General features: G+C 37.7%; 43 protein-coding genes (2 of these 43 cut by a window edge). 6 read left to right on the forward strand and 37 right to left on the reverse strand.

Annotation, left to right across the window (positions count from 1 at the left end; translation table 11 throughout):
* A protein-coding gene (gene yccS / locus ACHZAX_RS13845; RefSeq protein WP_320019544.1) for a YccS family putative transporter crosses the window boundary here: on the forward strand, positions 1–2,132 show its 3' portion. It extends 13 nt beyond the left edge of the window; only the last 2,132 of its 2,145 coding nucleotides appear in the window; the start codon falls outside the window, past its left edge; the stop codon is at positions 2,130–2,132.
* A 48-nt stretch (positions 2,133–2,180) separates the two neighbouring features.
* Here yccS and ACHZAX_RS13850 read toward each other — a convergent pair whose 3' ends face one another.
* From ACHZAX_RS13850 to ACHZAX_RS13870, 5 genes are all read right to left on the reverse strand, one after another.
* Complete coding sequence (locus tag ACHZAX_RS13850; protein WP_320019545.1) at positions 2,181–3,251, reverse strand: ferredoxin--NADP reductase; 1,071 nt, start codon at positions 3,249–3,251, stop codon at positions 2,181–2,183.
* A gap of 110 nt (positions 3,252–3,361) precedes the next feature.
* Positions 3,362–4,762, reverse strand: coding sequence for an MFS transporter (locus ACHZAX_RS13855; protein ID WP_218973024.1), 1,401 nt, complete (start codon positions 4,760–4,762; stop codon positions 3,362–3,364).
* A gap of 220 nt (positions 4,763–4,982) precedes the next feature.
* Complete coding sequence (gene tdh / locus ACHZAX_RS13860) at positions 4,983–6,014, reverse strand: L-threonine 3-dehydrogenase (protein WP_245870284.1); 1,032 nt, start codon at positions 6,012–6,014, stop codon at positions 4,983–4,985.
* Positions 6,015–6,257: 243 nt separating this feature from the next.
* Positions 6,258–7,694, reverse strand: a complete 1,437-nt coding sequence (locus ACHZAX_RS13865; protein WP_320019546.1) for a site-specific DNA-methyltransferase — start codon at positions 7,692–7,694, stop codon at positions 6,258–6,260.
* Between the two features lie 98 nt (positions 7,695–7,792).
* A complete protein-coding gene (locus ACHZAX_RS13870; RefSeq protein WP_320019547.1) occupies positions 7,793–7,972 on the reverse strand; it encodes a hypothetical protein in 180 nt (59 codons plus the stop codon).
* Positions 7,973–8,153: 181 nt separating this feature from the next.
* Between ACHZAX_RS13870 and ACHZAX_RS13875 the strand changes: the two genes are divergently transcribed.
* On the forward strand, positions 8,154–9,461 hold the full coding sequence (locus ACHZAX_RS13875) for a DEAD/DEAH box helicase (protein ID WP_320019548.1): 1,308 nt from the start codon (positions 8,154–8,156) through the stop codon (positions 9,459–9,461).
* A 143-nt stretch (positions 9,462–9,604) separates the two neighbouring features.
* On the opposite strand, the gene ACHZAX_RS13880 is transcribed toward ACHZAX_RS13875, so the two are convergent.
* From ACHZAX_RS13880 to ACHZAX_RS14000, 25 genes are all read right to left on the reverse strand, one after another.
* Entirely contained in the window at positions 9,605–10,015 is a 411-nt protein-coding gene (locus ACHZAX_RS13880) for a BT0820 family HAD-type phosphatase (protein ID WP_320019549.1), read from the reverse strand.
* Between the two features lie 116 nt (positions 10,016–10,131).
* Entirely contained in the window at positions 10,132–12,519 is a 2,388-nt protein-coding gene (locus ACHZAX_RS13885) for a GumC family protein (RefSeq protein WP_320019550.1), read from the reverse strand.
* A 42-nt stretch (positions 12,520–12,561) separates the two neighbouring features.
* Positions 12,562–13,356 carry a polysaccharide biosynthesis/export family protein gene (locus ACHZAX_RS13890; RefSeq protein ID WP_320019551.1) on the reverse strand — a complete coding sequence of 265 codons (795 nt, stop codon included), beginning with the start codon at positions 13,354–13,356 and terminating at the stop codon, positions 12,562–12,564.
* Between the two features lie 45 nt (positions 13,357–13,401).
* A complete protein-coding gene (locus ACHZAX_RS13895; RefSeq protein ID WP_101308979.1) occupies positions 13,402–14,805 on the reverse strand; it encodes a sugar transferase in 1,404 nt (467 codons plus the stop codon).
* 143 nt (positions 14,806–14,948) lie between these two features.
* Positions 14,949–15,695, reverse strand: coding sequence for a WecB/TagA/CpsF family glycosyltransferase (locus ACHZAX_RS13900; protein WP_320019552.1), 747 nt, complete (start codon positions 15,693–15,695; stop codon positions 14,949–14,951).
* Complete coding sequence (locus ACHZAX_RS13905; RefSeq protein WP_320019553.1) at positions 15,658–16,860, reverse strand: hypothetical protein; 1,203 nt, start codon at positions 16,858–16,860, stop codon at positions 15,658–15,660. The genes ACHZAX_RS13900 and ACHZAX_RS13905 overlap by 38 nt, the downstream gene beginning before the upstream one ends.
* A 236-nt stretch (positions 16,861–17,096) precedes the next feature.
* A complete protein-coding gene (locus tag ACHZAX_RS13910; RefSeq protein ID WP_320019554.1) occupies positions 17,097–18,182 on the reverse strand; it encodes a polysaccharide deacetylase family protein in 1,086 nt (361 codons plus the stop codon).
* A 364-nt stretch (positions 18,183–18,546) separates the two neighbouring features.
* Positions 18,547–19,647, reverse strand: coding sequence for a hypothetical protein (locus tag ACHZAX_RS13915; protein ID WP_320019555.1), 1,101 nt, complete (start codon positions 19,645–19,647; stop codon positions 18,547–18,549).
* On the reverse strand, positions 19,644–20,915 hold the full coding sequence (locus tag ACHZAX_RS13920; protein WP_320019556.1) for a phenylacetate--CoA ligase family protein: 1,272 nt from the start codon (positions 20,913–20,915) through the stop codon (positions 19,644–19,646). The genes ACHZAX_RS13915 and ACHZAX_RS13920 overlap by 4 nt, the downstream gene beginning before the upstream one ends.
* 12 nt (positions 20,916–20,927) lie before the next feature.
* Complete coding sequence (locus ACHZAX_RS13925) at positions 20,928–22,247, reverse strand: phenylacetate--CoA ligase family protein (RefSeq protein WP_320019557.1); 1,320 nt, start codon at positions 22,245–22,247, stop codon at positions 20,928–20,930.
* Positions 22,204–23,286, reverse strand: a complete 1,083-nt coding sequence (locus ACHZAX_RS13930) for a glycosyltransferase family 4 protein (RefSeq protein ID WP_101308971.1) — start codon at positions 23,284–23,286, stop codon at positions 22,204–22,206. Before ACHZAX_RS13930 ends, ACHZAX_RS13925 begins: the two co-directional genes overlap by 44 nt.
* 45 nt (positions 23,287–23,331) lie before the next feature.
* Positions 23,332–24,267 (reverse strand): polysaccharide deacetylase family protein, encoded by a 936-nt coding sequence (locus tag ACHZAX_RS13935; protein ID WP_320019558.1) that lies wholly within the window; start codon positions 24,265–24,267, stop codon positions 23,332–23,334.
* Positions 24,254–25,336: a GNAT family N-acetyltransferase gene (locus ACHZAX_RS13940; protein WP_320019559.1), complete on the reverse strand. Its 1,083-nt coding sequence runs from the start codon at positions 25,334–25,336 to the stop codon at positions 24,254–24,256. The genes ACHZAX_RS13935 and ACHZAX_RS13940 overlap by 14 nt, the downstream gene beginning before the upstream one ends.
* A 3-nt stretch (positions 25,337–25,339) precedes the next feature.
* Positions 25,340–26,599: an O-antigen ligase family protein gene (locus tag ACHZAX_RS13945; RefSeq protein ID WP_320019560.1), complete on the reverse strand. Its 1,260-nt coding sequence runs from the start codon at positions 26,597–26,599 to the stop codon at positions 25,340–25,342.
* A gap of 181 nt (positions 26,600–26,780) precedes the next feature.
* The gene (locus tag ACHZAX_RS13950) at positions 26,781–27,743 is read right to left on the reverse strand and encodes a glycosyltransferase (protein WP_101308966.1); all 963 of its coding nucleotides are present in this window, start codon (positions 27,741–27,743) and stop codon (positions 26,781–26,783) included.
* A 27-nt stretch (positions 27,744–27,770) separates the two neighbouring features.
* Positions 27,771–28,721, reverse strand: coding sequence for an aspartate aminotransferase family protein (locus tag ACHZAX_RS13955; protein WP_101308965.1), 951 nt, complete (start codon positions 28,719–28,721; stop codon positions 27,771–27,773).
* Position 28,722: 1 nt separating this feature from the next.
* Positions 28,723–29,970, reverse strand: coding sequence for an ATP-grasp domain-containing protein (locus ACHZAX_RS13960; protein WP_320019561.1), 1,248 nt, complete (start codon positions 29,968–29,970; stop codon positions 28,723–28,725).
* 4 nt (positions 29,971–29,974) lie between these two features.
* Positions 29,975–31,144: a DegT/DnrJ/EryC1/StrS family aminotransferase gene (locus ACHZAX_RS13965; RefSeq protein ID WP_320019562.1), complete on the reverse strand. Its 1,170-nt coding sequence runs from the start codon at positions 31,142–31,144 to the stop codon at positions 29,975–29,977.
* Complete coding sequence (locus ACHZAX_RS13970) at positions 31,123–32,583, reverse strand: MOP flippase family protein (RefSeq protein WP_320019563.1); 1,461 nt, start codon at positions 32,581–32,583, stop codon at positions 31,123–31,125. Before ACHZAX_RS13970 ends, ACHZAX_RS13965 begins: the two co-directional genes overlap by 22 nt.
* A gap of 11 nt (positions 32,584–32,594) precedes the next feature.
* Entirely contained in the window at positions 32,595–33,830 is a 1,236-nt protein-coding gene (gene wecB, locus ACHZAX_RS13975; protein WP_320019564.1) for a non-hydrolyzing UDP-N-acetylglucosamine 2-epimerase, read from the reverse strand.
* Between the two features lie 259 nt (positions 33,831–34,089).
* Positions 34,090–35,364 carry a UDP-N-acetyl-D-mannosamine dehydrogenase gene (gene wecC, locus ACHZAX_RS13980; RefSeq protein WP_320019565.1) on the reverse strand — a complete coding sequence of 425 codons (1,275 nt, stop codon included), beginning with the start codon at positions 35,362–35,364 and terminating at the stop codon, positions 34,090–34,092.
* Positions 35,365–35,380: 16 nt separating this feature from the next.
* On the reverse strand, positions 35,381–35,908 hold the full coding sequence (locus ACHZAX_RS13985) for a UpxY family transcription antiterminator (protein WP_101308960.1): 528 nt from the start codon (positions 35,906–35,908) through the stop codon (positions 35,381–35,383).
* A 766-nt stretch (positions 35,909–36,674) separates the two neighbouring features.
* Positions 36,675–38,939 (reverse strand): NADP-dependent malic enzyme, encoded by a 2,265-nt coding sequence (locus tag ACHZAX_RS13990; RefSeq protein WP_320019566.1) that lies wholly within the window; start codon positions 38,937–38,939, stop codon positions 36,675–36,677.
* A 545-nt stretch (positions 38,940–39,484) separates the two neighbouring features.
* Positions 39,485–41,686 carry a DEAD/DEAH box helicase gene (locus ACHZAX_RS13995; RefSeq protein WP_320019567.1) on the reverse strand — a complete coding sequence of 734 codons (2,202 nt, stop codon included), beginning with the start codon at positions 41,684–41,686 and terminating at the stop codon, positions 39,485–39,487.
* Positions 41,686–42,624: a HamA C-terminal domain-containing protein gene (locus ACHZAX_RS14000; RefSeq protein ID WP_320019568.1), complete on the reverse strand. Its 939-nt coding sequence runs from the start codon at positions 42,622–42,624 to the stop codon at positions 41,686–41,688. The genes ACHZAX_RS13995 and ACHZAX_RS14000 overlap by 1 nt, the downstream gene beginning before the upstream one ends.
* Before the next feature lie 621 nt (positions 42,625–43,245).
* Between ACHZAX_RS14000 and ACHZAX_RS14005 the strand changes: the two genes are divergently transcribed.
* On the forward strand, positions 43,246–44,016 hold the full coding sequence (locus ACHZAX_RS14005; RefSeq protein ID WP_320019569.1) for a hypothetical protein: 771 nt from the start codon (positions 43,246–43,248) through the stop codon (positions 44,014–44,016).
* 607 nt (positions 44,017–44,623) lie between these two features.
* Here ACHZAX_RS14005 and ACHZAX_RS14010 read toward each other — a convergent pair.
* The 3 genes from ACHZAX_RS14010 to ACHZAX_RS14020 all read right to left on the reverse strand — a co-directional run bounded on the left by ACHZAX_RS14010 (position 44,624) and on the right by ACHZAX_RS14020 (position 47,384).
* On the reverse strand, positions 44,624–44,908 hold the full coding sequence (locus tag ACHZAX_RS14010) for a hypothetical protein (RefSeq protein WP_320019570.1): 285 nt from the start codon (positions 44,906–44,908) through the stop codon (positions 44,624–44,626).
* Positions 44,895–45,623 carry a hypothetical protein gene (locus ACHZAX_RS14015; protein ID WP_320019571.1) on the reverse strand — a complete coding sequence of 243 codons (729 nt, stop codon included), beginning with the start codon at positions 45,621–45,623 and terminating at the stop codon, positions 44,895–44,897. Before ACHZAX_RS14015 ends, ACHZAX_RS14010 begins: the two co-directional genes overlap by 14 nt.
* Positions 45,624–45,734: 111 nt before the next feature.
* Positions 45,735–47,384 carry a patatin-like phospholipase family protein gene (locus tag ACHZAX_RS14020; RefSeq protein ID WP_320019572.1) on the reverse strand — a complete coding sequence of 550 codons (1,650 nt, stop codon included), beginning with the start codon at positions 47,382–47,384 and terminating at the stop codon, positions 45,735–45,737.
* 1,027 nt (positions 47,385–48,411) lie between these two features.
* On the opposite strand from ACHZAX_RS14020, the gene ACHZAX_RS14025 reads away from it, so the two are divergent.
* Positions 48,412–48,798, forward strand: coding sequence for an endonuclease domain-containing protein (locus ACHZAX_RS14025; RefSeq protein WP_320019573.1), 387 nt, complete (start codon positions 48,412–48,414; stop codon positions 48,796–48,798).
* 1,006 nt (positions 48,799–49,804) lie between these two features.
* On the opposite strand, the gene yidC is transcribed toward ACHZAX_RS14025, so the two are convergent.
* The 4 genes from yidC to ACHZAX_RS14045 form a co-directional block, all read right to left on the reverse strand.
* Positions 49,805–51,643, reverse strand: coding sequence for a membrane protein insertase YidC (yidC, locus tag ACHZAX_RS14030; RefSeq protein ID WP_320019574.1), 1,839 nt, complete (start codon positions 51,641–51,643; stop codon positions 49,805–49,807).
* 107 nt (positions 51,644–51,750) lie between these two features.
* Positions 51,751–53,349 (reverse strand): CTP synthase, encoded by a 1,599-nt coding sequence (locus tag ACHZAX_RS14035; RefSeq protein WP_101308953.1) that lies wholly within the window; start codon positions 53,347–53,349, stop codon positions 51,751–51,753.
* Between the two features lie 270 nt (positions 53,350–53,619).
* Positions 53,620–55,656 (reverse strand): DUF349 domain-containing protein, encoded by a 2,037-nt coding sequence (locus ACHZAX_RS14040; protein WP_320019575.1) that lies wholly within the window; start codon positions 55,654–55,656, stop codon positions 53,620–53,622.
* A 315-nt stretch (positions 55,657–55,971) separates the two neighbouring features.
* Positions 55,972–56,406: an Hsp20/alpha crystallin family protein gene (locus ACHZAX_RS14045; RefSeq protein WP_101308951.1), complete on the reverse strand. Its 435-nt coding sequence runs from the start codon at positions 56,404–56,406 to the stop codon at positions 55,972–55,974.
* Between the two features lie 269 nt (positions 56,407–56,675).
* Between ACHZAX_RS14045 and trmD the strand changes: the two genes are divergently transcribed.
* Positions 56,676–57,353: a tRNA (guanosine(37)-N1)-methyltransferase TrmD gene (gene trmD / locus ACHZAX_RS14050; protein WP_101308950.1), complete on the forward strand. Its 678-nt coding sequence runs from the start codon at positions 56,676–56,678 to the stop codon at positions 57,351–57,353.
* Between the two features lie 121 nt (positions 57,354–57,474).
* Positions 57,475–57,671, forward strand: the start of a protein-coding gene (locus tag ACHZAX_RS14055) for an IS4 family transposase (RefSeq protein ID WP_320017662.1). The gene runs 901 nt beyond the window's last position; the window shows 197 of its 1,098 coding nt (coding positions 1–197); it begins with the start codon at positions 57,475–57,477; the stop codon falls past the right edge of the window.

The raw sequence follows: 57,671 nt of genomic DNA on the forward strand, positions 1-57,671 counted from the left end.
TGACACTTGACAGATTTCAGGGAAAGGGATGGTATGAATTCATGATTAAGAATTTATGGAGGTATCCAAACAGATTGCTGGCGCTAAAAGCGGCAATTGCCATGAGTATGCTGCTGATTCCATTTGTTGTTACTGGTTCTGCAAATATGGGTTTCACTCTGGCTTTGGGTGCTCTGGCTGGTGCTCTTTCCGAAACCGATGATCATCCCAAAGGACGTGTGAAAACGCTGATTCTTACCATTATTAGTTTCATTATTTCGAGTTTATCGGTCGAATTACTGCTTCCTTATCCAATTCTGTTTGGCATTGGATTAATTGGTTCCACCATTACATTTATTGTTTTGGGCGGACTGGGTGAGCGATACAGAGGCGTTACATTTGGTGCTTTACTCGTTGCTATTTATACCATGTTAGGTGCTGAGATTTCGCCCAACTGGTACTGGCAGCCTTTGCTTTTGCCTGCGGGTGCCTTGTGTTACGGAATACTGTCTCTTATTTTACTTATTCTTCGTCCAAACAGACTATTGGAAGAGCAATTGGCTCAGGGATTCGAAGATCTGAGCCTGTACATGAAGGAAAAAGCACGGCTTTTCCCAAGTGATTCCAAATCGCAGGAAAAAATCCGAGGTCGGTTGGCTACCTTAAATATTCAATTCATCAACTCGTTGGAAAGGTGCAAAAATGTACTCAACTCCTACTCCGATGCTTTGGATGATCCGAACGAACTGCGCCCTTACCTGCATAAATTTGTACTCCTGCAAAGTTTGCACGAAAGAGCTTCTTCGAGTCACGAACGATACGACCTGATAAGTGATGAAGCAGACAACACCGAAATTCTGGAAGGTTTGGGACAATTATTACTGCAATTATCGCTTGCCTGCCACGAGGTTTCGAAAAGCTTGTTAATGGGAACAACTTATCAGCATCCGATTTCATTCAAATGGACAATTGCTGCCTTGAAGGATAAAATTAAAAAACAAAACCCTACAACAAAAAGTACTAATCTTAGCTTGCTGCTCCAAAATCTTACACAATCTCATCTTTCATTGCAAAACATGAGTTACTATGTAGATTCGGGATTGCTTCCTAAGGTGGACAGAGATACCAAAAGCTTATGGCAAAAACTAAGAGAGCAATTGAACTGGTCACATCCGCGATTTAGATATGCCATCCGGTTGAGTACCTGTTTTTTGATTGGCTATTTTCTGATTTTGGGTTTTCATCTGGAAAAAGGATATTGGATTTTACTAACCAGTTTATTTGTATGCCAGCCAAGTTACAGTGAAACCCGGAAAAGACTGTTTCAAAGGATTATTGGAACTCTAAGTGGTGTAGTAACTGGTGTATTGTTTGTACAAATACTTCCTACTCTTGCCGGACAGGTAATTTTGCTGCTGGTAGCTGCTTATGCCTTTTTTGTATGGCTGAGAAAAAACTATGCTCTAGCGGTTGTGTTTGTTACCATTTTTGTCATGGCGGCTTTTAATCTGATTGCAGGAAAAGGGATTGTTGTTATGGGAGCACGGGTAATGGATACTATTATTGGTGCCGTTTTGGCAATAATAGTTGTCCGTTTTATGTGGCCCGATTGGCAATACAAGCGTTTGCCCAACTTACTTTCAACCGCTTTGGAAAAAAACCGAAACTATTTCACCTGTATTTTGCAGGAATACAAAGAATTAAATGAGGATGATTTAAATTACCGCATTGCCAGGTATCGTGCAAATCAGGCTGATAATGCGCTTGCTTTATCGTGGCGGGGAATGAAACTGGAGCCCAAAAAACATCAGAAATTTCAAAAACATGCCTTTGCTTTAACTTATCTCAATCATGCATTACTATCCTATTTATCGGCCTTAGGATCGCACCGCGACATAAAAAACTACATCAGCGATGATCAATGGGAAATGTTTGGAAATATAGAATCAGAATTAAGCAAAGCTGTTAGTGGCTTACAAAAGTCGGAAGCTTGTGACCCGACTCAAAGTCTTAAAACATTCATTGATAATTTAGGACAAAAAATTACTGAAATTGAACGGGGAACTGAGCGCCAAAAATTGGTTTTGCTTTACAATATCGCTGAAGTTACCGAACAGTTACTGGAGGAAGCATCGAAACTGTTTCAAGAATAAATTAACGGTGAGTGCTGTGCTGTTTTTGCACAGACTCACCGCTCCATATTATTTGAACTCAATTTTCACTTTGGCAGTTTGTGCCAGCGACTGACAGGTTAAGATTACATTGTTCTTTACATCTTCGGCACTCAGAGCCATTGTTGTTTTCATTTTCACCTCCCCTTCAATCAGATGAGCTTTGCAGGTACCACAAATACCACCCTGACAAAAATAGGGCGCAGGGGCGCCAATTCGTTTCAATCCTTCTAAAATGGTTTCGTCCTGCACTAGGTGCAACTGAAATTTTTCATTCCTGATTGCTGCATCCACCAGAGCATTCTCCACTGCAGTTAGTCCCTCTTCGTACTCAATAGCCTGAGTGGAAAAATACTCAAAATGAATGAATTTTGACGGGACTCCCATATCAATCAAAGTATCACTAACCATTTGGTTCATTCCATCCGGTCCGCAGATATAATATTCTGTATTTTCGGGAGCGGCTGGATTTTCAAGAAGAAAAGATTCTACCAACTCCTCATTGATCCGGCCACGTTTACCATCCCATGGAGCCAGTGAAAAATCCAGAAATCGTTTCGAAAGGGTTTGAGTAATTTTCAATCGATCAGGATATTTTGCCTGCCACTCCAATAATTCATTGTAAAACAAAATCTCGGGTATACTCCTATTTCCATAAAGCAAAAACACCCTACTGTTTGGTTCTGCCAGCAGTATGGAACTTAACATTGAGTAAATTGGCGTAATTCCACTTCCGGCAGCAAACAAATAATAGGACTTCCCGGCCTTCCCATCCGGATTTACCGTAAAATCTCCTTGAGGAGTGGATATTTCTACAATATCTCCTGCCTTTAAATTGTCCGCTATGTAATTGGAAATCAATCCGTCTTTCTGAATCTTTACTGTTACCTGAAACAAACCTTTTACATACGGCGAGTTGTGCAGGGAATACATTCTAAGTTCTTCCTTGTTATTTACATCAAACCGAAAACAAAGGTGTTGTCCCGGATGAAACTTAAAAACCGATAACAGCTCATCTGGTATTTGAAAGCTTAGTGTTACAGCTTCTTTTATTGGCTTGTGAATTGCAGCTATGGGTATGCGGTAAAATTCCTGATTCATAATATTCTAACTTTCTAAGATTAAGCTTTAAATTACGGAGAATTTCGCGATTTACGACATAAAAAAACCACCTCTCAAAAGGTGGTTCTGTATTTTATCATCGTAAAATATTAGGCTGCCAATTCATTTTCGGCATCTAATTTCCTAGTAATATTGCCATAAATAATTAATGCTATTGCTGATACACCTGCTATCGCAACAAAGTAGTACCATATGTAATGAGCATGAGCTGAAGCAAGTTCCCATTCAGCATGATTGGTAAATAATTTTGGATCCGGACAGTATTTGGACAGTAAAAATCCTGACAATCCAAATCCTAAAATGGAAGAGATAAATGAATGTAAGTGACTAAATCCAAGATACAAACCCTCTTCTCCCTTAGGAGCCTGCAATGAGAAATATTCTAAAAAACGCGGTGAAATAAATGACTCTGCAAATCCTTGGAAAACAATACCAATAATCATCATAAAGGCAACTGGATGCAAACTAAAAAGACCTAAATCAATTGATTCAACATCCAATAAATTACCAGCCGCCATACACAATGCCGACACGGGCATAATGAACATACCAACTGTCATGGAAAACAAGGCCGTTTTCTTTCGCATCAACTGTGTTATTAAACCAACAAAAAGAAAAACGATTAATGGATTCACATTTGCATACCAAGATGGTGATGCTCCTTCTCCTGCCATACGCAACACATATTTTGGCATGGTAGCATACAATTGATGTTGAACCATCCAAAAACCTGTAACAATAAGAATTAAAGCTACTAACCTGCCATTTGAAAGAACTTTAAGTAAAGCGTCCCAAATTTCAGACATACTCTTGCCTTCCCCTTCGTGACTCGTACTTTTGTAGAAGAAGTAAACAGCTGTCAGACCCAATAAAGTGGCTCCAGCCGAAAAATAATTTAAGGTGATTAATCCTTCATTTCCCATTGCCTCACGCAGTGGTTTCACAATGGTTTTCCCCGAAAAAGCACCAATATTCACCATGGTGTAAAAAATAGAAAACCCTTGGGCGCGATTAGCCACGGTTGTTTCCTTTGCTACGGTACCAGTAATCACCGATTTAATAAATGAACCTCCAACCATTATTAAAACGATTATCGGAATGATAAACCATTTGTGCAGACTGTCTTCTAATCCGTTAAAAACAGTAATCTTAGAGTATTCGACCAAGCCTGCTGATTGCAGCATGGTAGGAAATATCGCGAGTCCTGCATATCCAACAGTTAGTAAGGAAAAAGCAAGTAAAAGTGCCTTTTTAAAACCCATTTTATCTGCTAAAGCACCACTAAATGTAGGTAGCAAATACAATCCTCCTGAAAACAAACCTGAAATTAAGGCTGCTTCCACATCAGAAAAGCTTAGTATCCTTGATAAATAAATTGTTATAACAATAAATACCCCATAATATGCAGCTCTTTCCAACAACTCAACAGAGTTGGCTACCCAAAAGGCTCTGGAAAAGCTCTCTCTTATCATTTTCTCTTCACTATTCATGATGTTTTTCGTTAATTATATCTTAAAATTATGCTCTGTCAGTTAAAGCTTAAAAATAGATTTACTTCATGGATATATCAAGTAGGGAAAACCCGACCTTAATTTTTGATAAAACCTGAAAGTGTATTCAAACTATGTTTTAGTTATCATACAGATAAATTTACACTCATAAAAAAAGCTCAGGAGAGTCCTGAGCTTTACACTATATTTTGAAGAAAATTTATTCCCAATCGAGAATCACTTTTCCACAATTTCCTTCTTCCATAATATCGAATCCTTTTTGGAATTCATCAGCTTTAAAGCGATGTGAAATCATTGGAGACAAATCCAATCCACTCATCAACATTTGTTCCATTTGATACCATGTTTCGTACATTTCACGTCCGTAGATTCCTTTTAACTGAAGTCCTTTAAAAATGATATCGTTCCAATTTACTTTTGTTTGCTGAGGCAAAATACCTAAAAGAGAGATCTTACCTGAGTTGTACATATGAGAAACCATATCGCCAAAAGCTGCTGGTGCACCCGAACACTCCAACCCTATATCAAAACCAATCATTCCCAATTCCTTAATTGCGTCATCAAGACTCTCTGTTAAAGGATTAATCACACGATCGGCACCCATTTTCTTAGCTAATTCTATTCTGTATGGATTGGTTTCGGTTGCCACCACGTAACGAGCTCCTGCAAATTTTGCAATTGCCACACACATACTTCCAATTAAACCAGCCCCCGTAACCAATACATCTTCTCCAATTATCGGCCACGAAAGAGTAGTATGTGTTGCATTTCCAAATGGATCCATGATCGCCAAAAGCTCATCACTAATCTCATTGCTCATTTTCATCAAATTCGATGAAGGTATGGCTGCATACTCGGCAAAAATACCATCTATGTTTACGCCAATTCCAACGGTGTGTTCACACACGTGTTTACGTCCGCGTCGGCAGTTTCGGCAGTGTCCGCAAGCTATATGACCTTCGCCTGTTACGCGGTCGCCAATTTTAAAACCAGTAACACCGGCTCCAATTTCAGCTACCTCTCCAACATACTCATGCCCGATAATCATTCCTGGTTTAATGGTATTCTGTGCCCATTCATCCCATTTATAAATGTGAAGATCGGTACCGCAAATAGCTGTTTTTCTAATTTTTACAAGAACATCGTTTACTCCTACTTTAGGAACATCAACTTCTTCCATCCACAAACCTTTTTCAGCTTTGGACTTTACAAGAGCCTTCATTTTAGTCATTGTCGTTTTGTTATATGTGTTGTTGTGTAAGTATTTAAATCTTTGCAAATATGATTGTTGCATATTTGGTTAATCCAATTCGAAAGTATAAAAACTAAATTAGATTTTCAATATGCGGTTTGTAAAAATATTCCGATTCGATCACTTCTGTAAAAGCTTTCTGCAAATCCATATCAGCGCGAGTCTGATGGCAATCGGAAGAATATTGAATTTCAAAGACATACTGACACTCCTATGCTTATTTTATTTCTCAATTTTATAAAACTGAAACCCTGTATCAAGCATAGGATACAACTTTCCGGCTCGCACGATTCGATCTCTTGCCAAATCTGAGATGGTTGAAAAACCCATTCTACCAGCATCCGAATCCTCTTTTACCAATTCTGTATTCTGAACGCAAATAAAACGGCGCTTAGAAGCTTGCTTTTCGTTTAGTTTGAAAACAGCATGAGGCATTGATGCTGAACCGGCAAAAAGATCCAAAATCAAATCCTCATCATCGCTTAACTGCTCCAAAATTACAAGCAGCAAATCGGTTGGTTTTGGATATTTAAACGGCAATCCTTCCGGATATAATTCTTTCAGCTCACGGGTTCCTTTGCTTGTTGGAATATCAGTAATAACCGATGAAATGGGATTAAAAATACTCTTCAGCTCTGACTTGTACTTTTTCAGCAAAAAACGCTTGCCTTTCTCTTTGGGAAATATCAACTTTCCTGAATTGAACCACTCGGTAACACGCGGTTTAGAAAAAGCCCAATATCGTCCGGATGGTGGTAAATATTCCTCTTTTGTAAAGGGGTTGGTAATCACAAAACGGGAATTGGAATTGCCGCTTGCTGCTGACGGATTATCAGGAATCCAATCTCCATTTGGGTCGTTATCAGGATTTGAATAACTGGATAAATCCTTGAGTTCTCCTTTCAACTTTACTTCCTTTGTACTTTTGGCATAGAGCAAAATATATTCATGATTTGCGGCAAATAAATTAACTGAAACATTAGAGTTTGTTCGATTGATCCATATAAAACAACCAACGAAATTATCCTCTCCAAAAACCTCATTGCAAATCAGCTGCACATTAGCCTTCTCGCTTTCGTCAATAGAAACGGCTACTGCACCATCATTGGTTAACAGCTGTCGGGATAAAACCAGCCGCGGATAAATCATGTTCAACCAATTGGTGTGAACTTCACCGCTTTCAATCTGATTTTTCAGTCCAAAATCAACCCGTTCAATTCCGGTACCATCCAAAAAGTCAAGGTACTGATTCGTGCGGATTTTAAACCGGTCATTATAACCAAAATCATTACCTGTGTTATAAGGCGGATCGATATAAATCAATTTGATTTTACCCGCATAATCTTTCTGAAGTAAACGTAAAGCATCTAAATTATCACCTTCCACAAACAGATTTTGAGTCGTTTTTGGCTGAACAGATTTTACCTTATCGAAAACCAGTTTATCTGTACTTTCTTCACGGGCTTGCGTTGCAGCATTCTCTTTTCCGAACCAGGTTAAGCCATAGTTCGATTCATCAACGAACTGATCAGCTTCCAAATAAATTTTAAGCTTCTGAATATCCAGTTGATCTCCTGCAAAGACTTCTGGGAGAAGGCTTTTCAGCTCTTTTATTTTCTTTTGTTTCTGATAAAAAGAGAGTAGGTTTTTTCCTTGCATAACAACAAGTCTGATATAATATGATTTGTTTCACAAACCTACAACTTTTCAGTCTTGAATAAAAATTACAAAATTCAACTTCATGTATATAAAAACGCCTAACAATCCTGATTAAGCAGTAATCTCTCGTGCAAATAATCATCATTGCCACTTATTCGAACCATATAAGCTTCATCAGGCAAATTACATGGTAATTCTTCTTCACAAAACTGATTTTTCGAGCCTAAACTTAAGTACACGATCTCTCCCGATAAATTGATCAATTCGATTCGATACATTCCTATGCTGCACATATTTATACTGATTATTTATTTTTCCGAAGGTAATTGTTGATGGTTCGCTGTTTGTTCTCTATATGTTATTAAAAGTTGATTTAATTGTACGGATTTTTAACTATTCGGGATCCCAAACTTTCCGGCATCGAGTTTTTGTTATCTTTGCGCCATGCAAGCAAAAAACATGGATACTAAAAAGATTTTAGAAAAGCTATCTATTCAGGAATTGAATGAGATGCAAAAGGAATGCGCGAAAGCCTATACAAAAAACAGCGATCTGCTTTTGGTATCTCCAACGGGGTCGGGAAAAACCTTGGCTTTTTTGTTGCCAATGCTTGCTGAACTGGATTCTGAAACAGATGCTGTTCAGACCCTGATTTTAACTCCTGCACGAGAACTTTCTTTGCAAATAGAGACAGTTTTTAAAAGTATGGGAACTGATTTTAAGGTGAATTGCTGCTACGGCGGACATCCAATGTCAACCGAAAAAAACAATTTAAAAACTCCTCCTGCCGTGCTTATTGGTACTCCGGGAAGGATAGCCGATCATATTCGAAGAGGAAATTTTGATTGCAGAAATATCAAAACTCTGATATTGGATGAGTTTGATAAATCTCTGGAATTAGGTTTTCAGAAAGAGATGAAGGAAGTTACACTAGCTCTGCCGTCTAAAATTAAAAAGATACTAACCTCTGCTACCAATAATATCGATATTCCGGATTTTACCAGACTAAATTCACTCATCGAACTGGACTTTATTCCAAATGCAAAACCAATTGCTTTGGATCAAAAGAAAGTAATATCTGTAGAAAAAGACAAATTGGCGACTCTTTTTCAATTGGTTTGTCATTTGGGAAATCAGCCAAGTTTAGTTTTCTGCAATCACCGTGATGCTGTGGAACGAATTGGAAAACACTTTTTAAATGAAGGCATTCAGTGTGATGTTTTTCATGGCGGATTGGAACAGGATGATCGGGAGAGAGCTCTTCTAAAATTCCGAAATGGAAGTCATTACCTGCTGATTGTTACCGATCTTGCTTCAAGAGGGCTGGATATTCCTGAAATTAAGAATGTGATTCACTACCAACTGCCAAGAGTAGAAGAAGCATTTACGCATAGAAACGGACGAACAGCCAGAATGAATGCCGAAGGAACTTCCTACCTGGTGCTTGCTCAGGACGAAACACCACCGGAATTTATCCCTGATGACATTGAAGTGCTTGAACTGGCAGAAGATCAGCCATTACCGGCAGAACCTGAATGGGAGACTCTTTACATTTGTTTGGGTAAAAAAGAAAAGGTAAATAAAATTGACTTGGTTGGATTCTTTTGTAAGGTGGGAAATCTGAAAAAAGAGGAATTGGGAAAAATCGATGTTCTCGATCACTCATCGTTCGTTGCTGTAAAAAGAGGAATGGGCGAAAAATTGGCTCGTAAACTTAAAAACGAACTCATTAAAAAGAAGAAAGTTAAAATTCAGGTTTCGTATTAATCTGAGTTCGATTATTGACTCTTTAATAAAAGAGAAACCTTAAATATCTGGCTAATTATTTAATGCGAAAAGTAATTGACAACTGGATATTATTAGTTAGCTGTTAAGAATTTTATCCCATTGAATAAGTTGACTAAATTTTATTATTCTCCAAAAATATTATCGAGCAGCCGGCTAAACATCTTTTTGGTTTTTGATTCTTTATGCGAAACAGAATTTTGTGTGGAAATGCTTCTGAATATTTGCTCCCATTCCGGCAATCCGCCAAAATTGCGGTCATCGATGTATAAATCAGCGTAAATTTTACGACTAATGGTGTCATCAAATTCCTCTTCGGGATAATTGCTGTTCACAGCATAAAATTCCAGTCCTCTCTTTTCACAGTAATCAACCGCTTCATAAAGATTTTCATCCGTTCTGTATGTCCATAAAATAATTTGATGACCTTCCTTTTGCAATGCGATCAGACTTTCGACAGCAAATGGAATTTCACTTCCAATTTCAGGATATTTATGATGTACAATGGTTCCATCAAAATCTACAGCTATAATCATAAAGAGAATAATTTAAGTATCACGTACTTATAAAAATAAAGAATTCTTTTATTCTTTCTCAATGATTAACGAACAAAAATGGCCTGAATTGTTGTTCAGGCCATTTATTTACTCTTTTAATTACTGGAGACTTTCTCCCACAGCCTTCGGACAATTCCCGGCGAACTGTCTTCATAATAATAACCGTTTCCACTTGTATTTCTTGAGGATTTGCCTTGATATCCATTCATGGCAACATCATTTAATACCAATGAAACGTTCGACAAAGTGCCTTTTACAACCAACTGATTCACAAAACTGATCTGTTCCCGATGACTGAATCCCCGTCGAAGAACAAACAAATTAGCATCTGTAAATTTGCCTGTGATGATTCCATCAGTAACCATGGAAAGAGGCGCATTGTCGATAAATATATAATCATATTTCCCTTCCACTTCGCATAACAATTGCTCAAACCTGCCATTTTCCAATAACTCAGCCGGATTTGGCGGCACAGGTCCTGAGGTTACACAGTGAAGGTTTTTGATGTGTGTTTTCTGAATGATCTCGCTGCATTTGCTATGACTGATTAAATAAGTGCTTAAACCAAGCGCATTATCCAAATCAAAAGCGATTTCAATTTTTGGCTTTCGTAAATCAGCACCAATCAATAACACCTTCTTATTATTCATGGCAACAATGGCTGCCAGATTAACTGCCGCAAATGATTTTCCTTCTTCGGGTATTGTTGAATGAATTCCAATAATTTTAGTCGGATTATTGGGCAGTACATAAGCTAGATTTGTACGCAAGGTTCTAAAAGACTCAGATATAGCCGATCGGGGATGATAAAACACAGGAACTGCTTCGCTGTATTTATTATGAGCAATAGTCCCCAAAATTGGAAGTTGAGTCTTCTTCATGATTTCTTCCTTATTCTGGATATTATCATTAAAGAATTCTTTTAGAATAATGATTAAAAAAGGAAGCCCAATCCCCAAAAACATACCTATTAGTAAATTAATTGCTGTTTTGGGTTTTATTTTAACAATAGTCGCCAATCTTGCCGGATCGATTATTTGCGAATCGGACACATTAGATGCTTTGGCAATGGCCGCTTCCGCACGTTTTTTCAGTAGAAAAGTATAAAGTTCGTTGTTTAAGTCGAAGTTCCTTTTCATACTAACCAGTTTTTGCTCATGCTTTGGCATTCGGGCCAATTGCTCTCTAACGGTTTCCATTCTTGCGCTTAAACTCTGTACTTCGATTCGGGAGTTGGCCACCAGGCTTTGAAGATTTTCCTCTAAACTTTGCTGAATTAACTGAATTTCCTTATTCAGGATAACCAGACTCGGATTTTTCTCCTGAACACTATAAGAAAGCACTTCCCGCTTTCCGTACAAATCAGTCAATTTAGCCACTAATGCATCTAACGAAGGATCTGTAACACCTGTTATGGAAGGTGCTATTACTTGTTTCATTTGATTTACATCGCCTAAATTGCGCAGCAGATTTTTATAGTAATCCAAAGAAATTTGAGCCCTGGACAACTGACTTTCAAGATCCTCCACTTTTGCTACAATTACGCCTGCCTCCTGTCCCAAATCAACAATTCTGTTTCTTGATCTGAAATTGCTAAAACTCTGACCTGCCATTTGAAGAGAATCCACGATTCCCTCCAATTGAGAATCGATGAAACGTACCGTACTTTCAGATTTCTTATTTTTTTCGATCAAACCAAATTGAATGTAAACCCAATTCAATTCATTCAAATAATCAACTCCTCTTTCCGGTTCCGAATTATCTATTCGAAGATGAATCAATTCAGCCTTTTTCTCAGCTACGCTAATAGTCATACTCTCCATATACGCGAGAGTAAGCGCATCTAAATTATTGAAAACGAAAAAATAATTTTCATTCTTATCAATTTCCTCTGCTTTCTTCTTAAGTATAAAATGAAAGTAGTTGTTCTGAAACAACTGATCGAAAAAAGCTATCTTTTCAAATTTAACATGTACTTCATCACCCTTATAATCGGCTTTCCCATCTACTTTAATTTTATAAGATTTATCATCAATCTGAACAATAGAAATTGGTAAGTTGGTTATATTAACCCCGTCCATTTGCTGAACTTCGAATGGTTCATGTCTATATAAACCTCTGTTGGAAAACAATTGCTTTTTATACCAGGATTGATTCCAAGCCAGGTTTCTCATTGCCTTTCGGTTAATGGTATATGATTTAAGAATTTCTAAATGGTTTTGTATGTTTGCTTTGTCCTGAATTTTATAACCATCAAACATACTTTGCGCGCTGGTTTCCCCTGCATCAACATGAATTAAGAGAGTACTCCGCATCATGTAAACCGGATTCGAATACTTACTAATAAAATAAGCCAACAATATCCCCAAGGCTCCGCACACTGCAAACATCTTCCATTTCGACAACAATCGATAAAGAAATTCCTTCACATCCGGACTATCTTTTTGATCAAAATAATCCATTACTTCATCTACATACTTCATTGAAATAAATTTTGTGTTAGAATAATCACCAAGCAAAACGGCTTATTTGTTGGTTAGTATTACACTGGTTATTAATACTGCCGTTGATACTGTTGACAGCAAAAGGCTGTAAACGGCCGAATTCATATTCGTATTTTTAATCCTGTGAGGCTCCACATATACAACATCATTAGGCTGCAGAAAAAATGCTTTCGATTTTAGAAAATCCTTCTTTGTTAAATCCAAACGAAATGTTTCACTTTGTTTCCCGGAGGTTCGCATCACCAAAACATAGTCAATTTTTGCATATTCGGTGATTCCATTCGCCATACTAATGGCTTCCAGCACAGTTAAGCTGCTATTGTAATTGTAGTAAACGCCTGGAGTTGTAACTTCCCCCATTACACTTACTTTGTAATTTAAAAGTTTTACTTTAACACTGGCATCCTTTAAGTATTCGTCTGCCCTCTCCTGAACCTTAGCCTGAGCCTCGGCCTGACTAAGTCCTGCAATTCCTACTGCACCCAGAATTGGCAGAGAAATATTCCCGTTTGAATCTACCTGATAACCATTTAAATACTGGTCGGATTGCTGACTGTACAATTGCTGTGCTCCCCCCATTCCACCTACGCTTTGTGCAGGATTATACAATTGATTCACCTCCGGATTTAAGGATTTAATACTCACAAAAAGATTGTCATTTGTCTTAATCAAATACTCGGGAACATTTGTTGTAAATTCACTTGCCAATATCTCAGCTCCAGTGTCCTGCAGGTAAACCAAATCTTTTTTTGATCGACAGGAAATGATACTCATTACTAAAATGAGGCTCATCAGAAATAAATATTTTTTATTCATGGTCTTGGTTTTTTGTTGATTCCAGTTTAAATATATTGAGATTAACTATTGTCCTTCACCAGTGAACACAACTTTAATGGTGCTGAGAAATAGTATTAAATCCAGTTTTAACGACCAGGTGTCGATGTAAAGCATGTCCAGTTTCATCCATTCCTCGAAAGGAATATTATTGCGGCCGGACACTTGCCAGATACAGGTAATTCCTGGTTTCATACTTAATCGCCGGCGCTGCCAACGTTGATACTGCTGAACTTCGGAAGGTATTGGCGGCCGTGGACCAACAATCGACATTTCGCCCCGAAGAACATTAAAGAACTGAGGCAGCTCATCCAACGAAGTTTTTCGAAGAAATCTGCCTACACGGGTTACCCGCGGATCATTCTTAATTTTGAAAACCGGCCCCGATTGTTCATTCTGATTTTCAAGTTTTACCCGCAAGGCTTCCGCATTTTCCACCATTGTTCTGAACTTCAGACAATGAAAAATACGTCCATTCAAGCCTACCCGCCTTTGACGGAAAAAAACGGAGCCTCCATCTTCAATTTTTATTGCCACTGATATGGCTAATAAAACAGGAGAAATCAATACCACAATAACAAATGAAAACAGGAAATCGAGCATTTCCTTTACCTTAAGGGCAAAGTAATTCTTGGTATTATTTGCGAACGTAAGGAAAGGAAGTTCTTTAAAATAAGTAAGATGAGATCGCTGACTAACAACACTTAACAATTCGGAATAAACACGAAACGTAACTCCAACCTCGGAACAGGCATAAATCAAAGCCCGGACTTCTTCATTATCAAACTTTCCCTTGCAGTAAATTACCTCATCAACCACATTGGCATCTATAATTTCGCTTAGCTGAAAATGCTCATGCAAAACCCGAACGTGCGATTCGTATTTATTTTTGATGTGTTTTCCATCCGACATGATCGCCCAAACATTGTATCCCCAATCGCGGATAAAAAGCATTCGGTCGATAAAGTGCAGATACGATTCATCATCGGCAACAATTAAAACATTTCTGGTATTAAAGCCTTTCCCTCTCAGCAATTTAAATATCCGGTAACTTAACATCCGAAAGCCAAAAAGCACTACAAGATTTAGGCAGGCAAACAAAGCCAGAATTAATGTTGGTACAGAGTCGGTAAGGAATAAGCTTCCTAAATGCAGCAATCCTGAACTGATCACAACAAGGGCAAAATATTCGGCAAACAATTCGGAGTAGGTTTTTACCCGAAGCATCTTACCCAGATTCAACTCCTTTATCAGCGTGTACCAAATGGCAATAATCAGCAGGTAAATTGTATTGTTATCGTGAACATCAATATTTACCGGTCTTAAATAGGTAGTAACTGCCCATGCCACCACCCAATAACAAGCAACTGATAAACCTACTTGCATGAGAGTACTCAAACGTGCAAGGGTTTGTTCTCTTCCTTTAATCATGGTTTTAAGGTTTTAAAGTGAAATTTTAAAAGACCACAGCCAGCTTTTCAAGTTGATGGTTGGTCAACGGCTGTCTGTATTCTGAGTTGAGTATTTTTTATAATAGAGATGCACACTTGCTTCTGTATAAATGAAGTGTGGGTTTATCTGAAAAATTTTTGAATTCGTTCTTTAAATATGTAGTAGAGAAACAGAGAATTGGTTGTTAAGTATCTTTTCCACATTCGGCCGGGCTCCTGCAAAAAACGGTAAAACCATTCCAAACCTGAGTTTTGCATCCAAAGTGGTGCTCTTTTTACTTTTCCGGCTACAACATCAAACGAACCGCCAACGCCCATAATAAAGGGCACTTTTAGCTGATCTTTGTAGGTATTCAGAAAAATCTCCTTGGTTGGAGAACTTATGGCTACAAATAAAATGTCTGCATTCGATGCTGCAATTTGTTCTGCAATATCTGCTTCCTGATCATGGTTAAAATACCCATTTCGGAAACCGGCAATTATTTCTTCTCCAAAAACAGATGTGTATTTTCGAACCACTTCGGATACCACTTCTTCTTTGCCACCGAAGAAAAAGATCCTGTATTTTTTTTTAGCAGCCAAAATAACCAGTTCCTGCATCAAATCAACTCCGGAAACTCTTTCCGGCAAAGGTTCTCCCAATAACCCCGCGGCCCAAACAACAGCCATTCCGTCCGCATTAATAATATCGCTTGCTACTACCGATTTATATAACTCGGTATCGGTTTGCATGTGCACCAGTTTGGCCGCATTTACAACAATGTGTTGAATTGGCTTTTTATCCCGGATCGAATCGTCGATCAGATGAATAGTTTCCTTCATCGTCAACACGTCAACCGGCGAGTTCATTATCGTAATTCTCTTTCTCATATTCCGGTATTTTTATGGTTTCAACTAAATAGTTTGATAAGGACAAAAACATCCAGGCTTGTGCCCATCGGATATAAGGAATCTTATTTTTTCCGCGTTTCCCTAACTGAAAATAGAAATACCCGGATTGATCCTGAAGATTGCTGATTGTCCATTTTAAAACCCGACCGACCAATTCCCTGTTCTCTTCGAACACGTTTAAACTGCTTAGTGTAATTGGCAATTGAGCCGGACAATGTACGTCAATCGGATAAACCGAATTGTTGTAATATTTTGGTGTTCCGTCATCAGCGAAAAAATTGGCCAGGTAATAATCCAATCCCAATTTAATTTGCCGGTCGAAGGAAGAATCCTTACTATATCTGCGATAATCGGATAAAGCTTCGAGATTAAATCCGGTATGAAAATTATCAATCCAGCGATGATAAGGCAAAGTGCCATACGACCATGATCCATCGGAGTTTTGGTGCTTGATGCAATACCTTACCGATTGCTTTGCACAATTCAAAACTTCCTCCTCTTGTGTATAATGATAGATTCTCGACAGCATCCGGCTTCCTAAAAGAGAAGCATTAAAAACCTGAGTTTGATCCAATGGAGAATAGGAAAAACAGAAATCCCCGTTTCCGTCGTAGGTTCGGTTTAAATCCTTCAAAATAAAATCCTTGATTCGTATGGCTGTCTCCAACAACTTTTCATCTCCCAATATTTCGTAGGCATCCAGCAATGCACAGCCTGCATAAGTGGTAACAACTACCGATGGTGTGCCTTTGGGTTGAAAAAAGGCTCTTGCCTGCCAATCGAAATTGTATCCCCAACAGGAGCCCGACCAGCCTTTCGATTGCATTTTCAATAATTTTTCGCTCAGAAAATGAATCCGGGATCTTACCTCCTGTGTTCGATCAAATCGATAAAGCTTACAATATCCACTAAGAAATAAACCAAGACCTTTTGGATTGTAATCCTTCTCAACTCTGGTAAGACCCCGGAAATTTATTGGACTTTTTTTAAATGCCTGAATCCAAATCAATCGCATTAACCTGCTGTTTTTTACAAAAGGAATGGACTGAAAAAATTTGGAATTCAGGCCATCGTATGGGTCCCAGCCTTTGTATTCCTGACTTTCGATATAATTTCGAAGATTTTCGAAACTTGTTTTATACATGTTTTTTAAACGATAGATGGTTAGATAAAAAAGGCTGTTAACTAAAGATTAGCGTCTGATCATGCTTAAAAATTGATTTAGCCTATCGGAGTGCGAAGTTCCAGCCTTAACTCCAACAGGTCTGCGACTCTGTTGGGTTCTCTACTTACAATACCCCAAACACCTAAAGGGGCTTACAAAAAATAAACAAGCATTAGTTGCAGATCAAAGTCCCCTTTAGTGGATTTAGGAGTCTTCTAAACTGTCTCTTGATTAATTTTTACAAGTAATCCGCTTAAAGTATGGAATGCAATTTCCCTTTTCCCTGCTTGTTTGGCCAAATAAAGCAAGGCATCCGGATAGTAGAAATCCTTTGGATGTCCGACCAAAACAAAGGGATGAAACAGCATTGCTGAATGTTTCTGAAGCCTGATTGCCGCTTTTAAAAAGTTTCTCATTTTTCCTTTCGAGAACAAACAAAAATCCCAGGTTAAGGCCTCTTCCTGAAGCAAAAACTGAACCGTCTCCCATTTTGATTTCTTTGCGCTGTTGTTTTTAAATTTCTCTATGGAATTGACTTTGTTCTGCATTGCAGATTTTATTCGTACTGCATCGTATTTTAGAATTCGTCTTCGCTTTAGAGCAAAAATCGGCAATTCCAAAAATCCACTGCCAATGCCGTTTGAACTCATCAAAGAATTATTGGATGCATACCAGTAAGCTTTGGTTTCTAAAATATCCGAATAATCGTAGCGAGATAAATTGCCTTCCGCTTTTCCACCATAATAAACCGAACTATCCGCAATAAAGGAATGCTGTTTAAGAAACTTCAGCAATCGTTCCGATGGATCGATATTGTATCCTCCTGCCCGAAGTATGTTGCACTTGTACTCCGGATTTACAGCTTGCAGAATGGACTCTAAAGTCTCTTTGCCTTTTCGGATTAACTCCGACAATCCCATGCTAATGGTTTCATCCGGCTGATCGGGCACCTCCGGCAACCTCCAGTAATCCAGATTCAGCTGCCATTCCCCTTTTTCATATTTTGCATCAATCCATTGCGGATGCAGGTGCAATTGTACATCGTGCCCCAATTGATAAGCTCTCTGTATTTGCTCTTTCATGGCTGTAGCAGGATTCGACGAATAGCCCATTGTAATTCCACTCTCGTAAGCTTCCTTCAGCTTCCAGTATTCTACCACTTCAAAAAATATAGTCAGCTTGATGTTGTGCTGTTCGCAAATGCTCAACATTCTATTGGTTGGTTCAATAATGTGCTGAAACACATTACCGCGACCAGAACCAAAAAGTTCGTAGTCGAGCGTTAGGCAGAGAGACGTCATGAGATTTTAATGATATTAGTGGTTAGATATTATTTTTAAGGAGGATTGCTTTTAGTACTCAAAAATGGACTCTGCAAACGCAGAATGAGCTCTGCAAGCTCAAAATGGACTCTGCAACACGCAAAATGAGCTCTGCAAGCCAAAAATGGACTCTGCAACACGCAGAATGAGCTCTGCAAGCCAAAAATGGACTCTGCAACACGCAGAATGAGCTCTGCAAGCCAAAAATGGACTCTGCAACACGCAGAATGAGCTCTGTAACAGTCAAAATAAACTCTGCAACATTCAAAATGAGCTCTGCAACACTCAAAATTGATTATGTACTGGTTATTCTCGGATTTGTTCAGGTCTACTCAATGAACTTTCAGCGTTTCACCTGTCGGAAAAACGGTTTCAAATCACCTATATCCCACACATCAAAGGTTCTGCTGCTGAAGTTGAACAGGACTGAGAACATGTGCAATATCTTTCCCGGGTTTTTGGCAATTAAAACCATGTCGCGCAGAACATTCATCCATTGAACCTGTTTGGAATTCTTTTGATTGCTGACACACTCGCCTAAAATATAGGGGATCAAATCAGGATATTTCAGTTTCATGATCCGGATAAAACCAAATGGCCGGGGGTTTACCTCCAAGAGATATGGTTCCCCATTAAAAATCTTAAATTCAACATCTAAAAAACCGGTAAATAATGTTTTGCCAATTAATTGAATGGATTTTTCTTCTATAATTTCGGCAAATTCGCCACGATATTCTTCCACCACCGAAGAGACTCCCGAACGATAATGCCGGACTTCATTCACACAAATTCCTGCCACTAAATTTCCCCGATCGAAATAAGCACCATAGGAAAAATTATTTTGCAAATCTGCTCCCAAAAACTCCTGCATTACCAGCGATTGTTTCTCCCGATCGATAAGAGTTTGATTGAGATTTTTTAGATCTTTTATATTTTGCACCAAACAGGTTTTAAAGGCTGGCTTTTCATACAAATAGATATCCTGATTCCACTTTACAATTTGCGGAAATGTAAAACTCTTGTAATCGGTATCGTGATTCAATTGACTTAGAAGAACTGATTTTGGATATTTACAATCAATCTCCTCAGCCAATTGATAGGTATTTAGTTTGTTCAAAAAAATAGATAAAGCCTCTTTATCTTTAGGTACAACATTAAAAAGAGTGAAAAACTCAGGAAAATGCTTCATCAGAAAAGACAGGTAAAAACCACTCGCAACAATACAATCCTGCATGCTGTTTTTGGAAGCCAAACCCGTTAATTTATGAATCAAATCCTCTTCTGTATCAACAATTAATTTTATGCCGTAACGGGAATACATGGCAATTTCGTTTTTGCGCCCCAGTATAGTAACCAAATATCCTATCCGACTATATTCCCTCAACAAGAATAAAGCTTGTGGCCCTGCACCAACAATCACAATCTGCTTCTGAATCAGGCTCATTTTTTTTCAATTTGAGATACAACTAAATTAAACTTCCCTCTGCCGCTTCTTATCAGTCCCTTTGTTTCAATTTTTTCAAACCTGATTCTGCAATCAGCCCCTAATAAAGCTCTTAAGTTTTGTTCCAATTGGGTGCATTCTAAGTTTGTAAACCCTTTATCTGGAACCAGATTTACAGTTATTTCTCCCACGGTATTTTGAATAATTTGAGCCGCCAGAAGCTGATTTATTTTCTTGAATGCCAAATCCAATCGTCCAATTCGCTGACCATCTTTTAAAATCACATAATCATCATCACGACCTTCTATTTTTTGAACCACACAGGCTCCGTTACTTGTGGGTGCCAGTTGAATTATATCATCTACCTTATAACGAATTAAAGGAAATGCTCTGTTGATAAATCCGGTTGTTATTAAATGATTGTCGGCAAATTCGGTATGAGAATACAATGGAAACTCATGATAATAAGAATCATTAAACTGCCCAAAAGCAACTGTTTGCTCTGCATTTCCATACCAATCGAATATTTTGGTATGGAAAACTTTCTCTACTATTTCTCTTTGGAAATCGTGCAGTACCTCCGAAGAGGTAAATGCAAGCGGAATGTTTAATTCCAAATTGGCTTTGTACAACTCTGTGGCCAATATGTGCATAGAACTTGGATATGCCTTTATTACTTTAGGCTGAAAATCCGTAATCATTTTATGAATTCTGCCAATTTCATCCGCCCCCAAATGAAAGCTGGAGATGTACAAAACATTATTGCTTTTATCGAAATAAGAAACTGTATTCCGATCCAGTACACCTCGAAGAGAAACAACAGGATCACCCAAATGATAACCGTGCATTTGCTGGAAAAAATGTCCGTATGCATACTCTTTTATTGTTGATGAAAAATCTCTGTATACCTGAAGAGGTGTTCCTGTTGTACCACTCGAATAGGCTTTAAAAACCATTAACCTTGATTTGGTTAAAATATCGGCACTGTTTTTTTTAACAATCGATTTATTGATGATTGGTAATTTATTTACATCCGATAAATTTTTAACCGAATCAATAGTTAATCCATGAGACTGATACAGATTTTTATAGAATTTAGAATTCTCAAAAGCATTCCGAAATTGTTTTACAAACTCCTTCTCTTTTAAATCCAGTAATTTCTGTTCCGAACAAGTGCTCAAATCAACAATCTTTTTGAGCTCTTTTTCGAACCCGCTTCCAAACTTAATTTTATAAGCAATCAAATCTTTGATTAATCGATAAGTCATATTCGATATGGTTTAAGTCTCCTGCATAATTTCTCTGATCACCTGATTTCCCTTCTGAGAACTGAGGTTTGAAACCATCAAATTATACTTCCCTGATACTGTTCTAATGATTTGGTCTTCGCCAATTTCTTTGTAATGAATCTTACAATCAGCACCCAAAAGCTGAGTTAAATTCTTAATGAGGTTCGCTTTATTCGTCTCCGTAAAATTCTCATCGGGAATGATATTCAAATTGATTTCACCTGCCACATTCTGAACGATTTGTGCTCCCAGAATGTTCTTTACATTGCTAAAATTAAAGGCATGATCCAACAGGCCGATTTGCTGCCCGTTTTTCAACAACACATACTGATTGTCCCGTCCTAAAATTCGGCTGGTACAACAACGAATGCAGCTGCTGCCGCACTTCAGTTTTATCACATCATCAATTTTGTAACGAATCAACGGAAAAGACTTATTAATAAAACCCGTAGTAATAATGCACTTTTCCTGCACCTCAACATGACCATACAAAGGAATATCCTGATACAAACCTTCCTTCACCTGTCCCAAAGAAATCGTCTGCTCGGAATTCCCATACCAGTCGAAAATTTTTGTGTGCAGAATCTTTTCAATAATACTTCGTTGAAAATCGTGCAGCACTTCGGAAGAAGTAAAAGCCAGCGGGATCTGTAAATCGAGTCCTGCTTTGTACAGTTCTACCGAAAGAATCTGCAGAGAGGATGGATATGCCTTTACTACCTTGGGTCCGAAATCTTTAATTAACCGGTAATACTTCTTAATATTTTTTTCATTCAGATTATAGCTCGACAAGTGAAGGGTATTTAATGAACGATCGTATCTGGAAATTTCACTTTGATCTAAATCTCCTTTGATAGAAATCACTTTATCGCCCAACTGATACCCGTGCATACTTTGAAAATAGTATCCGTAAGAATATTCTTTACAAACCGATTGATAATCGCGGTACAGCTTTAACGGCGATCCGGTTGTTCCGCTGGTATAAGCGGTATAAACAAACAATTTATTACAGGTTAGCAAATCATCCACCCTATGGCGTATATCTTCTTTTGTGATGATTGGAATCAATTTTGCATCATCGGTTGACTGGATTGAATTTAAGTGCAATCCGTGCTCCTGATAAAGCTTATTATAAAATTTAGAATTGGTAAATGCATTTTGATATTGCTTTACAAATTCCTGATTTTTCAGTTCTAATAATTGAGATTCGCTAATTGAGTATAAGTCGGCTATCCGCTGTAATTCTTTCGAAAACCGGTAACCAAACTTAATTTTGCTCAATAAGTAATCCCTTACTGCTCTGTAGTTCATGGTAAATTGAAAATAGAGTTTTTAAAACGCTTTGTGGATAGAAGTCAACACTCCCTTTTGCCGACCTTTCAGAGTAAATCTGTATCAAATTATGATTGTTTAGTAAATTTAAAATGGCTTTTTTTATCCCTTCCTCATTTCCGGCATCCACTAAAATGCCATTCTTGTATTTGTAAATTAAATCAGGGATACCTCCGGCATTACTTGATATGATTGGAAGCGAATAACTCATTGCTTCCAAAATAGATAAGGGCAATCCTTCCTTGTAGGAAGGCAAAATAAAAATGTGCGATGAGCGCATCAACTGATCTTTTTTCTCTGCATCTACCCAACCTTCAAATTGTACCAGATTCTCTAATTTCCATCTCGAAATATATTTCGTTAGCCGGGCCACTTCTCCATTACCGGCAATCTTTAAGCATAGTCTCCCCTCAAAATTGGTTCTGTTTTTCGAAATGGTTTTTAATAAATCAAATATTCCCTTATTGTCACCAATTAAGCCCAAAAAGAGAAACTGAAGTTTGCCATTCAACACTATTTTATTGGGTTCGGCCGGAGGAATAATCATGTTGTTTAAAATCACAATCCGCTTCGGATGAAACGCGCTGGAAAAGAAATGCTTCCATTTTTCAGTCAGGCAAAAAACAACATCGGCAGACTGAATTACGTAACGAATTCTCTTTTGTATAAATACCGGTGATTCCAAATAAAAATCGCGAAACCCACCTCCGTGGATATGATAGATCAGTTTCTTGTTAAACAGCCTGTGAACAATCGAGAACAGAATGTATTTGCGGTAAAAACTGCCTTTCGATGCTCCGTGAATATGAATAATTTTAATGTCTGAATCGTTTAAAAGGCGAAGTATCAATTCAATTACACAAGCAGGAAACCAAATACTATTCAACACTTTTGAGTTGAATCGATGAGTAACAATCAGCTTAAATGGTTTGATGTGTTTCGAATAATTATTTACACACAAGCCGATTCCACCTTTACTTTTTGTATTTCCCGGAGCAATAAATAATACTTCTTTCATTAGAAATGTAATATGAAGTTTATAAGGTGAAAAACAGTTTCATTTTCAAGAATACTGATCTATGATTTGAACACTGACTTTCCTGTTTTCTGATTTTAATTTCAATTGCAAAGGCTGAATGTACTGATGCCACAAACCCAACATGCGTGCAATGTTCTCGTACTTCCCTCCTTTTGTATTGATAGAAATTCTGGGGAGTTCGTACATTCCATTATTTTCCCGGCTAAGATTTGGACTTGTAGTAAAAGCCATTTTATAGCCATTCTTTTTTAAGAATTCAAAATCTCTTTCATCGTAATCGCCGTTTGGATATGCGAATGAATTAATTTCCGTTTTCAACCAGCTCTCTAAAATCTTTTTCGATTCGGAATACTCAAATGCCAGTTCCTCATCGCTGCATTGAATACCAATTGGATGATGATAGGTATGCGATCCGATGGTTACAAGCGGATGCTTGTGCAAATATTCCAGTTCTTTCAGATTTACAGCCGATCTCTTTAAAATTCGTTCAGCAGCAGCATTTCGAACATATTCCATTCGCTGACTGTTTTTCATCCTTTTTAAATCATCTGCACCATTTATTTCGGGATGCTTACTTTTTAAATAAGGAACATATTCCCACCAATAATTTCCCGACACAACCGGTTTAACGGGTGTAAAAATTGAAATTGGAATTTGATATTTCTCAATAACAGGAATCAACTTTAAGTTCCCTTTCCAGGCATCATCAAACGAAACAAAGGCTTTCCTTTCCTTCAACTCATCTCTGCCAAGCGCAAAATCATACAATTCTTTCTCACTGATAAAATGAAAATTATGAGCTTTTAAAAACCGAATTATTCCTTGAAACAAGAAAGGGGACGGGTTGTGAAAATAGATGGACAAAACATGTTTATCGAACTTTTTCAATCCATAACTTTTAAAAAGTAAAAGCAGAACCATTCCCAAAATATCTCCAAGTATTTTCTTAAATCCTTCCATTGCCGTTTATATTTTGAAGATTTTTAATTACTTGCTGATCTTCCTTTTTTAACCTGTATTTAAAGTAAGGCAATGCAAGTAAGGATTTTAAGCGAAGTTTATAATCGAAACACATATAATAGCGGTCAATCTGATTGGTAAATTGAAATTTATAAGTGTCTAATCCCATACCAAACGACATTTTCAGCTTTTTTTCACTAAAACTATTCTTTATAACCGCATCTAAGCAATGAATTCCTGCACCATATTTTCGGTAATCCCGATCAAAGGCACCATCAATCCCAATTCTTTCTCCATTCCAATCGATACATGTTGCATACGCTACCACTTGCTGATTAAACCTGACAAACACGACCTGCGAAGGAAATTTTTCATACATTTTTAAATGAAACTGTTCTTTTTCAGCATCTTCGTACAAAAAACTTTTCCCATCAACTTCTTTCGATTTCGCAATTCGTCTAATTTCAGATAAACTCTTATCATTTATTTTCTCATAACTTAGCTCGAACTCAAAACCATCTTTTTTAATTTTTCGAAAAGTTCTGCCCAAATCTTCGCGAAATTTTCTTGCATATACCGCATCCGAGAACTCCTCATAACTATCATATTTGCCTACTTGCACAAAAGGAGCACCAGCGTAATGAAACAGCCGATACTTATTGGCCAAAACCGATGATTCGGGCAAGTATTTGAGAAATAAAAAATGAAAATTAATATTGGTTTTTATCCACGAAATCAATTCAGATGAAAAGCATTCTTCCAGATCACCAAACTTTATAATATCATTGCCGAGGCAGGACCACTGCTGTCCCATAAATTCTAAAAATTCAATTTTCACCACTTTAAAATAAGTCCGGTATAATTTCACAAGCGGAACTACAGCAGCAAGCTGATCATCTTTATAAGCAGCTATAATGCAGGCCTTTTTATTGTATCCAAACACATTGTTTTCAACTTTTTCGAAAACAGAAAACCAATTGTAAATCCAGTTGAACTGATTACTTGGGAAATCCCCTGTATAACCAATCTCCTTGAGATCATTTAAAGTGATAAAGCGAAAATGATACATGTTTTAAATTGTAGTTGAGTGAGTCATCGAATCGGACGATGCGAGCCGATGTTTTATTTCAAGGTAACGGTTGATCCTATCTTCTATCAATGAAATTCCGATGAACAGAGAAAGAAACAGATCCAATAAAAAGTAATTTGCCTGCTGGGTTACCAAACAGGAAATAAACATGAAAAAGATTGCTGCTGTCAATTGATTGTAACTGCTTTTTGCAGGAGCAATTTCTCTGAAAATGGCATAGAGAAAAACCAAATAAAGCAGGAAACCCAGTATTCCGTTATCGACTAAAGTTTGTACAAAACCATTGTGTGCAAAGAGTGGCATTCCATCCTTTTTCTCATACCTGTTTTGTGATTCCTGCATGCCCATTCCCACTAAATAGGTAACGAAATTACTTTCGTACAAATTTTCCAAATAAACCGCGGCAATCTGCAATCGCCCGGAACCTACTGTTTCGTAAGCCGGTTTATCTTCCTGCCCGGCCCTGTCGTCCGTCACTCTGCGGCGGAAACCTTCGTTGGTTTGATACAACACAACAAGACCCGCAAATAAAAGAACACTAAGAGCCAATATTTTACCCGCTTCTTTAAAAGTAATTTTTCGTACAAAAAGAATGCTGACTCCAAACACAAACATGAGCCATCCGGTTCGCGTGTAGGTTTTGAAAAGAAAGAATAATCCTAAAACTAAAAGTGGCCCCAATACTAAATTCAGCAGCATACCGCCTCTTTTTTTAACGATAAACTCAAGAATTACAATGCAGGCGATGGATAATAAAGCCGAGGTATAATGCGGCGCTCCCAATATGCCAACCAAACCATCCAAAGAGGAGTCCTCCATCCAAAGCATGGTTTTACTTACCGGAGCCGAAAAAACACCCAAATAGTAAGGAATATTTGAAACAATAAGAAAGCTGGCCAGATAAACCGGCAACATCCGTAATTTCTTCAGGCTTTCGACACTGTTGATATTCAAATAAATCCAATGAACCACCAAGGGTATGGTTAGGTATTTAGAGAAATTGATAATGGAGTCAACCGGATAATCGAAAAAAGAGGTATTCACCAGATTCTTAATCGCGAAAAGATAGCCGAGAATCAAAAAATTGAAATGGACTTTTTGCCCCAGAACACCAACAAATAGAAAAATAAGTAAAGGCAATTTCCAAATGTAAGCCATTTCCTGACCGCCAATTGTATAACTCTTTAAAAAAAGAGCAATAAAAAAAGCCAGCATCCAAAATCCTGTTTCAATGTACTTCATATTTATATCAGCGAATTAACAAATTCCATAATATCCAGCTAATTTTGCACGCAAAATACTTGAGATCTGAAAAGCAGCACCACCAAGTATTAACAACCTCTTTCCTTGCAAACACATATCACCCTTATTTTTTAACTATCTAGCATCACAATATTTACCAGTCACAGAGGTTTAAATTGCCCTAAGCTATAATCTTAAGTTTCTTTCTGGATGTATACAAAAAACAAAAAATAGAATCGAACATTTTGTATCTGGAAAGTATTCGGTACAAATACTCATTCCCTTTGGCTTTTTCCTTAAAATAGGTACTGCACTCCTCCCTTAAATCCTCTTTTTTTAAGAAAATAGCATATTTCAAAAGTTCCCTATGATAAATGTTTGATATATAAGGCAGTAAATGCTCACGATTAAATTTCCCGATGTAATATTTTTTAATAAGATATCTGTCTTTAAAAAAACGATAATCTCCATTCCAATCTAATTTATGGGTCACCGAATCGTCGTGAATCCGATAAGTAATGGTATCGTCTTTCATGTAATGAACTTTTGTTGCGGCAGCTGTTTCAATCCATAACGGATAATCCCCCATTTTCCATTTTTCATCAACAATTTTCTTCCCGATATTAATTTGTTGAAGCAAATCATTTTTCATGCACACTGTTGCCGTTGCAATGTGATTTCCCTTTAATACATCGTCTAAAACATTGCCCGTCGGTAACATTTCCCCGCCCCGAAGACTCTTTATTATTTTGCCGTCTTTAACACACGAAAGATTGGTGTGCACCATTCCGTAATCAGGATTGGCTTCTAAAAAATCAACCTGCTTTTGCAGTTTATGCGGATCGGTCCAAAAATCATCACCTTCACAAAAAGCAACATATTTCCCTTTGCAGGCAAGGTCAGTTCTATGATCATTTGCAGCTGCGCCCACATTTTTTTCATCGGTGATGATCCGGATTACATCAGGATATTTGTCCGCATATTCCTGAACAATTTTCATTGTACCGTCTGTACTGCAATCCTCACCAATAATGTATTCAAACGGGAAATTGGTTTTCTGCATCATGATTCCTTCAATGCACTGCGCAATGAATTTTTCATGATTGTAGGTAATCGTTTTTATACTAACAAAAGGGGTCGTCATATTTTATGAATTTATTGAATGTTTTTTTTATAACACAGCCAGTAATACTTTACAAATCCGCTCCATATCTTCTCTGTTGTATCTCTGATCGACAGGAAGAGGAAGTATGTATTTTGCCAGCTTGTAATCCAAACTATCTGCCGGACATTCCTCCAACACATTTGGCCAATAGCAGGCTGTAAATATTTTATTTTGAAGTAATTCCTTTCTCACATTTTCATTTTCCACATACAACGGATAAACCATTGGGCCATTTACGAGTAAATCGGAGAAATCGAATTGATTGACACCGGACAGTTGCTGATGCAGATACCGAAAGTTTTCTTCTCTTATTTGTTTTACTTCGGAATAATCAATGTGACTTAAAAGAGACTTGCTTAGCTCCGACATCTGCAGAATCGGCTGCTCCGACAGCTTTAAACTATTCTCCTGAAAATCGGAATAGCCGCTTTCTGCACCCAATTCCAAACGCTTTAGCAAATGTGACATTCTATCCCACGAATAATCCATTTTCAATTCTTCCTCCAAAACCAAATTGCTTGACAGATAAGCTCCATCGGGAACACCAAAAAACTTACGGGCCGAATAAAATGTTCCCAAAGCCGATGTTTTATCTGAAAAGAATGCCTGCGAATTGTCAACAATCAGATTCTCGATCTGATGACTCAACTGCTCAAGCACAGCATCTTTAATTCCGAAGTAGTTGATGTAAAGCACAACCTCATCCTTCTTTGGTGAAAAATCTAAAACAGGATTTAAATTCTGATCGACGCGATAATACTCAAACTCGATATTGAGTTTTTTTATGGGTTCCAAAAGCACTTTACATGAAAATCGCGGCAGATATATTTTTTTGAAATTACCTGCCCTAAGTAAATATTCGAGACAATTTCTGCCGGTATTCAAGTGCAGCAGATCTGGGTAATATCCCGGTCCGCCAACTACTTCCAACTCAAAATAGCCGCCAATTGCTTTCATCTTAAATTGCTAACCGATTTGTATTCGCATTGTTCACAAAAATTATTTCTTCCGATTCGAGTTTAATCTGAATGTATTTTTCGCTGTTGTTTATCTTTTCATACATCTCATCCCCCGACGAAAATTGCAGTAAAAGAACACCAATGGTTGCATTCGATCCTTGAAAGGATATCACCGAATCACCGGTGTTTTTAAAAATGTGCTTCTCCAGAATATTTTCGGTTAAATCCGGAGATATAGTTATTTCTTTTAACAGACCATCCCGATCGCTGTGCAAAACATAGTAAGCAAAAAAGCCTTTTTTGTGAATATGATCAACAATAACTTTCTTTCCCATGGCTGCTTCAATAGTTGCATTCACCATATTAAATCCGCTTGCATACTGCTCCAGCTGAGGAACCAAATTCCCTCCGTTGCGAGGACCGGCTTCCATTAAAAAAATTCGGTCATCCTCATCAATTCTAACTTCAATATTAAAGGCTCCCTGCTTGATAGCAAGAAGATCGAATAAGCGCTGCAGTTCCAGTTCAATCCGGCTCAAAACAGCTGCGGAATGTATCGATGGCAATGTTGTAGAGTAAGGAACAAATGGATTTACTTTTTCATCGAAATGGTGATCGCCCAAATAACAAAAGCATATTTTCCCTCCGCACACAAATACATCACCATGAATCTGCGGTCCTTTCTTAACAAGAAACTCCTCCATCACAATCCTTTTGGTTCTTGAAAAACTCATCGCATATTCAAAAGCGCTTACCAGTTCCCCCGCCGAACGAATCTTTCGAACTCCTTTACTTCCCGATGAATCAACAGGTTTTACCATCAACGGAAATAAAAAATCATCAATTTCGAGCAAAGCATCTGCCAGGCTTTCAAATCCTTTCGATTTTGGCAGATTAAATCCATTCTTTTGAAGAAAATTCCTAAACAAATCTTTCTCTGCCAAAATTTTCACCGATTGGTATGAATTCCCCGGCAGATCCATTTTTTCGGATACATATGCGGCAGTTGGTGCCGCAGGATCCGAAGCATAGGCCACAATACCATCTATCTCCAGTTTTTTAGCCAATTCGAGCACCAGTTCTTTATCCGTAGTGCTAATGTTGTAATATTCATCGGCATATTGATGCCCGGGATTTTCAGGCGCAAAATCACAGGTAATTGCGTGATAGCCCAACTTCTTTGCAGAAAGAACAGAAGGCACCTGAAAATAAGAACCCCCAAGTAGTAATATCTTCTTCTTATTCATAGCTTTACTCTATTTTTCTTTTAATTTGACTCAATATCTTCACAGGAATTTCTCTGCTCTCAACCCGCGCCATCCCTTTAAGAACAGACACAACAGTATCAACTACTTCATCGGGTAAATCAGGATACAAGGGAAGACAAATTACCTGTCGTGATATCTCGTAAGCAATATCCAAACCTTTTGCTGACGGCAATCCCCGGTATGTTGAAAATTCACTGATTAAAGGGTAAAAATACCGCCGGCCGTAAATGTTGTGCTTTTTCAGTTCTTCATATACATCATCTCTCGATCTGCCGAACTCCGATTCGTCAATAAAAACGGGAAAATAGGAATAGTTGTAATCAACATCCACCGGATTTTCGAGGTAACGTACCCCATCTATATCTTTCAAGCCATCGCGGTATTTTTCAGTAATGTGCTGTCTGCCGTCAATTGCCGAATCGAAATATTTTAATTGCAGAATTCCGTAAGCGGCCTGCAATTCGTTCATTTTAGCATTAATACCAGGAGCAACAACGGTTGTTTCATCAGCAATGCCAAAATTTTTCAAATAATCAATTCGCTTTTTTGTTTTCAAATCATGACAGATGATTGCTCCCCCTTCGATGGTATTGAAAACTTTGGTGGCATGAAAACTGAGAATGGATAAATCGCCGTAATTCAGAACACTCGACCCTTTGTATTTCACGCCAAAAGCATGAGCGGCATCATAAATTACCCGCAAGCCATATCGGTCGGCCAAATTCTGAATCTCATCAACATCACACGGATTTCCATATACGTGAACAGGCAATATTGCGGTTGTTTCAGGAGTAATTGCAGCTTCAATCAATTTAGCATCCAAATTGCAGTAATCAGCTTCAATATCAACAAAAACAGGTTTTATTCCATTCCACCATAAAGAGTGGGTTGTGGCCACAAAACTGAATGGCGTAGTAATTACTTCTCCTTTTATTTTCAGACACTGCAAGGCTGCCATTAAGGCCAGCGTTCCGTTCGAAAATAAGGATACGTAAGGTACTCCAAGAAAAACGGCCAGTTGTTTTTCAAATTCCTGATGGTATTTGCCATTATTTGTCAACCACCTGCTGTCCCAGATATCCTCTAACAAAGGGATAAATTCATTTAATGGCGGCAATTGCGGCCGGGTAACTAATATTTTATGTTTTTCCATCTTCTTAGGGGTATTACTTCTTTTAAAATCAGTAATCCATCGGTCAAAGCTTCTTGTTTTGTTGCTATTGCCAACAGTAAATAAGATCCGATACCTACAAGTATCTGGTAAGAGAGAGAAAGAATTTCATTATTGATCAACCAACCTGTCATCATAAAAGCAACCATTAAAAGACTGATTAAAAAGGTTTGACTAATGTCTTTAAGTTGATTGGGTATGGTATAGGCAATCAATTTTCCTGTAAAAAAAGCATTGATAAAAAAGCTTATGAAAGAGGTACAGATCTGGCCGATCACCAAGCCCATTATTCCCCAATTCAATCCGATAATAATTGCAAGTATCACAATCGATTTTTTAACAATTTCGAGGTACAAGAATAAATCAGAACGGCCTTTTACCTTTAAAATATTCAAATTAGAAGCGTGCAAAGTGTAGATCATTCCGGCGATACACAACAACTGAAAATAAGGTACTGCCGGCAGCCATTTTGCACCTAAAATTAAGACCAAAAGTGGTTTGGCGACCACAGCCAGTCCCAGCATCAGAGGGAAATTAATAAAGACCAAAAGCTTAATCAGTTTTCTGAATCCTTGTTTCAACTTTTCGTTATCGTCCTGAATTTTCGAAAAAGCCGGAAAGGTTACATTTCCCACCACCTGTGCCAATGTTGTAACCGGAACCTGCTGCAGTTTTTTTGCCTGCGTGTAAAATCCCAAAGCTGATGCTGAAAACATTCGTCCGATTACCATTAAGTAAATGTTCTCGAAAGTTTGACTGATAATGCCGGACAGCAGCAGTTTAGAACCAAAACGAAACAGCTGTTTAAAAGATTGAATGGAAAAAATAAATGAGGGAAGCCACGAACTTTTTATCCAAAACAAAACAGTTCTAAAAAAATAGATGCCAATAATTTGACCTGCAAGCGCCCAAACACCAAAATTGAGTAAAGCCATTCCTATTCCTACAAAAGCCGATAAAAAATTGGCAATTACCACTACCTGAGCAATGGATTTAAAATTCATTTCAATTTTAAACTTCACCAAATGAATTAAGCCAAAAGAGTTTACTGCTAAAACAAGACAAACAACCCTCGTTAAATCTATCAGCAAAGGCTGATGAAAAAAGTCGGCAATATAAGGAGCTGCAGCAAATAACAGGAAGTAGAGTACAAAACCTATTGCGATGTTAAAATAAAAAACCGTTGAATAATCCGTCTGATTCACATCCTTTTTCTGGATGAGTGCATTATCGAATCCACTATCGATAAATGCCTGGGAAACTCCAATAAAGATGGCCAGCATCCCTATCAAACCAAAATCTTCCGGCTCCAGCAGTCTGGCAAGTATAACCTGAGAAATCAGAAGAATGAACTGGCTTCCAAATTTTTCAAGGAAACTCCAGAATACTCCTTTAATGGTTTGACTCTTTAATTCGGACATTTATAATGTAGTTAAGCAACAATTTTTTCCCGAACTGCAATCGCTTTTTTCAATTCCTGTACTATTCTGATACACGCATTTCCATCGCCGTAAGGATTGCTGGCGGTTGACATTTTTCGGTAAATGGCATCCTCCTCGAAAAGCATTTCCACCGCTTCAATAATCCGGGAAGAATCAGTACCAACCAATTTTACTGTTCCGGCCGACAAGGCCTCAGGACGCTCGGTTGTATCTCTCATCACCAAAACAGGTTTCCCCAAAAACGGAGCTTCTTCCTGTATTCCTCCCGAATCGGTTAAAATCAGGTAAGAAAGATCCATCATGTAAACAAATGGCAAATAGTCAATCGGATCAATCAGGAAAATGTTTTTCACACCGGCCTCCCCGTTCACCGGATTCTTACCCAAAATTTCGTAAACCGGTTTCTGCACATTCGGATTCAAATGAACCGGATACACAAAATCGACATCAGGATATTTCGCCGCTAAAAATTTAATCGATTCGCAGATATTTAAAAATCCCTTCCCGAAATTCTCCCGGCGATGTCCGGTTATCAAAACCATTTTTCGTGCACGGTATACCCAGTCGGCCACCAAACTGGTAGGAATTCCTTTGGCCTGCAGCACATTAATTATATTCATTACCACCCGCGACGAACGGTGAATTTTGGTTAGGGTCAGCTGCAAAGCATCGATAACGGTATTGCCGGTAACAACAATTCTGCTTTTGCTGATTCCTTCATCCATCAGGTTTCTCTGAGCCATAATGGTAGGTGCAAAATGCCATTGTGCCAATCTTCCGGTAATTTGACGATTGCCCTCTTCGGGCCATGGCGAATACAAATTATTGGTTCGCAGTCCTGCTTCGATATGCGCAACAGCTATTTGCTGATAGTAAGCGGCCAAAGCCGTTGTTGCAGAAGTGGATGTATCGCCGTGCACCAATACCAAATCGGGTATGGCTTCTTTCAGCACATCGCGCATTCCAATAAGAACCCGGCTGGTAATGTCATATAAATCCTGACCGGACTTCATGATTTCAAGATCGTAGTCGGGTTGAATATCAAACAAATCAAGTACCTGATCGAGCATTTCGCGATGTTGGCCGGTTACACAAACAATCGTCTCAAAATCATCGGGATACTTTTGAAATTCTTTTACTAGCGGCGCCATTTTTATGGCTTCGGGGCGGGTTCCAAAAACCAATAACACCCTGTATTTTCCATTCCCGTTCATAATTCGGTTCATTTAAAAGTGAATAATTTTTACTGTTCCGCTCCTAAAAATGTGGTTGTCCTTGAGCGGTACATTGGTAAGTAGTACTTAGTAGATAGTACTTAGTAGATAGTACTCAGTAGATAGTATTCAGTAGATAGTAAACAGTAGATAGTAAACAGTACCAGTAACCGGTAATGACAACTGGTAATTGATAAACAGCAGCTGAAAAACAGCACAGTAGAAGTTGTATATTTAAAAAGACCTGCCGCTAATTACTGAGTACTTATTCCTATTTATTGACTGATCTCTTTACAGCTGATTCAACACGCACGGCTTCGAGATCTTCTGTTTGCTTGTTGGTTACTCCACAAAAATCCAAAACCAATTTGTTCTTTGATTTCGGTAAAGAATAAAATTCTCTGTGTGCAACCAAATAAACAACCATATCTGCAGCATCAAAAGCATTTTTATAATCAGAGAGTTCAAATTCAGGATGTGAATCAATATTTGGTTCAACAAGCAGGATTCCGTTCTGTTCGGATCCGATTACTTTTTGCGCAATGTATTTGGCAGGCGATTCGCGCAAATCATCAATATTTGGCTTAAATGCCATTCCCATTAAAGCAATTTTTGGTTCGTATCCATGTTTTAGCTGAAACTGCAGACTGGCATTCTTAATTTTCTCAACACACCAAAAAGCCTTGTAATTATTTATTTCTCTGGCTTTTCCAATGATCTGACTTTCCAGGGGATACTCCGAAACAATAAAGTAAGGATCAACTGCAATGCAGTGCCCTCCTACTCCGCAGCCGGGAGTTAAAATAGTAACCCGCGGATGCCTGTTCGCCAACTCAATCAACTCCCAAACATCAATACCTGCCTTATCGCAAATAATTGAAAGTTCGTTGGCAAAAGCAATTTGTACATCGCGGGATGAATTCTCAACCAATTTGCACATTTCAGCAGTTTTTGAATTGGTCCGGTGCAATTCTCCGGTCACAAATTTTTGAAAGAATTCACAGGCCCGTTCCGTCGATTCTTCATTAATACCACCAATTACCCGGTCGTTGTGTTCCAATTCATAAATAATATTGCCGGGCAATACCCGTTCCGGACAATAAGCAATAAAAATTGTTCCTTCCAGATCCGGACGTTTTGAATAAATCAAATCTCTTACCTTCCCGGTTGTCCCTACCGGAGATGTTGATTCAATTATGAACAAATCCCCCGCCTTCAGTAAAGGAATAACAGCATTGCCTGCAGCAAGCACATAGGAAATATCCGGCTCATGATTTCCTTTAAAAGGAGTAGGTACAGCAATAGTATACACATCGGCTTCCACGGGCTGCAGGTGAGCGCTTAAATAACCATCCTCCACCACTCTTTTTACCAAAACATCCAAATCGGGCTCAACAATAATAATCCGGCCTTCGTTCACGGCCTCAACTACCTTTGGGTTTACATCCACTCCATGAACTCTCATACCGCTGTTCGCAATAAGAGCAGCCGTAGGCAGGCCAATATACCCCATACCTATTGTGGTAACTATTTCCATTTTATTCATAAGATTTACTGAAATTTTAGTGCGTGACTGGTTGAACTTGTTTAATGGTATCCAGACTAATATCTGTATAAACACAAGTTCCTAAAGAATCGAAGCGGATAACAATCCGATTCTTCCCCTTTATTTGTGTGATTTCGCCTTGAATGCCTTTTAGAGGGCCTGCAACAACTTCAACCAACTCTCCTTTTTCCAGATGATCTGAACAAAGATCAACCTTGCGGTTTTTATCTTCTAAAAAAAGTCGAAGTGCTTCAATTTGTTGTTCGGGTATAGGCACAGCTTTGCCACCGAAAGTTACATACCTCACTGCAAAAACAGAGTTAATTACATTGTAGTATTCTCTTTCGCTGACTTTCACAAATAAATAGGACCGAAGAAGGGGTTCTTCCACCCATTTCGTACGGTCACTCCATTGTCGAAGCTCTTTTTGTAAAGGAAGGTAGCACTCGATATCTTTCGAGCACAATTCTTGATGGAGCCTCTTTTCAGCCCGCGACCGGGTATAGATCGCATGCCAAAAGTAAGGTCTTTTGATGGCTTGCATGGTGGTTGAGTTAAGGTTGACAAGTGAATAAGGTCTGCAGGAAAATAGACGATAGTTGGTTGAAGACTATATGTATCTACTCTCGTGGAGGAGCGGTTGGTTTCTATCTGATAGGGCACAGCTTCGCTTCCTCGGTCACAGAAAGATGTTGTACCGTTATCTTTTTACATCTAATCATTCATCGAAAAGTAAAACTTTCGAAAAACAATGGTTTTATTCGTCAAAGAAAATCAGACTGCTTTTTTTCTTCAATGCCATTCGCATATTCTTTGAACGGTAAATAAAATTTCGGGAGATTTTTGCTAAGGAACAAATTTGAAGGTTCTTTACTTAGACAGAATCTAAACAATTTTGGTAAGGGGAGACTATTATCTGACTAATGCATCTTTTTTACTGATATTCAATGGATAAGGAAAATTAAACAAGCCTGCTTTGTTTATCTTATTTTAATATCCAATTTTCGCATTCCGATAGAATCCTGTATTGGTAATCTTAAACAAAGCGATTTCAGTCGCTTCCCTACATGGATTGAATGAAGAAAAAAAAAGTTATTTATCGATCATTCATCTAACAAATGAATCAATTAATGGAAAAAGCTTCAGCGAAAATCATAAAATATTCAACTGAAGCTTCGCACTTATTTTGCATCTAGTTACTTGCAGTACTTGCAACTTGTTACTTGTCACTTGTTACTTGTCACTTGTTACTTGTTACTTGTCACTTGCCACTTGCCACCTGCCACTTGCAACTTACTACTTGTTACTTGTCACTGTCCCTGCGCATCCACCACAGCAATGGTAACCAGATTCACCAATTCGCGAACCGAACTTTCGAGGGGAACAATGTGAATTGATTTATTCATTCCCAGTAAAATTGGCCCGATTGCTTCTGCTCCACCCAACTCCTGCATAATTTTGTAAGCAATATTGCCACTGCTTAAGTTCGGAAAAATAATCGTATTTACTTTCCGGTTCCCCAACTTCGTGAACGGAAACATTTTGGTTCTGAGTTCGTTATTCAATGCAAAATTCATCTGAATATCACCATCCACAATTAAATCAGGATAATCGCGATGCAAAATTTTCACCGCCTCCTGCACCCGCACCGGACTTCCCTCACGTATCGATCCAAAATTGGAGTAGGAAACCATTGCAATTACCGGTTCGATATTGAATTTGCGAACCGCTTCGGCTGTCAGTAAAGTGGTATCGACCAAAGTTTGTGCCTCAGGCCGGGGATTCACCGTTGTGTCAGAGAAAAAGATGGGTCCCTTATTGGTCATCATCAGATACATGCCGGCAATGTGATTGATTTCGGGTTTAATACCAACGGTTTGAATTGCCGGCCGAATGGCTTCAGAATATTTCGAAGTAGATCCGCTGATAAAAGCATCGGCCTCACCCATTTCAACCATCATGGCACCAAAATAATTACGATCCGTCATTTTATCGAGAGCCTCGGAATAGGTTAAGCCCTTTCGGCTGCGTTTCTGAAACAATACCTTTGCGTACTCCTCTCTTCGGGTTCTTTCCTCTGCTCCCCGCCAATTAATAATAGGTACATTTCCCAAATCCAAATCGTTTTCCTGAATTAATTTTTCGATGTATTCCGTATTCCCCAGTAAAATAGGCTGAGCAATTCCTTCGTGCAATACGGTTTGAGCTGCTTTCAGAACCTTAAAATTAGTTCCCTCGGCAAATACCACCCGTTTCGGACTCCGCCTGGCTTTATCGGTTAAAGCCCTCATTAGCTTATTGTCGCGGCCCAAACGCTCTTCCAATTGCAGTTTATAAACCTCCCAATCGGTAATCGGAGCGTGCGCAATGCCCGAATCCATTGCCGCTTTGGCAACTGCCGGAGCAACTATGGTAAGTAATCGAGGATCGAGTGGCTTGGGGATGATGTAATCAGCACCAAAATTTAAATTCAATTTTCCGTAAGCAATGTTCACCATATCGGGTACATCCTCTTTTGCCAAAGCCGCCAAAGCCCGCACAGCTGCAATTTTCATGGCCTCGTTAATTGCCGTTGCTTTTACATCCAGTGCGCCGCGGAAAATGAACGGGAAACCCAGCACATTGTTTACCTGATTGGGATGATCGGACCGGCCGGTAGCCATAATTAAATCCTTACGGGTTTCCATGGCCAAATCGTAATCAATTTCGGGATTTGGATTGGCCATGGCGAAAACAATGGGTCTGGCTGCCATCGACATTATCATTTCGGGCGTGAGCACATCGGCTACCGATAAACCCAAAAACATATCTGCGTCTACTAAGGCTTCCTTTAGTGTGTGAACATTTTTACGGGTAGCAAATTCCTTTTTAACGGCACTTAAATCGCTGCGCGATTCGTGAATTACGCCTTTGCTGTCGACCATTACAATGTTCTCTTTTTTAACGCCAAGCGAAATATACAAACGCGTGCAGGCCACTGCCGATGCCCCGGCTCCGTTTACCACCAGATGAATGTCACCCGGTTTTTTGTTCTGAATTTCGGCCGCATTCAGCAATGCAGCTGCCGAAATAATGGCTGTTCCGTGCTGATCGTCGTGCATTACGGGAATTTTCAGCTCTTTTTTTAGCCGGTCCTCAATCTCGAAACACTCGGGTGCTTTTATATCCTCTAAATTAATACCTCCAAAGGTGGGCGCAATTCCCTTCACAATCTTCACAAACTCATCCACATCTTTGGTATCTACCTCAATATCGAACACATCGATATCAGCAAAAATCTTGAACAGCAATCCTTTTCCTTCCATCACCGGTTTGCCGGCCTCAGGACCAATATCGCCCAAACCCAAAACAGCCGTTCCGTTCGAGATCACCGCCACCAAATTTCCTTTCGCGGTGTACTTGTACACATCACCAGGGTTCTTCTCAATGGCCAAACAGGGTTCGGCAACCCCCGGCGAATAGGCCAGCGATAAATCCAATTGGGTGGAATGAGGTTTGGTGGGTACTACTTCAATTTTTCCGGGACGTGTGCCTTCGTGATAGCTAAGTGCATCTTCTTTGGTAAATTTAGCCATTGCTAATTTGATTTAGGAAATGAGATTGTTTGTTTACTGTGTATGAGAAGAGGACTAAAAGACGGAAGCCTTTGCAGAGATATTTTGAAAACTTCCCAACTTCACTGTCTTGCTCACCAGAGTTTTACACCCTATAATTTCCGCCAAAATTTATTTAGAAGAAAGCTAAATAGGAGCAAAACAAAACACCTCTCCCTACTCTTTACAAATATAAAACCTCATCTTGTTCTTTTACAAAATATAAAACCTCACCTGATTCTTTTTCGAAATACCTCTCCCTAGCCTATCCGGTTTAAAAACCACATACCAAACCGTCCAGATCAAAATACCTCTCCCTAGGTACTATTAAAAGGGGGTATTCGCTCAATTTGGCTGAGATTGCCACAGCCTCATGCTTCGGCTTCGCAATGACAGTTTGAATGATGGCGGATATTCTCAGATGAAGGCATAAAAAAATCTCCTCGGGTGGGAGGAGATTTTATAATAAGGAATAAAACATAGTATCTTAACTAATGCTACGAAGCAAACCGTTGTATTTACTAAGATTAATTTTCTTTTAATTTATTTCTTTCATAATCTATAAAAATAGGATTATTGAATAGACTTTCAGATCTTATTTTTTGAATAACATCATCTTGTGAAATATTTTCTGGAATTAATTTTTCGAGTTTGCGAATCGCCGATCCCGGAATACCAAATTCAGATAGAATGGTTAAATTTTCTCTTAGAAAATCATTTTCTATCAAATTTGAGAAGTAACTATAATTTCCTGCTCTTAACCCATTTTCGTTACATACAAATTGTTGAATTGAATTCAATACCGATAGCCATTTAGGAACTTTGTATTCAAACCAGTGTTTTAAAGTTTGAAAACTCTGCATAATGGCTTCATCCCTAATTTCGGATTCAGATTTATGACTACTACGTGGAAGACTTCTTAAATATGAAAAAGTATTTTCGACCAAATTCCATATACTTTGATTGTAACCATAAATTTGAGTTACTGTTACTAATGCCTTTAATGTCATTTGTCCACCAGTTTCAGTTGGTTTTCTCAGATTATTCCAAGCTAATCCTAAAACATATTCAAGTTGTTCTTTTGTTGGATAGTTATTCCAAGAAATAAGATGATACTTTGTCTTTATATCTTGTCTTATTGTTTCAATGATTGTTTTTTGACCAAATACATTTACACCATTATTTTTAATAACCTCTTTTTCTAAATTTGGAATACTAGCAATGGCCTTGTATTGGACACTATCAGTGTCAATCACTTCACTTTCCATTAAATTAATAAGCACTTCATTGGAAATTGGATTTTGTTCAAAAAATGGTATGTCAATAACTATTTGTGCATTATCCGGAATGCGATTGAAATTGTAAATATTTCCAGTATAATGTATCATAAGTCTACCAGCTCGTCCTTTAATATTCGAATAATCAAAAAAATCAATAGGAGTATTTCTACCTTTTTTAGAATCATAAAAAACTATATTTTTTGCACTAGTATTTACCCCTTCAATTATGGTCGTTGTGCAAAAAAGATAATTCAGATTTCCTTCGTTGAAATAATTGATAATAGAAGATGTAATATGCTTTTGAAGTGCTCCATCATGAATTCCAATTTTATTATTTAGCAAATTAATTAAACTCCAATCGTGTGAAATATTTTCTTTTATCCATTCAATAATATCCAATTCATTATTACTGCTCTCTATTCCTTTTTCAATCAGATATTTTGAAAACCTTTTGGATAAATCCCGAACTCTATTAGGTGAAGAACAATAAATTATTGATTGTTCATGACTATTGGTTAACAGTAAATCAAAAAGTTTTTTTTCTTTTATTTCCAGAGCCTCTTTATATCCTTTCTTTCTATGGTGTGTAGTCTTATCAAAAACTTCTTTATTCGGAGTATATAGGTCAATAACCTTTGTGTCAACTAAAGAAGATTTAGTTTTATAAAAAATTGCATTATACTTTTCTGTAAAACCAGGAGAAATACCATCAATATTTGGACCTAACAAGTAAAATTTACTATTGAATGTTTTAAGAATATAATTAAACGCATTATTTAAAGAATCGGCTCTTTCATCATCCCTATTCGCACTTAATTTGTAAAATTCGTCAATCACTAAAAAATCGATATTCGGGAATTGCTCATATTCATTTACCCTTTCAGCAGTAAAAAGAAAAAGATTTCCCTTTTCTTGACTTGCTTCTTGAGAGGTTCGAACGACTATTTTATAGTCGCTATCATATTTCTTAAGCTTTTTTCTAGTCTCATCTAGCAATGCTAAAGTTGGTTGAATAATAATAATATTCTTGAATTTTTTTGAAGAAACAAACTCTTCAATAAGTAAGCTTTTACCAAAACTTGTTGGAGCACTCACAATGATATTCTTATCTGAATTTAGCAATGACAACAGATACATTTGATCTTCATGTAAAAACTTGTCAAGATTATCTGAGTGGTGATATTCTTTTCTAATAAGTGCATCCGTTGAATCTAGTTGCAAATTTTCCTTTAATAAATAAGGATAAAACCCAACGGCCTCTACAAGATCTGTCAAAATTAGATTTAGCTCAGAATCAAATTTTGAACGATTATTTAGAATATTTACTAATAGCTTTTGAGCTCTTTGCTCATCTTCTATTATAAATTGAGAACATATTTTATACAATTCAAATGTTTGTTCTGAATTGAAAGAAGCTTTAGTCTCTATTTCTCTTATTATTTTTTCCATTATTCTCCAAGTACTTGTAATAAAGACAGTTTGTGGTGTAAACCTTTTACTAACTCCACCTTGTTCTGAACGGGAAATAGAATTAGAATGATATTTAGTTTAGTTTTTAATGGATGATTATTATGAGTATCAAAATAATCTTTCAATTCTTTCATTTCTGCAATGTATTTTTCGATAAATTCATGTGAATTTTCATCATCATAGCTTGTGAATAAATCAGAGTTGTAGGTACACAATAACGGTATATTTATTGCTTCAAGTTGGTCAGCTAATTTGGTCGTTTTTAACATCACATCTAACCAATAATCTTTTTCAGGAATATTATCAAAATGCTTTAGTTTCTTTGATACAATTAAAAACTCTGATTCTAAATAGTCGCTTTTAAAATGTTCCTCAATATCTTTTACTAATTCCTTTATTCCTCTTTTTCCATCCTTATAAAGTTTAGATTCTCCCAGCCATAAAGTCTTAGTTTCTTCTTGAATATGGACAGCATCAAACCCATGTACTGTGTGACCAAAAGAATCTTTAAAATAAATTTTTGAAAGTAATGGTATTGTCTTGTGAAAGTCACGAAGTAGCAGATGTAATATTAACTCACCAAATTCTCCACGTCTTAAATATTTATCATCAATATCATCATCTAACTCACCATTATTTACATAAATATCTTTGATTTTTTGAAATGAATCGATTTTATAAATTGATTTAGCAGCCTCTGTTAATCTTGATAATGTTTCCGTGTTATCAGTACTCCCGCCTTCATGAAAACCAAATGCAAATTCATGGATTACATGCGTGAGTTTTTCTATTAGCGGTTTTAAACGATATTTTTTTTCACCTTCATCATTTAAATCAAATCCGACCAAAAAAGTACTTATCTCAGCTTCATTAATTCTATGACTGATTATTTTTTCCGAATTAAATGGTGTTGCCATATCTTGGTTTTTAATATAACCTAACGTAAAAAATTCCCTTTATTTTTCTTTTTCTCCAATTGCAGAAGACTATGGATGGCATATCGCCTTTGTATGATTATTTAAAGCGAAAACGAACAAGCCTCAATGCTCTTCCATTTTCGCACCCCCTAAAGTAATCATATTTAAAATACATCAGAAGCTACCCCCCTTATTCATTTTCATTTAAAAGAAGACAAGCTGTTCTCAACTGCAAACTATCTTGTTTTACAGGAACAGCAAACCAAACGCACAAACAATTATCACCTTCATTTACAAAATAAATCTCTTAATCAGGAGTAACAAACCATTAATCATGAGCACAAAGAATTTGCACCGAAAAGTAATTAATCATATTTTTCACATTTTTTAACGTTTTATATTCAATATACTTGTATCCCTACTATTTACTGAGGGTGCCGCAAGTTGACACTTTTTAAAATCATAACATTTACAATGTTTTTTGGCAAAGCGTTTTTTGGTTTAACTTAAATTTTCTACTTTCAAAACTGTTTTATTAAAAAACCCTTCGGTTTTAGCACCGAACGAAACAAAACATCAGTACAAAAATTGTTATTTTATTTACCTTAAAACCGAAAAAACATGTCGGAACAAGAAAATTACGACAGCAGCCTGGAAGAAATACAAGCTGCTGTAAAAAATGAAGAGATTAAACATTGCAGCATGCCCATTGGGATGTATATCGCAGAAATTAAATCGATTATTCATGTGGCAAAGCAAGACCTGCCACAACTGATTTCTGTTGGCTATCAGTCCGAAAAACTGGAAAAACTGGAAATTTTAACGGGCGCTTTAACTGTTGCTTTATCGATATGGGCAACAGAAGCTACAAGCAAAGCCGAAGCTCTAAAAAAATGGCAGGAAAATGCACCGGCCATGCACGATCTGATTCGTGATTTATATGATAACATGAGGTTTGCCTTCCGAAACCATAACGATTTAATCCAGATTTTGGATGAAATTAATGAAGGCGATTCGAATTCTGATTCGGTGATGGATCTGGCGAAACTGGGCAGACTGGGTAATAATCATGCCGAACTTTTAACGGCAATTGGTTATGAAATGACGCAGTGCAGCAAAGCCTTGAGTGAATCGGAACGAATGGGTGCGATACTGGCCGAAGTGAATGGCTCTTTTTATGTTGATGATGAGAAGAAAGTGATACGCGACAAGTCGTACACTTTGGTAAAACGATATGCTGATGAATTGAAAGATTACGGGAAATTTGTTTTCCGAAAAGATGAAGATCATGCTCAGCTTTATACCAGCAAATATCTTCGCAACAAAAAATCGGAGTACCGAAAAAACAAAGAAAATGCGGCCGCTGACATCCCCGAAGAAACTGTCAGTTGAATTGGATGATGAAAATTACAGAAGGGAATCGGGAGGTTCCCTTTTTTATGCACGTCCGCAGGGAGGTTGCATCCTGCAAACCAAAAGCAATATCTGATTTTCTGTCTTGGAGGTTCTGATGTATGTCTTGGAAGCCCTTCTCTGTGTCTTGGAGCTTCTGCATCTTGTCTTGGAGTAAAGCTCACTGTGTCTTGGAGCAGCTTCTGCTTGTCTTGGAGCAGCTTCTGCTTGTCTTGGCGAAGGAACCTTCTGTCTTGGAGCCGCTTCTGATTGTCTTGGAAAAGAACGGGAGCTATTATAACTGCCACCTAAAAGCGCGTGAGTGCCTAAATGCTCTGACGGTGGTGAATTACAAAAACAATTTCGGAGCAGGCAAAACCATCGTGAAGATGTGAAATCACTGACAAGGTATTATTAAAACTGGGATTCACACAATTTGAAAGGGATTGCTGCTGCCTTATGCTTCGGCTTGGCAACGACGGCCTGGTTCTGTTCTCCCTTTTTTAAGGGAATCCCAAAATTATTCGGGACGATGGACAGGGTGAAATCCATTCAAACAGAACCACCATAGGGATGCAAAGCCGTTACTCATCAGCCTGTTAACAGGCTACAGTAAAGCAGCGAACTGTGGTATTTTCTTTGCAATTTTAACAGCTACATCACCCAATTCTTTAATATTATGGATTAATTGGGCTTGTGACAGATTGTCTTTTGATGCTTGATCAACCGCATTTATAAGATCCAAATATATTTTTGAATCGGTGGTTTTAGGGATAAGAGCATCAATTTCTTCTTTCGATAATCCTTTTAATTCATTTAATTCCTGTTGGTATTTGCCGGTAAAAGCTGCATCAGCTTCAGCAAATAAATCATCATATTTATTTTTCGCCATTGCTTTGTTTTTTATTGGTTATCTCTTTTATTTGATTTGTTATTTTCTGGATTTGTTTGTAGGCATCATCGCTTTGTGCATCGATTTTTTTCCCTGTTTCAACAGCCTTCTCAACCTGTTCCGAAACTTTTACCAACGAATTTGTAAGCAGGCTGTCTGCTCCTTGTAAACCGATCATTGAAAGTGCTTCCTGCTGTGTTTCTTTTAATTTTCGCAACGACTGCAGGTAAGCTGTAATGGTACGATTGGCAGTAAGGGCATTTTCGTACGACTGATTGATTGATTTGGTAATTTCGGAATGCTGCTGTTTTATTGGCAGCAGCAACTCCTTTCTTTTGCCGGATATCTGATTTTGAGCCGCTTCAAGAAATTCCTGCATATCATTAATTGCAGCTTTCGCTTCTTCTTCTCCTTCTTGTTTTCCTGCCAGCTCAATTACACTGTACAAACATGGTTTTCCGTCCTTGTAATCCTGTAACTGACTTTTTAATGCATAATGAATTACAAAAGGAACATAAACATCATCAACAAAAGAATTAATATCATTTTCAATTTTTTTGAAATAGAGATCGGTAATATCGTTGTGCGATTGATGCAATATCTGCAGATCGCTGCCGAGGGTTTTAGATAATAATACTGTCTCTTTTGGAATTGAGGCACAGGCGGTAAACAGAAACAATGCTGCCAGTACTCCTATATTTTTCACTCTCATCATTTGGATTTGTTTGTTTTGAAACTATTTAATTTGATAATTGCGGGCGGATACTTTTCATGATTTTTTGACTTTCATTAAATCGCATCAACCATTTAAGCGGGTGATAAATTGCTAGACCATAAACAATGGATTCTCATTAAATTTTCTCCAATCTTTTTCGAGTAGTTTGTACATGTCATCTATTTCTTTCGAAGAGATATCATTCTCCTTCAGCTCCAAAATATAATTCATCAGGTTGAAGCAAGTGGTAAACTGACCGCATGCTATGAGTGAATCCATTCTATCGGTAGAGACATCCTCTTTATCCCACCACAATGATGTTGGAGCTTCGGAGGCTATTAATGCAACCTGCTTCAGCTGCTTTCCTGCCGGGGTGATTTGTATGTTGTGCTTGAAATTGTTTTTGTACAATGTTTCTTTGCCATTCAACTTATACACAGTAGATGTGATGATTCTATTTTTCAATTCCTCTTTGGAGTAAATCAAATTGTAATTTAAGCGTCTGATCTGTTTCAGGAAAACATCACTTACCATTTTAGCCCCCGATGTGGCTCTTTCAATCAGCATTCTTTTCACCAAATCAATATCCAGTCTCTGAAAAGACATTACTTCGTCCAACAACTCCTCCGGAACATTCTTCTCGAATACCGACTTCACTTTTCGCAGCACATCACTCTTTAAATACCCTGCAGCAACACCGATTAAGGATAAACAAAGACCGATACCTGTTACTACTCCTCCCAGCACATAAATGGATGGCCAGGCTCTCCCCTTAATTAATTCCAAAGAATTAATCAGCATCAAAACAATGCCTGCCAACAGAGTTGCCCAATATGCCCAGTGAAACCGGAAGTAGTTTAGCAATTTCAGCACCATTTTCCGAACTGTTACCTGAGAAGAACCGGTAGAAGAATCGCCCAGCCAGGGAACCATTTTATAACTCCCCACATCGTTCACAATAATTAAATCCAATGCTTTACCGCGTTTCCCTTCCATGGATTTGTTGATGTTCATCATGCTGCCAATTCCTTGATTATCGACGATTCCTCCATCCATTATACCAACACCTTTGGCAAAGTTGTCCAGCCTTTTTAAAGCTTTATAGTCTAAATCATTCCTGTCTTTAAAGTAATCATCAGGAAATAGTAATGGTTCAAAACCTATCGGAAAACATGATGATGAGGCTACAATGTCTGCAAGGTCAATTTTTCCGTTTATTTTATTGATCTCAGTGCAATTCAATGGATTGTTTCCAAACTTTCCGGTACTTTGAAACCGGAAAGCCAATCCGAAAGAGAAATCAGTAGCATTAAAACAAACATGCTTTAAATTTAAAGAGGTCATATTTTTAAACATCTCAAATTTCCCCTTGAATATATCAAGATCGGAATAGGCAAGGGCGAAGGCATTGATTAATGATCTTTTCTTGTACGAACTGTTCTTCCAGACTGAATTATCCTCCAATTTTGAAATTGCATTTTCGAGCAGCCGGTCTGCCCCGGGAGTAAATGTTGAATAAAAACGATCGTAAAAAGAATCGAATTTGAAATTGGAATCCTGCACTGCTTTTGCATAAGCCACTGCCAGCAACGTGCCGCCACTAACCGAACTAATGGCCTCAACATTGCTAAGGAGCGGCTTTTTCTTAAATTCTATTTTATTTAAATAAGATATTACTCCTAATGAAAAAAACGTGGCCCGATATCCTCCACCGCTAAAGCAAAGTCCAATACTTTCAAAAGCTTCAAATTTAGTTTCCATTCTTGTTTGTTTTTGATTTTAACAGATATAGTTTGTTTCGTGTTTCACAAATAATCAGGAGGCAACATTTATCCCGGTTCTCATTCAAATTATTTTTGCTTTAAAGATATTGCCCAAATAAGTATGAGATCATTCATTTTTAGCAATACTTAAGTTAATCATATTTAATGCAACCAAAAAAAATAATTTCCTATTCATTCTCATTTAAAAGAAGATGACCGACTCTTAACAACCAAATATCCTATCTAACGATACAAACAAATAACAATCAACAGCAACTACCCTATTTGTTTACAGAAAAAATCATTTCATCACAAATAATGAGATGCTTGCCTGCAAACAATGAATTATCCATCAGATATCAGCTAATCATATTCTACGCTTATTTTTCAATGATTTATATTCAACAAATCTACATCGCCACTATTTACTTGGGGTACCGCAACCTGACACATTTTAAAATCACAACAAACAAATAACCTTCTGTTAAAGTATTTTTTATATTCAACTTAAACTTCCTGTGTTCAATCGTTTATTATTGAATAATACCTCTCCCTACTTTTTACTAATTGTAAAACTTCTCCCCATATAAAAACCTCAGACTGATCTTTTCTAAACACCTCACCCTAGCCCTCTCCTGAAGGAGAGGGGACTGCACATACACAATCAGAGGAATACTCCCCTTCTACTTTAGGAGAAGGGGTTGGGGGATGAGGTTTTGCACCAAAAAAATACTTCGCACCAAACATTCCAGATCAAAAAACCTCTCACTAACCCTCTCCTGAAGGAGAGGGAACTGCAAATGCGCAATCAGAGGAATGCTCCCCTTCTACTTTAGGAGAAGGGGTTGGGGGATGAGGTTTTGCACCAGAAAAATACTTCGCACCAAACATTCCAGATCAAAAAACCTCTCCCTGGCCCTCTCCTGAAGGAGAGGGAACTGTAAACACACAATTAAGAGAATGAACCGAGGGATGAGGTATTATGAACAATAATTTTTAAATTACACAATCCTAAATTTTATAAAATGGTAGATTACAAAGAGTGCTTATTTTATGACGCTTCCCCTGAAATTCATTCTCGGGCAAAAGAATTGAGAAGAAACATGACTGAATCTGAGAAACTACTCTGGACGGAAATCAGAAATAGGAAACTAAATGGTTTAAAATTCAGAAGGCAACATCCTATCAATATCTTCATTGCTGATTTTTATTGTCATGAAATAAAACTGGTAATAGAGCTCGATGGCAATATTCACGATTATGAAGAAAACAAAGAATATGATGAAGGCAGAACTGCGGAATTGGAATATTTAGGAGTAAAAGTTATTCGCTTTACAAATGAAGAGGTGATGAATTCAATGAATAAAGTCTTGGCACAAATAAAGGTGTTCTGTAAGCAGATTTCTTTTTAATTTCTCAGATAGCTTCACAAGAATCCTCTCCCTGGCCTTCCAAAACAAAGTACCTCACCCTAGCCCTCTCCTGAAGGAGAGGGAACTGCACATACACAATCAGGGGAATGCCCCCCTTCTACTTTAGGAGAAGGGGTTGGGGGATGAGGTGTTAAACCAGAAAAATACTTCGCACCAAACCGTACAGATCGAAACACCTCTCCCTGGCCCTCTCCTGAAGGAGAGGGAACTGCAAATGCGCAATCAGAGGAATGCTCCCCTTCTACTTTAGGAGAAGGGGTTGGGGGATGAGGTTTTGCACCAGAAAAATACTTCGCACCAAACCTTCCAAATCAAATACCTCTCCCTAACCCTCTCCTGAAGGAGAGGGAACTGCACACAATCAGGGGAATGCCCCCTTTCTACTTTAGGAGAAGGGGTTGGGGGATGAGGTGTTAAACCAGAAAAATACTTCGCACCAAACCTTCCAGATCAAATACCTCTCCCTGACCCTCTCCTGAAGGAGAGGGAACTGCACATACACAATCAGGGGAATGCCCCCCTTCTACTTTAGGAGAAGGGGTTGGGGGATGAGGTGTCAAACCAGAAAAATACTTCGTACCAAACCTTCCAGATCAAAAAACCTCTCCCTAACCCTCTCCTGAAGGAGAGGGAACTGCACATGCACAATCAGGGGAATACTCCCCTTCTACTTTAGGAGAAGGGGTTGGGGGATGAGGTGTTAAACCAGAAAAATACTTCGCACCAAACCTTCCAGATCAAAAAACCTCTCCCTGGCCCTCTCCTGAAGGAGAGGGAACTGCACATACACAATCAGGGGAATGCCCCCCTTCTACTTTAGGAGAAGGGGTTGGGGGATGAGGTGTTAAACCAGAAAAATACTTCGCACCAAACATTCCAGATCAAAAAACCTCTCACTGGCCCTCTCCTGAAGGAGAGGGAACTGTAAAACAAAAAAAAGAGCTCCAATACTGGAGCTCTTTCTATATATCAATGTAATAGGATCTTATTTTTTGCCTCTTTGCTTAGCGGCTTCTTCCAAACGTTGTTGGAATTTCGATTTCTTAACCGGCTTTTTCTTATTTGCTTCCAACATTGCCAATACCTTATCGTCATCAACCATAAATTTACGAATGGCTATGGTTTGAAGAACAGTAAATAAAGTTGCAATAAAGTAGTAGTAAGAAAGACCTGATGCATAGTTATTAAACCATCCTAAGAACATTACCGGCATTAAATACATCATGTATTTCATACCTGGCATTTGCTGCGATGATTGCATTTGTCCATTCATACTCGTGTACACCAAGTTGGTACCTGCCATCAACAAGCAAAACAAACTTACGTGATCGCCATACCATGGAATATTCCAAGGTAGTGTCATGATTGAATCGTATGATGATAAATCTTTTGCCCATAGGAAACTTTGCTGACGCAATTCGAATGATGCAGGAAAGAAGCGAAACAAGGCAATCAGGAATGGAAACTGTACCAACATTGGCAAACATCCACCCATTGGGTTTACTCCTGCTTTTTTATACAGAGCCATAGTTGCCTGCTGGCGTTCCATTGCTTTGTCTTTTGGGATTTTCTCATTAATAGCATCTATCTGAGGTTTCAACACCTTCATTTTTGCTGTCGACATGTACGACTTGTAGGTCAGTGGTGCCAAAAGCAACTTAATAATGATGGTTAAAATCAGAATAATGATTCCGTAGTTACTAATAAATCTTTCCAGGAAATTAAAGATTTCAATCACGAAGTAGCGATTGATCCATCCAAAAATTCCCCATCCTAAATTTACCATGGATTCCAATTGAATATCCTTACCATACTTTCGCAACGTTTTGAACTTATTAGGCCCAAAATAAAATTGCATTGGATAAGTTTCAATTTTGTTTCCCTGATAAGGAAGAGAAATTTCTGCTGAGAAATTCTTCAGAACCCTGGAAGTTTCATCCATAGTAGACGATTTCAGCTTTACTCCCTTAAACGCCTCATCAGCAATTAAAACAGAAGAGAAAAATTGTTGTTTAAATCCAATCCACTTTACTTTTGTCGCTAAATCTTCTTCTTTTTCTCCGGCGGCCGATAAACTTTCAACAGCATCTTCGAAAAATTTGTAATACAAAGCGGTGTATTGATTCTCAAACTTACGTCCCTTTTCCTGACCTGGGATATCTTCCTGCCAATTGAAAGTAACGAAATTGGAATTACGGGAAATCACATCCTGCATTCCTACCAAGTTCACAGTAAAATCGACCATATAAGAATCGGGAGCCAAAGTATATTTATACTCAATATACTTATCATCTCCAACCATCAATCGCATACTAACCCCTTTTTCAGAGCTTGTTGCATCTACCGCATCAGCACCATTCGCTTCAACAAAAAACAAGTCCTGAGTGTTCATCGGCTTGTTTTCGGAATAGAATGTTAATCCAAACTTACTGTTCTTTTCTGCCCATAAAAGCAAAGGCAGAGAATCGTGGGTTTGAAATTTCTTCAACTGAACATTACTAATTCGCCCCCCTTTGGTACTCAGGTTTATCTTAACAAATTTATTCTCAAGAGTAATGAATTCTTCCTGCTGATTTACCGCACCAGCAAAAGCACCATAGGATTCTTTCATTGCAACAGTATCCTCTTTTACTTCAGCATATTGAGCCTTTAAGCCTTCCAGTCTGGCAGCTTCGACCTCTTCATTGTGCAGGCGATCAACCCGCGCAATTGAGTCTCTGGTGTTTATGGCCTTGATTTCCTCTTCAGATGGCTTTGTCAGGTACGTATACCCAATCAAAATCGCTCCGATGATCAACAAGCCAAAAATCGAATTTCTATCCATTTTATATTTTTTAAATCTTATGTTCTTAAAAGTAACGAGTACATCTACAGCTTAAAACTCCTCCTGCGAGGTCTTTAAATGCATTAGAGACTCGCGGCGCTCTTATTTTACTCCATTGCCACTTTCACAAACTCTACAAATAAAGGATGTGGCTTAATAACAGTACTCTTGTATTCGGGGTGAAATTGTACCCCAACGAACCATTTGTGTCCTTCCAACTCAACTACTTCAACTAAGCCTGTATCAGGATTCATTCCAGTCGCTTTCATTCCAGCTGCTTCGTATTGCTCTAAATACTCATTGTTAAATTCGTAACGGTGGCGGTGACGTTCTGATATTTCCTTTTGTCCGTATGCTTTTAATGCTTTCGAACCATCTTTCAAAATACAATCGTAAGCTCCCAAACGCATAGTTCCGCCTTTTTCAGTTACGTTTTTCTGTTCTTCCATAAGGTCGATTACCGGATATGGAGATTTAGGATTCATCTCTAAAGAATCGGCATCTTCCAACTTTAATACGTTACGGGCAAATTCAATTACCGAAACCTGCATGCCTAAACAAATTCCAAGGAAAGGAATATTATTCTCGCGGGCATATTTAGTGGCAAGAATTTTTCCTTCAATACCTCTGTGACCAAAACCCGGAGCAACTAAAATTCCTTTAAGGTCTTTCAATTCTTCCTGATAATTTTTATCAGTCAGCTTTTCGGAATGAATCCACTGAATATTTACTTTGCATTCGTTTACCGAACCCGCATGTAAAAACGACTCGGCAATTGATTTATAAGCATCATGTAATTCAACGTATTTTCCTACCAAACCAATTTTAACTTCTGATTTTGGGTTCTGTAACCGATTCAAAAACTTAGTCCATTCAATTAATTTAGGCTCCTTTTTTAAATCCAAACCTAGCTTTTCACAAACAATTACATCGAGTTTTTCCTCTCTCATTTTTAAAGGAACCTCGTAAATTGTTTTTACATCAATCGACTGAATAACTGCATTTGGTTCAACATTACAAAACAATGCTACCTTTCTGCGAACATCATTAGGCAATTCGTGCTCGGTACGTAACACCAAAACTTCCGGCTGCACTCCTGTTTCCAACAATGATTTTACAGAATGCTGAGTAGGTTTGGTCTTTAGTTCGCCCGAAGCAGCAAGATACGGCACCAACGTAAGGTGAATTACAATAGCATCGCGTCCCAACTCCCACTTTAACTGACGAACAGCTTCGATGTATGGTAAAGATTCAATATCTCCAACAGTACCACCAATTTCAGTAATTACTACATCAAATTTATGCTTGGAACCAAGCATTTTGATGTTTCTCTTAATTTCATCGGTAATATGAGGAATGATTTGAACTGTTTTCCCCAAAAAATCTCCTTTTCTTTCCTTATTAATAACATTACGGTAAATTCTACCTGTTGTAACATTATTAGCCTGAGAAGTAGGAATGTTGGTAAAACGTTCGTAATGTCCCAAATCCAAATCGGTTTCAGCCCCATCATCGGTTACGAAACACTCACCATGCTCGTAAGGATTTAAAGTACCCGGGTCTACATTTAAGTAAGGATCCAGTTTCTGATTGGTAACAGAATAACCTCTGGCTTGTAATAATTTAGCCAATGATGATGCTATTATTCCTTTTCCTAATGAGGAGGTTACCCCACCTGTAACGAAGATGTATTTGGTTGTTGACACTTGCTGAACGTTTTATGAATTATTAAAGGTGCAAAAGTAGTTAATTTATGCATTTTTAGGAAACTATTTTCCTATTTCACAAGATCAAATTTAGGGAATCCTGCTTTTCAGATATTTTCCAGATAGAAAATAAGAAAATACAAACGTTTTGCTCTCCCCTAAATTAAACTGAAATACATCTGATAGTTAGAGCCTTCAAAGCTTTTGTATTCAATCAAAAAATCCTCCACTATAAAAATGGAGGATGATATTTATTCCGATCAATTTATTCTATGAAACCAACCCATCAATAACTTTCAATTTTTCCTGAAGAAGTTTCAAACTCTGTTTTCCTTTTTCGATTTTCTCTTCAATTTCCTGAACTATAAAATCTGATGTTTTTGAGGCAGAAAAGAATCCAATGTTATTTTCCCATAAGCCTATATCAGTTTCCAGCTGCTTAATTTTACCAACAATTTTATTTCTCTCGCCAATAATTTTGTCTTCAGAATGATTCATGCTTAGGAAATTATCAATTTTTGATTGAAATTTCTGAACTTCCTTATCCTCTGTTTCCAGATCCATCTTGTCATAAACAGCGTTTAATGCTCTTCTAAAATCCTCCTGTATTTTATCTTTCTTCTTAAAAGGAACGTGTCCTATTTGTGTCCATTCTTTCTGAAATTCACGAAGAACGGCTAAATTTTCCTCATCATCACCGCTAAATTGAAAATTTCGAATCTTATCAATCACTTCCTCTTTAAGTTTCAAATTTTCAGCATGATCAGTATCTACATGATCAAAATGTTTCGATTTACTGCTAAAAAACTTATCACATGCAGCTCTGAACCGAACCCACAATTCCTCTGAAACCTTACGAGGTACAGGCCCTATCTTTTTCCATTCTTTTTGAATAGCGATTAATTTGTCTGTTGTTTCCTTCCAATCTGTACTGTCCTGCAGACCCTCTGCAAACTCGCACAATTCTGTTTTCTTCTCCAAATTATCACCAAGCTTATCCTTCAGCTTCAAATAAAACTTACGCTTTTTATCAAAGTACAGATCGCAGGCAGTTCTGAAACGCTGATAAATTTTATTGTTGTCTTTTTTAGGTGCAAAACCAATTGTCCGCCACTCTTTTTGAAGATCTAAAATTTCCTTAGAGCTCGCATTCCAATCTTTATGAGATTCAATGTTAGCATTGGCTATTAATTCCACTTTATCACACAGAACCTCTTTTTTCTCAAGATTCGTTTTTTGTTCTGATTTTAAACCCTCGTAAAATTCCTGATGATTTCGGTTAATTATTGTTGTGGCCTCCTTAAATCGTTCCCAAATCTCTTCTTTTTGTTCACGGGGAACCGGTCCAATTTCTCTCCACTGTTCGTGATATTTTTGCAAAGTATTAAAAGCCTTCACTACCGAAGGGTCTTCCAATAATTTTTCAGTCTCCTCGCACAAGCGAACTTTAGCCTCCAAGTTCTTTTTTAAATCGAGATCGCGCAGCTCTTTATTAATTTTTATATAATCGTAAAAATTCTCAACATGATGATGATAATTATCCCACAAATCTTTAAGAGCAGCCTGCGGAACCATACCGGTATCGTGCCATTTTTTCTGCAAATCTCTAAATTCCTGAAAAGTTTTATCGAAAGCTTCTTTTCTATTTACCAGATCTTTTATATCCTCAATAATCTGATACTTAATCTGTAAGTTAGTCTCTTTTTCCTCTTCCAAATTTCGGGTCTGAACGATCCGGCTCCCTCTATAATCATGAAGCAGTTCCTTCATTTTCAGCTCTAATTCATCTTTTCCGAAATCAAATTCCTCCTCTTTTCCCCCGCCCTCCAAAAATTTCTTTTTGGCTTCGGCAAGCTCTTCATTGTGCTTTTTATAAAAATTGTGTTTTATTGCATCCAGTTTGCCCTTTAAACCTTTCGCAGGTTTATGCTCCAGCAAAAGAGTTAAGCGGTCAACCAACTCACTTTTTTCCATTATTGTATAATCGGGCTCTGCCTGCACTTCTACCACCTCTTTCTGATCTTCTGAATTACCAACAGATTTTTCCTCCGCAACTTCAGCCACAGAAACATCTTCGTCTTCTTTAACTTCCATTTCGGGAACCTCCCCTTCTGATTCCATTTCCTCATTTATTATTTCGGAAGATTCCTTTTTATCTTCAGGAGTCTCCTTCATTACAGGCTGATCATCTGAAGTTTTTTCTTCAACAGATTCATTCTCATGAGAATCACCACCTGCTTCAGATGTTTCTAAATTTTCATTCGCTTCATTCTCATGTGAGAGGTTCGATAGATCTTTTGCTTTCATGTAGTTTGCATTAGAGTAGCAACTCAATAATTTAAGTGCCTTGTTAACAATACAATTATCAAAGGAATTTTAGGTTCATTCCTTACGAATTTAACTAATTAAGTGTTAATCCTCAAAGATTTTCAATATTTTTCTTTTCCTTATAAAAACAAAGAGGCTCATGCACTACACGAACCTCTTAACTAAAACTAACAAATTAACGAATCTAACATTTTTGTTTTATTTGTAAAATAAACAATTCACACAACAGATTACGGCTTCCTACTTAGCATTTTCACACCTTACAAAAGCCTAAACAACTATCTGATTTTTTAATTACTGAATTGTAATCTCTTTAACTTTAGGCTCTTCCTCCTTAACTTTTGGAAGACTAACAAACAGAATTCCATCCCGAACTTCTGCAGAAATACTTTCCTGATCTATTCCTTCCGAAAGCTTGAAGGCCCGCTCCAACTTAGTTGCACCAAATTCCTTTCTTAAGTATGTTCTATCTGCATCTTCCTCTTTCTCTCCGGTAATTTTTAAAAAACCATCTTCAACCTTTATAGCCACATCTTTTTTTGAAAAGCCCGGGATAAGCATTTCAATCACAAATTTTTCCTTTTCATCAACAACATTTGTACGTGGACTCAAAGAAGCAACTCTTTGTGCTGAATTTTGCAAACTGCCATTTGTTTCTCTAAACAATTGATCCATTATTTGATTTGTTAAAAAATCGTTTGTTCCTTTTGAGTATCTTAAAATTGTCATAACGTTTACCTTTTATAAGTTAATACTATCTTTTTGGGGCTCCGGAATCCAAAAATAATTTTCATTTTCATCCTGTTATTTCCAAAGTTTATACCAACAGGTATTTTTACTGATTAATGACAGAAAAGCCCCTAAAACTTACGACAACATGTCTGTTTATTCATAAAACACAATGACATCTTGTCCTGTTTTTAGAATTACATGGATCGTCTTTCAATTTCTCTTGCAAGCCAAGCTTGGGTTGCATACTTTTACACAAAATTTAAAAAATGAGAATCGATATACTTACCGTTGTTCCAGAGCTGCTGGAAAGCCCACTTAATCACTCCATAATTCAGAGAGCAAAGGATAATGGCATTGCCGAGATCCATATCCACAACATTCGAGACTACTCTGAAGATAAGCACAAAAAGGTTGATGATTACGCATTTAGCGGTGGAGCGGGAATGGTTATGAGACTAGAGCCAATCGTTAAAGCAATTGAGTTTTTAACTGCTCAGAGAACCTATGACGAAATCATTTTCACCACACCCGATGGTGATCTTTACGATCAAAAAACAGCAAACACCTTATCGATAAAAGAAAACATCATGATCCTTTGCGGGCATTATAAAGGAATTGACCAGCGAATTCGTGATCATTTTATCACTAAAGAAATTTCGATTGGCGATTTTGTTTTAACCGGAGGAGAATTAGCAGCAGCCATTATAGCAGACAGCGTAATCCGGCTTATACCTGGTGCTATGGGCGATGAAACTTCTGCTCTCACGGATTCATTTCAGGACAATCTGCTTTCTCCGCCTCTCTACACTCGACCTGCAGAATTCAGAGGATGGAAGGTACCGGATATACTGATATCGGGAGACCACAAGAAAATTGAAAAATGGCAGGAAGAACAAGCCTACGAAAGGACAAGGCGATTGCGCCCAGACCTGTTAAAAGAATAAAAAAAAGCTTAGTACATGACAATAATACAAATCATTGATTTTCAACAAAATAAGCCTCTGTATATTTAGATAAGACGTTGATTTTCATTATCTTAGAAGAATAATACCACTCATTTTTCTAATGAAGAAAATCAACGTCGAGAATAAAAGTAAGGAATTCATATCAATATTGAATACCCATTTTGAAGGAAAAGTTAATTTATCACGTCTGAAATTTATTTCCATGTTTGTGTTTGCCCTATGCAAAGTCCAGACTGTAGGTTTCGAAAAATTAGCTAACGCATTTGATAGTAAGGCTCAGGCAGAATCATGTTTAAG

Source organism: Labilibaculum manganireducens (assembly GCF_963665805.2).
GTDB classification, from domain to species: domain Bacteria; phylum Bacteroidota; class Bacteroidia; order Bacteroidales; family Marinifilaceae; genus Labilibaculum; species Labilibaculum manganireducens.

What these genes read in the sequence shown, in the direction of transcription:
- ACHZAX_RS13850 (WP_320019545.1), bottom strand. Translation starts at nt 3,251, where the DNA reads ATGAATCAGGAATTTTACCGCATACCCATAGCTGCAATTCACAAGCCA.
- ACHZAX_RS13855 (WP_218973024.1), bottom strand. Translation starts at nt 4,762, where the DNA reads ATGAATAGTGAAGAGAAAATGATAAGAGAGAGCTTTTCCAGAGCCTTT.
- tdh (WP_245870284.1), bottom strand. Translation starts at nt 6,014, where the DNA reads ATGACTAAAATGAAGGCTCTTGTAAAGTCCAAAGCTGAAAAAGGTTTG.
- ACHZAX_RS13865 (WP_320019546.1), bottom strand. Translation starts at nt 7,694, where the DNA reads ATGCAAGGAAAAAACCTACTCTCTTTTTATCAGAAACAAAAGAAAATA.
- ACHZAX_RS13870 (WP_320019547.1), bottom strand. Translation starts at nt 7,972, where the DNA reads ATGTATCGAATCGAATTGATCAATTTATCGGGAGAGATCGTGTACTTA.
- ACHZAX_RS13875 (WP_320019548.1), top strand. Translation starts at nt 8,154, where the DNA reads ATGGATACTAAAAAGATTTTAGAAAAGCTATCTATTCAGGAATTGAAT.
- ACHZAX_RS13880 (WP_320019549.1), bottom strand. Translation starts at nt 10,015, where the DNA reads ATGATTATAGCTGTAGATTTTGATGGAACCATTGTACATCATAAATAT.
- ACHZAX_RS13885 (WP_320019550.1), bottom strand. Translation starts at nt 12,519, where the DNA reads ATGAAGTATGTAGATGAAGTAATGGATTATTTTGATCAAAAAGATAGT.
- ACHZAX_RS13890 (WP_320019551.1), bottom strand. Translation starts at nt 13,356, where the DNA reads ATGAATAAAAAATATTTATTTCTGATGAGCCTCATTTTAGTAATGAGT.
- ACHZAX_RS13895 (WP_101308979.1), bottom strand. Translation starts at nt 14,805, where the DNA reads ATGATTAAAGGAAGAGAACAAACCCTTGCACGTTTGAGTACTCTCATG.
- ACHZAX_RS13900 (WP_320019552.1), bottom strand. Translation starts at nt 15,695, where the DNA reads ATGAGAAAGAGAATTACGATAATGAACTCGCCGGTTGACGTGTTGACG.
- ACHZAX_RS13905 (WP_320019553.1), bottom strand. Translation starts at nt 16,860, where the DNA reads ATGTATAAAACAAGTTTCGAAAATCTTCGAAATTATATCGAAAGTCAG.
- ACHZAX_RS13910 (WP_320019554.1), bottom strand. Translation starts at nt 18,182, where the DNA reads ATGACGTCTCTCTGCCTAACGCTCGACTACGAACTTTTTGGTTCTGGT.
- ACHZAX_RS13915 (WP_320019555.1), bottom strand. Translation starts at nt 19,647, where the DNA reads ATGAGCCTGATTCAGAAGCAGATTGTGATTGTTGGTGCAGGGCCACAA.
- ACHZAX_RS13920 (WP_320019556.1), bottom strand. Translation starts at nt 20,915, where the DNA reads ATGACTTATCGATTAATCAAAGATTTGATTGCTTATAAAATTAAGTTT.
- ACHZAX_RS13925 (WP_320019557.1), bottom strand. Translation starts at nt 22,247, where the DNA reads ATGAACTACAGAGCAGTAAGGGATTACTTATTGAGCAAAATTAAGTTT.
- ACHZAX_RS13930 (WP_101308971.1), bottom strand. Translation starts at nt 23,286, where the DNA reads ATGAAAGAAGTATTATTTATTGCTCCGGGAAATACAAAAAGTAAAGGT.
- ACHZAX_RS13935 (WP_320019558.1), bottom strand. Translation starts at nt 24,267, where the DNA reads ATGGAAGGATTTAAGAAAATACTTGGAGATATTTTGGGAATGGTTCTG.
- ACHZAX_RS13940 (WP_320019559.1), bottom strand. Translation starts at nt 25,336, where the DNA reads ATGTATCATTTTCGCTTTATCACTTTAAATGATCTCAAGGAGATTGGT.
- ACHZAX_RS13945 (WP_320019560.1), bottom strand. Translation starts at nt 26,599, where the DNA reads ATGAAGTACATTGAAACAGGATTTTGGATGCTGGCTTTTTTTATTGCT.
- ACHZAX_RS13950 (WP_101308966.1), bottom strand. Translation starts at nt 27,743, where the DNA reads ATGACGACCCCTTTTGTTAGTATAAAAACGATTACCTACAATCATGAA.
- ACHZAX_RS13955 (WP_101308965.1), bottom strand. Translation starts at nt 28,721, where the DNA reads ATGAAAGCAATTGGCGGCTATTTTGAGTTGGAAGTAGTTGGCGGACCG.
- ACHZAX_RS13960 (WP_320019561.1), bottom strand. Translation starts at nt 29,970, where the DNA reads ATGAATAAGAAGAAGATATTACTACTTGGGGGTTCTTATTTTCAGGTG.
- ACHZAX_RS13965 (WP_320019562.1), bottom strand. Translation starts at nt 31,144, where the DNA reads ATGGAAAAACATAAAATATTAGTTACCCGGCCGCAATTGCCGCCATTA.
- ACHZAX_RS13970 (WP_320019563.1), bottom strand. Translation starts at nt 32,583, where the DNA reads ATGTCCGAATTAAAGAGTCAAACCATTAAAGGAGTATTCTGGAGTTTC.
- wecB (WP_320019564.1), bottom strand. Translation starts at nt 33,830, where the DNA reads ATGAACCGAATTATGAACGGGAATGGAAAATACAGGGTGTTATTGGTT.
- wecC (WP_320019565.1), bottom strand. Translation starts at nt 35,364, where the DNA reads ATGAATAAAATGGAAATAGTTACCACAATAGGTATGGGGTATATTGGC.
- ACHZAX_RS13985 (WP_101308960.1), bottom strand. Translation starts at nt 35,908, where the DNA reads ATGCAAGCCATCAAAAGACCTTACTTTTGGCATGCGATCTATACCCGG.
- ACHZAX_RS13990 (WP_320019566.1), bottom strand. Translation starts at nt 38,939, where the DNA reads ATGGCTAAATTTACCAAAGAAGATGCACTTAGCTATCACGAAGGCACA.
- ACHZAX_RS13995 (WP_320019567.1), bottom strand. Translation starts at nt 41,686, where the DNA reads ATGGAAAAAATAATAAGAGAAATAGAGACTAAAGCTTCTTTCAATTCA.
- ACHZAX_RS14000 (WP_320019568.1), bottom strand. Translation starts at nt 42,624, where the DNA reads ATGGCAACACCATTTAATTCGGAAAAAATAATCAGTCATAGAATTAAT.
- ACHZAX_RS14005 (WP_320019569.1), top strand. Translation starts at nt 43,246, where the DNA reads ATGTCGGAACAAGAAAATTACGACAGCAGCCTGGAAGAAATACAAGCT.
- ACHZAX_RS14010 (WP_320019570.1), bottom strand. Translation starts at nt 44,908, where the DNA reads ATGGCGAAAAATAAATATGATGATTTATTTGCTGAAGCTGATGCAGCT.
- ACHZAX_RS14015 (WP_320019571.1), bottom strand. Translation starts at nt 45,623, where the DNA reads ATGATGAGAGTGAAAAATATAGGAGTACTGGCAGCATTGTTTCTGTTT.
- ACHZAX_RS14020 (WP_320019572.1), bottom strand. Translation starts at nt 47,384, where the DNA reads ATGGAAACTAAATTTGAAGCTTTTGAAAGTATTGGACTTTGCTTTAGC.
- ACHZAX_RS14025 (WP_320019573.1), top strand. Translation starts at nt 48,412, where the DNA reads ATGGTAGATTACAAAGAGTGCTTATTTTATGACGCTTCCCCTGAAATT.
- yidC (WP_320019574.1), bottom strand. Translation starts at nt 51,643, where the DNA reads ATGGATAGAAATTCGATTTTTGGCTTGTTGATCATCGGAGCGATTTTG.
- ACHZAX_RS14040 (WP_320019575.1), bottom strand. Translation starts at nt 55,656, where the DNA reads ATGAAAGCAAAAGATCTATCGAACCTCTCACATGAGAATGAAGCGAAT.
- ACHZAX_RS14045 (WP_101308951.1), bottom strand. Translation starts at nt 56,406, where the DNA reads ATGACAATTTTAAGATACTCAAAAGGAACAAACGATTTTTTAACAAAT.
- trmD (WP_101308950.1), top strand. Translation starts at nt 56,676, where the DNA reads ATGAGAATCGATATACTTACCGTTGTTCCAGAGCTGCTGGAAAGCCCA.